Raw genomic sequence first — 55,961 nt, forward strand, 5'->3', positions numbered from 1 at the left:
CAGGTTCACAAAACTGGCCAAACGAAACATGATGCTGACATCATCTTCCGAAATCAACCAAACAAAACCCTCCAGCACAACCAACCAGACCACCCGACGGGCAACCCAGCCAACCACGCCACAAGGCAAAACTTGGCACTGACTTACAAGCACACTGTTGAGTTCTCAAACAACCGACACACACCAACTCAGCCCCACCCAACCGGGCAGAACCTCACTTGGGGCAACTTCTCAACCCTACCAGAGCCGGCGCCCGCTCTCCAACCTCGGATCCTGGGATCGAGAGGACTCGCTGCTGCCGGTCCAGCTCCCCCGGTGGCAGGTACGGCGCGACTGCGCCAAGACCTTCACAGAGGGGAATCGTCCGGGGGATCCAGCCACATCGCGCCTGCTCCGAGGAGCTACACCGTGGTGTCTGTTCCTCCCTGCCGGGCGAACATCGAGAACAGTACACGCCACCGGTCTCGATGCCAACTCCGCTGATCCTCGGCCTGTCGGCGTCCCCCTCGACGCGCCCGCAGGCACCCGACCGCTCAGACCTGCGCGCCGGCGTCCGCGAGCCCCAAGGTCTTCTTGCCACGACGGAGCACCGCGAATCGCCCGTGCAGCAGGTCCGTCGGTTCGAGGCGCGCGTCCTCGGCCTCGACCTTGACGTTGTTCACGTAGGCGCCCCCTTCGGTGATCGCGCGTCGCGCGGCACCCTTCGACGTCACCAGGCCGGAGTCGGCGAGCAGGTCGACGACGGCGTCGCCGACCTGTGCCGACGTCCTGGGGAGCTCGGCCACGGCCGCGGCCAGCGTGCGCGCGTCCAGGCCGTCGAGGTCCCCTCGACCGAACAGGGCACCGCTGGCGGCGACGACCGCGGCCGTGGCGTCGCCGCCGTGCACCAGCGTCGTCACGTCGGCGGCCAACGCCCGTTGCGCCTCACGTGCTCCCGGGCGCTCGCGCACCGCCGACTCGAGCGTGTCGATCTCCGCGCGCGAGCGGAACGTGAAGATCTTCAGGAAGCGCACGACGTCGTCGTCGGCCGCGTTGAGCCAGAACTGGTAAAACGCGTACGGGCTCATCATGTCGGGGTCGAGCCATACGGCCCCACCCTCGCTCTTGCCGAACTTCGTCCCGTCCGCCTTGGTGATGAGCGGCGTCGTGAGCACGTGCACGCCGGCGCCCTCGCTGCGGCGGACGAGGTCCACGCCGGACAGCAGGTTGCCCCACTGGTCGTTCCCGCCCGTCTGCAGCGTCACGCCGTGCCGGCGGTACAGCTCGAGGAAGTCGATCCCCTGCAGGATCTGGTAGCTGAACTCCGTGAAGCTGATGCCTTCGTCGGAGCGCAGCCGACGAGCGACCGTGTCCTTGGCGAGCATCGTGCCGAGCCGGTAGTGCTTGCCGACGTCGCGCAGGAGATCGATGGCGGACAGGCCGGAGATCCAGTCGAGGTTGTTCACCAGCCGGGCCGGGTTGTCGCCGTCGAAGTCGAGGAACCGCGACACCTGGTCCTGGAGCCGGACCGTCCACTCGGCGACCGTCTCCTTGGTGTTCAGGACCCTCTCGCCGGACTGACGCGGATCACCGATCAAGCCGGTCGCCCCTCCGACGAGAGCGACCGCGCGGTGACCGGCGAGCTGCAGGTGTCGCAGCACGACGAGCTGGACCAGGTGACCGTGGTGCAGGCTCGGCGCGGTGGGGTCGAAGCCGCAGTAGTACGTGATCGGGCCCTCGGCCAGTGCGGTGCGCAGCGCGGCCTCGTCGGTGGACTGGGCCACCAGACCCCGCCATTGCAGCTCGTCGAGAACGTCGCTCACTACTTCTCCTTCGTCGGGCACCCGTCGGCGGGCACGTGGTGGGCGGCCACGGGCCGCGACCCTAGTGTGCCGTGTCAGCGCGCGCGGGTGCTCACCCGACGGTAGGCGGACACCGTGCGGTCTCCCGCGAGCCAGTAGCGCCACGGGTACAGCGTCCCGTCTCCCCCGGTGCCCGAGACCCCCACCCGAGGGCCGGCGGCGACCGCCGGTCGGCCGGGCGTCGGCGCCCGGTGCAGCACGAGCTCGCCGTCCGGGTCGGTCAACACGGCACCGTAGTGGCGCAGGTCGAGGTCGAGCGAGACGGCCAGGCGTGCCGGCCCGCGTGCGATCTGCTGGTCGGAGTCGCACCGACCCACGGCCGACCGCCTGGCACGAGCGGTGTCCGCACCGCGCACGACCTCCCCGGCACGGATCAGGACCGCCGACGGCCGACCGACCGGACCGGTCACAACGTTGACGCAGTGGTGCAGGCCGAGGTGGCGGTACACGTACAGGCGTCCGGGCTCGCCGTACATGGCGCGGTTGCGCTCGGTCCGTCCGCGGTAGGCGTGCGAGCCGGGGTCGCGCTCGCCGTCGTACGCCTCGACCTCGCTGATGCGCAGCGTCACGTCGCCCGCCTCGCTGCGCCGCGTGAGCAGAGAGCCCAGCAGGTCGCGCGCGACGTCGTGGACGTCGCGCGCGAACCAGCCGCGCCCGGGTACGTCCCAAGGCACGACGAACTCGGGTGCTGCCGCGCCAGGGGCGCTGCGCGTCGTCGGCTCCGGCATCCGTCCTCCCGCACGATCTCGCTGCCGAGCTGCTTCGAGCCGCTCGCGCGGACTCGTGGGGACAGGTTACGCCGCGGGCGGGGTACGGGCGGCCCGACGGCTCACGTGACGCGGCGGCCGAAGCCGTCGAGACGCACGTCCGCCCGCTCGCGGGTGCGGTTGCGCGCGTAGTGCTCGACCTCGGTCTCCATCCAGGCGAGCCAGTGCTCACGCATCGCCTCGCCGTCACGGTCGAGGCCACGCGCGAGGCGAAGGCCGTCGGGAGCCTCGACCCAGACCCGCAGGGAGGCGACCGTGCCCGCCTCGAGCCGGCCCGCACCGCATCCCTCGACGACCAGGAACGGGGCGACCGGTACCTCGTGCCACTCCGCGAACGCGTCCTGCACCCAGTCGAACCGGCGGTACCGGCCGCTGCGACCTGTGGCGAGCGGGCGCAGCACCCACTCGTCGAGTCGCTCCCAGGCCGGCTCGAGACCGCGCCAGCCCTCGTAGAGGTCGTCCATGTGCAGCACCTGCGCCGGGAGCGACTCGCCGAGCTGCGCGGCCAGGCTCGTCTTGCCCGAGCCGGCCGGCCCGTCGATCACGACGAGCCGAGTCCCGGACGAGGGCCCGGCATCGGGCGGGACCGACCCGAGGCGAGGCGCGCGGTCACGCACCTGACGAACGAGGTCGGCCAGGACGTCAGACCCCACACTCATCCGGCTCCTCCCTCGCCGCCGACACGATCGACTCTGCGGAGCAGCCGGTCGGGGCTCGTCCCGTGGTCAGCACGGATCCCGATCGGCTGGTCGGCGAGTGCGGTCGTCAGCCTTCGGCCCAGTAGCGGAACTCCGCCGAGCGTTCCTCGGCGGCCTCCAGCTGTTCGGCGACGCGCGTCGGGGCGGTACCGCCCTGCGCGTCGCGCGACGCGAGCGATCCCTCGACGCTCAGGACGTCCCGGACCCCAGGGGTCAGGTGCTCGGAGATGTCGGCGAGGTCGTCGTCGGACAGGTCCCACAGCTCGATCCCGCGCTCCTCGCACGCACGCACGCACGCTCCTGCGACCTCGTGCGCGACACGGAAGGGCACGCCCTCGCGCACGAGCCACTCGGCCACGTCGGTCGCCAGCGAGAATCCCTGCGGCGCGAGCGAGGCCATGCGCCCGGTGTCGAAGGTGAGCGTCGAGACCATGCCGGAGAACGCGGGCAGGAGCACCTCGAGCGTGTCGACCTGGTCGAACACCGGCTCCTTGTCCTCCTGCAGATCGCGGTTGTACGCGAGCGGCAGGCCCTTGAGGGTCGCGAGCAGCCCGGTCAGGTCGCCGATCATGCGACCTGCCTTGCCACGCGCGAGCTCCGCGACGTCGGGGTTCTTCTTCTGCGGCATGATGCTCGACCCGGTGGAGTACGCGTCGTGCAGGCGCACGAAGCCGAACTCCTTCGTCGCCCACGCGATGACCTCCTCCGCGAAGCGCGACAGGTCGACGCCGATCATCGCGGCGACGAACGCGAACTCCGCCACCACGTCGCGCGCCGCCGTGCCGTCGATCGAGTTCTCCACCGGGCCGTCGAACCCGAGCTCCGCCGCGACCGCCGCCGGGTCGAGACCCAACGACGATCCCGCCAGCGCGCCCGACCCGTACGGAGAGCGCGCGGCGCGCACGTCCCAGTCGATGAGGCGGTCGACGTCGCGCAGCAGCGGCCACGCGTGCGCGAGCAGGTGGTGCGCGAGCAGCACGGGCTGCGCGTGCTGCAGGTGCGTGCGACCCGGCATGGCGGCGCCCGGGTGCGCCGCGGCCTGCGCGACGAGCGCGTCGACGACGTCGAGCACCAGGCCGGCGATCGTCCGCGCCTCGGCGCGCAGGTACATGCGCACGAGCGTGGCGATCTGGTCGTTGCGCGAGCGCCCGGCACGCAGCTTGCCGCCGAGGTCCGCACCGGCACGTTCGATCAGCCCGCGCTCGAGCGCGGTGTGCACGTCCTCGTCGTCGTCCGCCGCGACGAACGCACCCGACGCGACGTCCTCGCGCAGGCGCTCGAGCGCGGCGAGCATGCCGTCGAGCTCGTCGTCGTCCAGGAGCCGGGCCGCGTGCAGGACCTTCGCATGAGCCTTCGACCCGGCGATGTCCTGACCCGCGAGGCGCCAGTCGAAGTGCGTCGACTTGCTGAGGGCGGCGAGCGCGTCGGCCGGACCGCCGGCGAACCGCCCGCCCCACAGGCTCACGCGCTCGGGCCCGGCGGGCTCGTCGGGGGCCAGGGAGTCGCTCATGCTCCGAGCTTCCCCGTCCCGAAGTCCACGCCGAACCCGAACTTCTCGTCGCGCGCGGCCGCGAGCTTCGCGGTGAGACCGTAGATCTCGATGAACCCCTTGGCCTGCGACTGGTCGAACGAGTCGCCCTCGTCGTAGGTCGCGAGGTTGAAGTCGTACAGGCTCGCCTCCGACCGACGGCCGGTCACGGTCGCGCGCCCGCCGTGCAGCACGAGCCGGATCTCTCCCGACACGTACCGCTGGGTGTCGTCGATGAAGACGTCGAGCGACTTCTTCAGCGGGCTGAACCACATGCCGTCGTAGACCAGCTCGGTCCAGCGCTGCTCGACCTGGCGCTTGAACCGCGCCTGCTCGCGCTCGAGCGTGACGTTCTCGAGCTCCTGGTGCGCGGCGATGAGGGCGATCGCACCCGGCGCCTCGTAGATCTCGCGCGACTTGATGCCCACGAGCCGGTCCTCGACGATGTCGATGCGGCCCACGCCCTGGGCGCCGGCTCGCCGGTTCATCTCCTGGATCGCCTGGAGCGGCGTCACGGGCACGCCGTCGAGCGCGACGGGCACGCCCTGGTCGAACGTGATGACGACCTCGTCCGCGACCGGGGGGAACGTCGGGTCGTCCGTGTAGTTGTAGACGTCCTTGGTCGGAGCGTTCCAGATGTCCTCGAGGAAGCCGGTCTCGACCGCACGGCCCCACACGTTCTGGTCGATCGAGAACGGGTTGTGCTTCGTGGTCGCGATCGGCAGCTCGTGCTTCTCGGCGTAGGCGATGGCCTTCTCGCGCGTGAGCGCGAGGTCGCGGACCGGGGCGATGGTCTTGAGCTCGGGGGCGAGCGACGTCGTCGCGACCTCGAACCGGACCTGGTCGTTGCCCTTGCCCGTGCACCCGTGCGCGACCGTGGTCGCGCCGAACTGGCGGGCCGCGCGGACCATGTGCTTGACGATGACCGGGCGGGAGATGGCGGACACGAGCGGGTAGCGGTCGAGGTACATGCCGTTCGCACGCAGCGCCGGCATGCAGTACTCGGCCGCGAACTCGTCGCGGGCGTCGGCCACGTAGGCCTCGACGGCCCCGCAGTCGAGCGCGCGGCGGCGGATGACCTCGAGGTCCTCACCGCCCTGGCCGACGTCGACGGCGACGGCGACGACCTCGGCACCGGTGGCCTCGGCGATCCAGCCGATGGCGACGGAGGTGTCCAGGCCGCCCGAGTAGGCGAGCACGACGCGTTCAGTCATGGCGATCTCTTTCTGTGACGTGAGAGGTGGTCTGTGTTCAGTGTGACAGGGGGCGACGCCGGGCCGGTCCCCGTCGCGTCCGGGTCAGCCGCCCGGGCCGGACAGGTCGAGGAAGCGCCGCGCGAGCTCCGCACCGCCCGTCGGATCCCGCGAGATGACGAGGATCGTGTCGTCCCCCGCGACGCAGCCCAGCACGCCCGGCAGCACCGAGTGGTCGATCGCGGAGGCGAGGTAGTTCGCCGCGCCGGGCGGGGTGCGCAGGACGACGAGGTTGGCCGAGGGCTCGGCGCTGACGAGCATCTCCGAGCACAGCCGTGCGAGCCGTGCCGCGAGGTACTCGGGGGCGTCGGCGTCGGGCGCAGCACGGTCGCCGCCCTCCCCCGGCAGGACATACACGAGCGCCTCCGACGTGCCGCGCACCTTCTCCGCGCGCAGCTCGATGAGGTCGCGCGAGAGCGTCGCCTGCGTGACCGAGACCCCGTCGGCCGCGAGCGCCCGCGCGAGCTCGGCCTGGGAGTGGATGCGCTCGCGTCGCACGATGTCGACGATGCGCGCGTGCCGGGCCGCCTTCGTGGCGGGCGCGGAACGCGAGGTCTCGCTCACGCGTGCTCCAGGAGCCAGGTGAGCAACGCCTTCTGGGCGTGCAGACGGTTCTCGGCCTCGTCCCACACGGCCGACCGCGGCCCGTCGATGACGTCGGCGCTGATCTCCTTGCCGCGGTAGGCGGGCAGGCAGTGCAGCACGATGGCGTCGTCCTTCGCGTGGGCGAGGAGCTCGTCGTCGACCTGGTAGGGCACGAAGGGCAGGGCGCGGCGGTCCGCCTCGTCCTCGTCGCCCATGGAGATCCACGTGTCGGTCGCCACGACGTCCGCGCCAGCGACGGCGTCGGCCGGGTCGGACGTGACGTGGACCGACCCGCCGGTGCCCGCGGCGATGCGGCGGGCGTCCGCGAGGACGGCCGGCGCGGGTGGGAAGCCCTCGGGCGTCCCGATGCGCACGTGCATCCCGGCGGTCGCGCCGCCGAGGAGGTAGGAGTGCGACATGTTGTTCGCGCCGTCGCCCACGTAGGCGAGCGTCTGCCCGGCGAGGGCGGCGGTCCCGCCGCGGTGCTGGGCGATCGTGAGCAGGTCCGCGAGGATCTGGCACGGGTGGAAGTCGTCGGTGAGCGCGTTGACGACGGGCACGGTGCTGATCGCCGCCATCTCCTCGATGCGGTCCTGGCCGTGGGTGCGCCAGACGATCGCGGACACCTGGCGCTCGAGCACGCGCGTCGTGTCCGCGATCGACTCGCGCACGCCGATCTGCGCGAGCCTGCCGTCGACGACGACGGGGAACCCGCCGAGCTCGGCGATACCGGTCGCGAAGGACAGCTGGGTGCGCAGCGTCGGCTTGTCGAAGAGCACCGCCACGCCCTGCGGGCCGCGCAGGGGCTGGCGGAACGTGCGGTCGTCGCGGAACGCGAGCGCGAGCTCGAGGACGTGCCGCTGCTCGGTCGGCGTGAGGTCGTCGTCGCGCAGGAGGTGGCGCAGGGCCATGGGTTCAGTCCCTCGTCTCGGTGGTGGGGGCGTCGTCCGACGACACGCGCAGGTCGGCGAAGAAGTCGACGACGTCGCGCGCCTGGTCGGTGGTCAGGATCAGCGGCGGGGCGAGCCGGATCGCGTCGGGGGCGACCGCGTTGACGATCAGACCGGCGTCGAGCGCGGCGCGCGCGACGTCCGCCGCGACGGGACGGGCGAGCCGGACGGCGAGGAGCAGCCCTCTGCCGCGCACGCCGGCGACGAGGGGGTTCCCCGCCCCCTCGATGCCGGCACGCAGGCTCTCCCCGACCGTCCGGACGCTCGCGAGCAGGCCGTCGCGCTCGATGACGCCGAGCGTGGCGAGGGCTGCCGCAGCGGCGACCGGGTTCCCGCCGAACGTCGTGCCGTGCTGCCCGCGGCCCAGCAGGGTCGCGGCGCGCTCGCCGTACGCGACGACCGCTCCCACGGGGAAGCCACCACCGAGTCCCTTGGCGAGGGTCACGACGTCGGGCGTGATCCCGCCCCCGAGGTCGGGCTGCTGGTAGGCGAACCACGAACCGGTCCGGCCGATGCCCGTCTGCACCTCGTCGAGGACGAGCAGCGCGCCGTGCCGCGCCGTGAGGTCGCGGGCCGCGGCGAGGTAGCCCGGCGAGAGCGCGCGGACCCCGGCCTCGCCCTGGACGGGCTCGACGACCAGCCCCGCGACCCGGCCGCGCGCGGCGACGGCCTGCTCGGAGAAGGCCTCCTCGAGCGCGGCCAGGTCGTCGAACGGGACGAACTCGACACCGCCGGGAAGCGGCTCGAAGGGTTCGCGGTACGCGGCCTTGCTCGTCAGGGCGAGCGCACCCATGGTGCGCCCGTGGAAGCCGCCCTCGAGCGCGAGCACCCGGGTCCGGTCACCGGTGTCGTTCGCGCGGCGCGTCATCTTGAACGCGGCCTCGTTCGCCTCGGTCCCGGAGTTCGTGAAGAACACGCGCGAGCCGGTGGGAGCGTCCGCGAGCGCGAGGAGCCGTTCGGCGAGAGCGATCTGGGTCGGGGTGCCGAAGAAGTTCGACACGTGACCGAGCGTGCCGAGCTGGGCGGAGATCGCCGCCGTGAGCGTCGGGTGCGCGTGCCCGAGCGCGTTGACCGCGATCCCGGCGAGCAGGTCGAGGTAGCGCGTGCCGTCGGCGTCCCACACGTAGGCGCCCTCCCCGCGCACCAGGACGCGCTGGGGCGGTCCGAACGTGTCCATGACGGCCGTGCCGTACCGCTGCGTCCACTGCGCGCCGGACCCGGCGGCGGCGACGTCGGGCACGCCCGGGGCCGCGCCGAGCTCGTCGCGCCGGGTGAGGTGCTCGCTCATGACTCTCCTCCGACCGGGTCGGGCACGACCATGGTCCCGTTGCCGCGGGTCGTGAAGACCTCGAGCAGCAGCGAGTGCGGGACACGGCCGTCGATCACGGTCGCGGCGGGGACGCCGCCCGCGACCGCGCGCAGGCACGCCTCCATCTTGGGCACCATGCCGGACTGCAGCGAGGGCAGCAGCGCCGCGAGCTCGGACCGCGTGATCTGCGCGACCAGCGAGTCCTTGTCGGGCCACGACGTGTACAGCCCCTCGACGTCGGTCAGCACGATCAGCTTCTTCGCGCCGAGCGCGACGGCGAGCGCCGCGGCAGCCGTGTCGGCGTTGACGTTGAGCACCTGGGTCGGGTCCTCGAGGTCGGGCGCGATCGTCGAGACCACGGGGATGCGGCCCGCGTCGAGCAGGTCCTGGACCGCGGCCGGGTGCACCTCCACGACGTCGCCCACGAGGCCGACGTCGACCGGCTCGCCGTCGACGGTCGCGTGCCGCCGCTGGGCCTGGAGCAGACCGCCGTCCTCCCCGGAGAGCCCGACGGCGTGGGGGCCGTGCGCGTTGATGAGCCCGACGAGCTCGCGCGAGACCTGGCCCGTCAGGACCATCCGGACCACGTCCATGGCCTCCGGGGTCGTGACGCGCAGCCCGCCGCGGAACTCGGACTCGATGCCGAGGCGCGCGAGCATGGTCGAGATCTGCGGACCGCCGCCGTGCACGACGACGGGGCGCAGGCCGACCTGGCGCAGGAACACCATGTCCTGCGCGAACGCTGCCTTGAGCGTGTCGTCGACCATGGCGTTGCCGCCGTACTTCACGACGACGAGCGCCCCCGCGAACTCCTGCAGCCACGGCAGCGCCTCGATCAGCACCTCCGCCTTCTGCTCGGGGCGCAGGTCGGTGCGGGTGTCGAAGACGAAGTCGTCCGGCGCGGGCGCGGTCGGCCGCCCGGGCATCGTGTCGCTCATGAGGAGTACGCGCTGTTCTCGTGGACGTAGTCGTGCGTGAGGTCGTTGGTCCAGACCGTCGCGGTCGCCGACCCGGCGTGCAGGTCGATCTCGACGAGCACCTCGCGCGCCGCGGCGAGGTCGACGAGCTCGCGCGGCTCGCCCACTCCTCCGGCGCGGCACACCTGGACGCCGTTGACCGTGACGTCCAGCGCGAGCGCGTCGTAGGGAGCGACGTCCTCGGGCACGGTGCCCACCGCGGAGACGATGCGACCCCAGTTCGGGTCGTTGCCGAAGATCGCGGCCTTGAACAGGTTGGACCGGGTCACGGCGCGGGCGACCGCGACGGCTGCGTCCTCGCTCGACGCACCGACGACGGTGACGGCCACGTCGTGGCTCGCACCCTCCGCGTCGGCGACGAGCTGGCGCGCGAGGGAGCCGCACGCCTCGGTGAGCACGCCGGTGAGCTCCTCCGTGCCGACCGCCACCCCGGAGGCGCCCGAGGCGAGCAGGATCACGGTGTCGTTCGTCGACATGCACCCGTCGGAGTCGACACGGTCGAGCGTCGTGCGCGTCGCCGCGCGCAGCGCCGCACCGGCGGCGGTGGCGTCGACGACCGCGTCGGTCGTCAACACGCACAGCATGGTCGCGAGCCCCGGCGCCAGCATGCCCGCACCCTTGGCCATGCCGCCCACGGACCAGGTCGTGGCGCCGTCCGGCGACGCCGGGTCGCTCGCCTCGCGCTCGACGTGCACGGTCTTGGCGACGGTGTCCGTGGTCATGATCGCGAGGGCCGCGTCCTCACCGCCGCGCGTGGCGGACGACGGGTCGTCGAGCGCGCTCGCGGCGGCGTCGACGCCCGCCAGCAGCTCCGTCATCGGCAGCCGGAGGCCGATGAGGCCCGTGGAGCAGACGAGGACGTCGCCTGCCGACGTGGACAGCGTGTCCGCGACGTGCTCGGCCGTGCGGTGCGTGTCGGCGAAGCCCTCGGTGCCCGTGCAGGCGTTCGCGCCGCCCGAGTTGAGCACGACCGCGCTCGCGCGCCCGTCGCTCACCGCCTGCCGGCTCCACGCGACGGGCGCGGCGAAGACACGGTTGCTGGTGAAGACGGCTGCGGCGACGTCGAGCGGGCCGTCGTTGACGACGAGCGCGACGTCCTTGGCGCCGGTGGACTTCAGGCCGGCGGCGACGCCGCTGGCCCGGAAGCCCCGGGGCGAGGTGACGGTCACGGGGCGACCCCTTCGGTGGTCAGGCCGGCCGCCTGCGGCAGGCCGAGCGCGATGTTCATGGACTGCACCGCGGCGCCCGCGGTGCCCTTGACGAGGTTGTCGAGGGCGGTGACCGTCACGACACGACCGGCCGCGTGGTCGACCGCCACCTGGACGAGCGCCGTGTTGGCGCCGAGCGTCATCGCCGTGCCGGGCCACTGCCCCTCGGGCAGGAGCTGGACGAACGGCTCGCCCCCGTAGGCGTCGTCCCACGCGCGGCGCACCTGCGTCGCCACCTCCGGCGCCGGCAGGTCGCGCACCGCCGCCGCGAGCGGCGCGGTGACGGTCGCCAGGATGCCGCGCGCCATCGGCACCAGCACCGGGGTGAACGAGATCCGCACCTCGGGTGCTCCCGCGGCACGCAGGTTCTGCGTGATCTCGGGGATGTGCCGGTGGGTGCCGCCGACGGCGTACGGCTGGGCCGACCCCAGCCCCTCCGACGCGAGCAGGTGCGGCTTCAGCGCCTTGCCGGCGCCGGAGTACCCGTTGGCGAGGACGGCGACGACGTCGGTCGCGTCCACCACCCCCGATGCCACCCCGGGCTGGATGCCCAGCGTCACCGCGGTGACGTTGCAGCCGGGGACGGCGATCCGACGCGCTCCCGCGAGCTTCTCGCGCTGCTTGGTCTCGCTCGCGCCCGCACCGGGGTGCTCGGTCAGCAGCAGCTCGGGCAGACCGTAGGGCCACGTCCCGGCGTGCGCGCTGCCGTAGAACCGCTCCCAGTCGTGGGCCGACGACAGCCGGTGGTCGGCCCCCAGGTCGAGGACGAGGACGTCGTCGGGCAGCTGCGCGGCGATCTCTCCCGACGCGCCGTGCGGAAGTGCGAGCACGACGACGTCGTGCCCTACGAGGTTCTCCACGGTCGTGGGGAGCAGCACGCGGTCCGCCAGGGATCGCAGGTGCGGCTGGTGCGCGCCGAGCGGCGAGCCCGCGTTGCTGTGCGCCGTGAGGGCGCCGACCTCTACCTCGGGGTGCCCGGCGAGCAGCCGGAGCGTCTCTCCGCCCGCGTACCCGGACGCACCCGCGACCGCGACTCTGATCGTCATATGCAGCACTATACATACTTATGCAGCCCGCCGGTTCGTGCGCGACCCTAAGGTGGGTCCATGCACGCGATCGTGGCCCGCGAGGCGGGCGGCCCTGACGTCCTGGAGCTCCGCGAGGTCCCCGACCCGACGCCGGGACCGGGCGAGCTGCTCGTCCGCGTCGAGGTCGCGGGCGTGAACTTCATCGACACGTACCAGCGCTCGGGCGTCTACCCGATGGACTTCCCGCACGTCGTGGGCAGCGAGGGCGCCGGTGTCGTCGTGGCGGCCGGCACGACGGGCACGGCCGGCTCCGGCGACGAGACCCCGGCGTTCGCCGTCGGCGACCGCGTCGTGTGGACCGACGCGCCGGGCTCGTACGCCGGGCTGGTGGTCGTCCCCGCCCGCTCGGCCGTGCACGTACCCGCCGCGGTCGCGCTCGCGGATGCGACCGCCGTCGCCCTGCAGGGCCTCACCGCGCACTACCTGTGCACGTCGTCATACCCGGTCCGGCCCGGCGACCAGGTCCTCGTGCACGCGGGCGCGGGTGGCGTCGGACTGCTGCTCACGCAGATGGTCACGGCGCGGGGCGGGCACGTCATCTCGACCGTCTCGACGCCGGCGAAGGCCGAGCTCTCGCGGGGCGCGGGCGCCGAGCACGTGATCGAGTACACCGCGCTGGGCGACCTCACGCACGACCTGCCCGAGATCGTGCGCGGCCTCACCGGCGGCGAGGGCGTGGCCGCGGTCTACGACTCGGTCGGCCGCGACACGTTCGACGCGTCGCTCGCGTCGCTGCGCCGCCGCGGGACGCTCGTGCTGTTCGGCGGGTCGTCGGGCCAGGTGCCCGCGTTCGACCCGCAGCGCCTCAATGCGGGCGGCTCGCTCACCCTCACGCGGCCCACGCTCAAGGACTTCACCGCCACGCGCGCCGAGCTGGACGAGCGCGCGGCCGAGGTGCTCGGCGCCGTCGCGGGCGGGACGCTGCACGTGCGGGTCGGCGCCACGTTCCCGCTCGCCGAGGCGGCCGACGCGCACCGCGCGCTCGAGGGGCGCGCCACGACGGGCAAGGTGCTGCTGGTGCCCGACGCCGCGTCGTCGGGCAGCGTGGGCGAGGGCCGGTGAGCTGGGACTGGGTCCCGGCGCGCCCCGGGGAGGACCCGAGGGACGGCCCCTCTCCCGCGCTCCGCCGCGTGGTGACGGTGCTGGTCGTCCTCGTGACCGCGGTATTCGTCGTCTACTACGCGACGATCGGCCTGGGGCAGGGCGAGGACCGGTGCGTCGCCGAGCGCCCGCAGGGCGTGAGCGCGGGCCAGGTCGAGGCGCGATGGCGCTGGTGGCCGCCCGGCACCGCGTGCGTCTACCCCACCGGCGACGTGACGCGCGCCTGAGCCGCGGGCGCCACGGCGTGCAGGTGGTCGACCGGCCCGCGACCGCTCCCGACCCGCAGCGCGGCACCCGCCCGCAGCGCGCCCGTGAGCCAGCCCTTGGCGTCGCGCGCCGCCTCCGGCCAGCCCGGACGCTGCGGGCGCAGCGCCGCGAGCGCCGCCGACAGCGAGCACCCCGTCCCGTGCGTGTGGGGCGTGTCGACCCGCTCGGCGTCGAACAGCGTCACGCGCCCGCCGTCACCGGGCACGTCGCCGGGCACCGGAGCCGGCTCTACGAGCGCGTCCGGGGAGGTCGGGCCGTCCAGGTGCCCGCCCTTGAGAAGTACCGCGGTCCCGCTCGCGGCCACGAAGGACCGAGCCTGGTCGAGGGCCGCGTCCCACGTGGTCGCGCGCTCCGTGCCCGCCAGCACGGCGAGCTCGGGGAGGTTCGGCGTGACGACGTCGGCGCGGCACGCCAGCTCGCGCACCGCCTGCTCCGCGCCCGCGTCGAGCAGTCGGTGGCCCGACGTCGCGACCATGACCGGATCGAGCACGACCCACGGGACGGGCGCGCCCGCCGCGCGACGCGACGCCGCCAGGTCGTCCAGCCACGACACGATCTCGTGCGCGTTCGGCTCGTCGGCGACCATCCCGATCTTCACGGCGTCGATCTCGACGTCGTCGGACACGGCGTCGAGCTGGGCGCGCAGGAACTCGCGCCCCGGCACGTGGACGGACCGCACGCCGTGGGTGTTCTGCGCGACCAGCGCGGTGGTCACCGCCATCCCGTAGGCGCCGTGGGCGCAGAACGACTTGAGGTCGGCCTGGATCCCGGCGCCGCCGGTCGGGTCGGTCCCCGCGATCGAGAGCACGCGCGGGCGTGACGGCGGGGCGGTCGGTGCAGGATCGAGCAGCATCGATGGACATCCCTTCGCTGGTGCGAGCCAGAGCAGGTTCGGCGGGTGTGATCTCAGCCCCAGCGGCGGGGCACCCCGTGTCTTCGCGGTCATCCTAGACTGCGCGCGCAACCCCGCGCCCACCCTGCGACGGGCATGGCGTCGGGCTCAACCCTCGTGGATCGCCTCGCCCGCGATCTCGATCTGGACCTTCTTCCCGACGAGGAAGCCGCCCGTCTCGAGCAGGACGTTCCACACGAGGCCGTAGTCCTCGCGGTCGAACGAGCCGGTCGCGTGGAAGCCGAAGATGTCGCGCTCGTAGGGGTCCCGGCGCGCACCGCCGTAGCGCATCGTCAGGTCGATGGGGCGCGTGACGCCGCGGATCGTCAGCAGTCCGCTGACGACGAAGCTGCCGGCCTCGGCGGGCGAGACGCGGTCGGCGGCGATCGTCGCGCGCTCGGGCGAGCGGTTGCGCAGCCGCGCCCACGCGAGGATCGCGTCGTCCTGCGCACCCTGCCACCGCACGCCGGTGCTGCGGAACTCGATCGTCGGGTAGTTCTCGACGTCGAGGAAGTCGCCACTGTGCAGGTGCACGTCCCGGTCCGGGTTGTGGGTCGTGAGGCTCGCGGCGTCGATCGACGCGGCCACGACGGACCGCAGCGGGTCCTGCGCCACGACGATCGTGGCGTCGGCGCGCGTGAACTCGCCCCGGATCGGGGAGACCATCATGTGCTGACCTACGAAGCCGACGCGCTTGTGCGCCGCGTCGAGAGTGTAGGTCCCCGCGTCGGGGACGCTCATCTCGTTCCACTGCCGCACGGGCCGTGTCGGGGTCGTCATGGGTCGCCTCCGGCGCTCTTCGTCGAGTGACGACGCCGTCGTGCGACTCGGGTGGTCGGTTGTCCGTCCGAGCATCCCCGATCAGTCGGTGAAACTTCAACTACCGGACCGTGACGTTCCATACAGCGTCTCTGCCTGCCCCGCTGTCAGAACCTCGTCTGCCGCCGCCTCCCCGCGGTCTCAGCGGCGGGGCAGCTCTCCCGGCATCGGGTCGTGGTCGCCCCACCGCGTCACGCGCAGGCGGCGTCCGTCCGGCCCCGGCACGTCGAGGCCGTGCCCCGCCGCGCGATCGATCGCGCGGCGCAACGACTCGGGCGAGTCGTGCGTGACCCGGACGAACGCGCCCGAGTACGCGTCGAGCTCGCCGCGCGCGATCGCGACCACCATCTCGACGGTGCGTTCGACCGGCGTCCACTCGGTCCGGCCCCGGTGCATCGCCATCGACGCGGTCATGTCCGTCTGCACGACGCCCGGCGCGACCTCGAAGGTGCGCAGCCCGCGGGCGTGACCCGAGCGGTGCAGGTTCGCGCCCATCCGCAGGAGCGCCGTCTTGCTCGCGTTGTACGCGCTCGCGCCGTCCATGTCGTGCGAGCCCGCGCCCGAGCTGAGGTCGACGACGCGACCGCCGCCCCGAGCGAGCATCCCCGGCACGACGGCACGCGCCAGGAGGAAGGGTCCGCGCACGTTCGTCTCCACGACGCCCCACCACTGGTCCGGGTCCGCCTCCCAGAGCGGGACCTCGGCGTCGACGAGACCCGCGGCGTTGACCAGCAGGTCGATGTCCCCGAGCACGCCGGCCACGTGCCGCACGGCGCGGTCGACCGCGTCCGCGTCGACCACGTCCGCCGGCACGACGACGGCGCGACCGGCGCCCGGCCGCAGCGCGATCTCCGCCGCGACCTCCGCCAACCGCGTCGCGTCCCGCGCGAGCAGCGCGACGTCCAGGCCCGCCGCGGCGAGCCCGACGGCGAGCGCCCGGCCGATCCCCCGCGAGGAACCCGTGACCAGCGCGGTGCGAGCAGCGGGCACGACCGTGTCGTCCCCGCCGCGCTCGGGGCTCGTCGGGCTCACGCCCGCAGCTCCGCGCCCACCTGGTCGCGAGCCGCAGCCACGGCGCCCTCGCGCACCCGCACGACGTCGTCCGCCGTCAGGGTCCGGTCCGGGGCCCGCAGGCGCAGCGAGAACGCCAGGGACTTGCGGCCCTCCCCCACCTGGTCGCCGGCGAAGACGTCGAAGAGGGCGATCTCCTCGAGCAGCTCGCCCGCGCCGTCGACGACCGCGGCCTGCAGCGCAGCGGCGGGGACGGCGTCGGGCACGACGAACGCGAGGTCCTCCTTCGCGGCCGGGAAGGCCGAGACGGGCGTCGCGGTGAGCGGTGCGCCGTCCGTCGCGGCGACGAGCGCGGTCAGGTCGACCTCGAACGCCGAGGCCCGCGCGGGCAGGCCGAGGTCCTCGACGACCTTCGGGTGCAGCTCGCCCGCGTGCCCGACGACGGTCGCGTCCTCGAGCTCGAGGCGCGCGCACCGCCCGGGGTGCCACGGTGCGCGGTCGGGATCGGCGACGACGCGCACGTCCACGCCCGCCCGGCGCGCCACGAGGAGCGCGGCGTCGAGCGCGTCGGACCAGTCCGCGGCGCGCCCCTCGCCCCACCAGCCCGCGCGCTCGCGCCTGCCCACGAGGACGCCCGCGACGTGGCGGGGCTGTTCGGGCGTCGCCGCGGCGAGCGCCGCGAGCGCCTCGTCCGACGGCCGGACCCCGGGCGGCAACGACGGGGCGGACGGGGCTCCGACCCGCGGGTGCGTGACGAGGCCCACCTCGAACAGGGCCACGTCCCCGAGACCACGACCGACGTTGCGACGTGCCGTGTCCAGGAGCGTGCTGAGCAGGTCCGTGCGCAGGAGCGGGCGGTCTGCCGCGAGCGGGTTGCGGAGCCGGAGGGCGCGGCGACGCGCGTCGTCCGCCCCGAGGCGGAGCACGTCGAGGTCCGCCTCGCCGACGAACGGGTAGCTGAGGGTCTCCACGAACCCGTCCTCGGCGAGCGCTCGCGCCACGGAGCGGCGGACGGCCTGCTCGTGGGTCAGACCGCGACCACCGGGCGCCGCCGGCAGCACCGACGGGATCGCGTCGTACCCCTCGAGGCGCGCGACCTCCTCGACCAGCTCCGCCGAGCCGGTCAGGTCGGGCCGCCACGACGGCGGCGTCACGACGAGCACGCCGGTCTGCGCGTCCTCGGCGACGTCGCAACCGATCGCCTCGAGCGCTCCGCGCACCTGCTCGGGCGTGTACGCCACGCCGACGAGCCGCTCGGCCTCGGCCGCGCGGAAGTGCACGGGACCCGGCGGGACCGTCCGGTCCAGGTCGCTGACGGCCGGGTCGGCGGTCCCCCCGCCGAGCTCGACGAGCAGGTCCACGACGCGCTGCGCGGCGACCGCGGGCAGGCGCGGGTCCACGCCGCGCTCGAACCGCTTGGCCGCCTCGCTCGAGAGCTTGTGGTGGCGCGCGGTGCGCGCCACCGACACCGCGTCGAAGTGCGCGGCCTCGACGAGGACGTCCCGCGTCGACGGGCCGACCTCGGACGAGGCACCACCCATGACCCCGGCGATCCCGAGCACCCGGGAGCCGGGGCCCACCTGCCCGTCTGGGCTGTCGGTGATCAGCAGGTCCTGCGGGTCGAGCGCGCGCTCCACGTCGTCGAGCGTCACGAGGCGCTCGCCGGGCCGCGCCCGGCGGACCACGATCGGAGCGGCGACCTGGTCGAGGTCGTAGGCGTGCAGCGGCTGACCGAGGTCGAGCATGACGTAGTTGGTCACGTCGACGGCGAGGGAGATCGGGCGCATGCCCGCACCCGTGAGCCGGCGCTGCAGCCAGGCGGGCGAAGGCGCGGCCGCGTCCACGCCGCGCACCACCCGCGTCACGAAGCGGTCGCAACCGGGTGTGCCGTCGCCGGGCGCGGCGTCGTCCACCTCGACGGGAAACCCGTCCGGGGTCGCCGCCGGCAGCGGTGCGCTCAGCGCCTCGGGCAGGCCCCGGTCCGTGAACCGTGCGCCGGTGGAGTGCGCGTACTCGCGGGCCACGCCCCGGTAGGAGAACGCGTAGCCACGGTCGGGCGTGACGTTGATCTCGAGCACCTCGTCGCCGAGACCCAGCAGCGCGACCGCGTCCTGGCCGGGCGTCAGGTCGGCCTCGGCGTGGCCGAGTCGCGGGAGCACGATGATGCCGTCGTGGTCCTCGCCCAGCCCCAGCTCCTTCGCCGAGCAGATCATGCCGTCCGAGACGTGCCCGTACGTCTTGCGGCTCGCGATCGCGAACGGTCCGGGCAGCACGGCGCCGGGCAGCGCGACCACGACGAGGTCGCCCTCGCCGAAGTTGTGCGCGCCGCACACGATCCCGCGCGCCACGGTGGGCTCGCCCGCGTCGTCGGTGGTGTTGTGCACCCCGACGTCCACCTGGCACCAGTTGATGGTCTTGCCGTTCTTCTGCGGCTCGGGCACCAGCCCGAGGACGCGGCCCACGACGAGCGGCCCCGTGACCGCGGCCCCGTGGATCTCCTCCTCCTCGAGCCCGACCCGCACGAGGTCGGCCGCGAGCTGCTCCGCGGTCAGGTCCGCAGGAAGCTCGACGTGGTCTCCGAGCCAGTCGATGACGATGTTCGGCATCAGATCCCCATTCCGAACTGGGTCGAGAAGCGCACGTCGCCCTCGACCATGTCGTGCATGTCGGCGATCCCGTGGCGGAGCATGAGGGTGCGCTCGACGCCCATGCCGAACGCGAACCCGGAGTAGACGTCCGGGTCCACCCCCGTCGCGCGCAGCACGTTCGGGTTCACCATCCCGCACCCGCCCCACTCGATCCAGCCCGGTCCGCCCCTCTTCTGCGGGAACCACAGGTCCATCTCGGCGCTCGGCTCCGTGAACGGGAAGTAGCTCGGCCGCAGGCGGGTGCGCGCGTCGGGCCCGAACATCGCCCGCGCGAACGCGTCGAGCGTGCCGAGCAGGTTCGCCATCGTCAGGCCCTTGTCGACCGCGAGACCCTCGACCTGGTGGAACACCGGCGTGTGCGTCGCGTCGAGGGCGTCGGTGCGGAACACCTTGCCCGGGCACGCCACATAGAGAGGGACGCCGCGTGCGAGCAGAGAGTGCGCCTGGACCGGCGACGTGTGCGTGCGCAGCACCAGGTTCGTCGGCTCCGTCTCAGCACCGACGGGCCCACCCGCCACGTAGAACGTGTCCTGCATCTGCCGGGCCGGGTGGTCCGGTCCGAAGTTCAGGGCGTCGAAGTTGAACCACTCCGTCTCGACCTCGGGGCCGTCGGCGATCTCCCACCCGAGCCCGACGAAGAAGTCTGCGATGCGCTCCTGCAGCGTCTCGAGCGGGTGGCGCGCGCCGTCCGGCGTACGACGGACGGGGAGCGTCACGTCGACCGCCTCGGTGACCAGCACGCGTTCGTCCCGCTCGGCCTCGAGCTCGACCTGCCGCGCGGCGATCGCCTGGTTCAGCCGCGCGCGCAACGGACCGAGGAGCCGCCCGGCAGTCTTCTTGTCCGCCGGGTCGAGCGCGCCGATCGCGCGGTTGGCGAGCGCGAGCGGACTGCGGTCGCCGGCGTGCTCGATCCGCGCGGCCTTGAGCGACGTGAGGTCCGTCGCGTCCGCGACGGCGGCGAGCGCGGCGTCGAGCGCGCGCTGGAGGGCGTCGGCGTCGAGCGGGGACGGAGCGGTGGGCTGTTCCGCGGCGCCCTCGGGGGCGACAGCGGCGTCAGGGGTGGACATACGTGCCTTCCGGGCGGAGGTGGGACGGTGGGGACGACGGCCCCGCGCCATTCTAGGGCGCTCGTCCGGGCCGGTCCCCCGCACCCGGCCCACACCTGCACGCACCCGGCATGATGGGGACGTGACGAGGGGCGCGCGGGACCGCTCCGGGTCCTCGGACGAGGGCCCGGAGCGCAGCGACGGACGGTTCGGTCCGGGCGCGCACCACGGCGACCCCGCGTGGCCCACGTACCCGTCCCGTGGCGGCACGGCACCGCGCGACCCGTTGCGATCGACCCTGGACGCCGAGCTGCGCGGGCGGTCGGCGCCGAGCTCGGCGACGTCCGCGCGCCCCGCGGCGCCCGTGGATCCCGAGGCGCGGCCGGGGCCCGCGTCCGGATCCGCCCGGGCGCGTCCCCTCGGGTTCTGGTCGGGGCTGCGCACCGGGTTCGTCCCGGGGGCCGGTGGGACGCTGCTGGTCCTGCTCCTCGCCGGCTGGTTCGGCCTGGGCCCGCAGAGCCCTGTCGTCACGACCTCGTACAGCGTGGCGATCGTCGTCGGGTTCGTCCTCACGGTCGTGTGCGTCGTCGGCTGGGTCACCGCACTGGTCCGGCGCCCGACCGCCGACGACGGCAGCACGGCGGGCCGGCCCCGCACCGGGGCCTTCGTGCGCGCCGTGACCCGGGTGCTCGGCCTCGTGATCGCCGTGCTGGTCGTCACCCCGCTGTGGGTGGGGTTCCGGTCGTGAAGGCGAGCCGCTCCAACCGGTGGTGCACCACCCGGCCCGAGGCGTGGTCCACGTCGGACGCGACGAGCACGAGCTCCGTCGCGTCCCACCGCGGTCCCTCGTAGACGGCCAGCGCGGACGCCGCGGCGACGAGGGTGTCCGTGGCGGTAGAGGCCGTGCCCGCGCCACGGTCGGGACCACGACGAGCCGCTCGACGTGCGGCACCTCGCTCACGACCCCCGACCCGCCCGACCGTGAGGTGCGCACGACGGCGCGGGCGGCGGTCGGGGCGCAGCCCGACGTCCTCGGCAGCGTCCGCGACGTCGCGGCTCAGGTCGCGCAGCCCGCCGACCGGCTCGCGGTCACCGCCCACACCGACCCAGAGCACCCTGGCGTCGAACACCCCTGCACCGTGCAGCGCGAGCTGTGGTCCGCACACCCCGCCGGCCACCCGGGCGAGCACGTCCGTGAGGTCCGGCACCGCGCCGTCGGGCACCTCGCCGAAGAACGAGACGGTGACGTGCCACAGCTCGCGGGGCACCCACCGGACCGGTGGCGACCCACCCGCGAGGCGCGTCTCGTGGGCACCGACGGACGAGAGGGCGAGCTCGAGATGGTCGCCCGCCGCCGCGCCGGGGTACAGCGCCGCGAAGAGCCTCACGGACCCACCCCACGGTGCGCGCGGCTCGAGGCGTACAGGCACACCGTGGCTGCCGTGGCGAGGTTGAGCGACTCGGCACGTCCACGGATCGGCACACGCACGACCGCGTCGGCCAGCGCGCGGTCCGCAGCGGGCAGACCCCAGGCCTCGTTCCCGAACACCCACGCGGTCGGCCGAGCGAGGTCGACCACCGCGTCGGAGCCGGCGACGTCGAGCAGGTCGTCGAGGTCGTGGCGGCCGTCACCGTCCGCGGCGAGCACGAGCAGTCCCGCGGCGCGCAGCGCGTCGACCGTCTCGGCGAGGGTCGCTCCCGTGACCACCGGGACGTGGAAGAGCGACCCCGCGGTCGACCGCACCACCTTGGGGTTGTGGACGTCGACGCTCTCGCCCGACAGGACCACGGCGTCTGCGCCCGCCGCGTCGGCGGCGCGGATCACCGTGCCGGCGTTGCCCGGGTCACGCACCGTCGCCAGGACCGCGACGAGCGCGGGACGGGAGACCGGGAGGTGCGCGACGAGCTCGGCGAGCTGCTCCGCCGGGCTCCGACCGTCGGTGCGCGCGACGGCGAGCACGCCCTGCGCGTCCGGGCTCATCGCCTCGAGCACCTCGGGCGTCGCGAGGTGCACGTGCAGGCCTGCGGTCCTCGCCGCGCCGACGATCTCGTCGTACCGCGTCGCGGCGGTCGACGTGACGTACAGGTCCAGCACGCGGGACGTCGCGTGGCGCACGATCTCACGCACCCCCTGCGGTCCCTCGACGAGGAACTGACCGTGGCGCGAACGTGCCGAACGCCCGGACAGCGACCGGACCGCCTTGACCCGGTCGCTGCGAGGGTTCGTCAGCGTCGGGTCCGGCAGGTCGGGCACCGTCCGGGCGTCCGTGTCGTCGTGGGGCGGCGTCAGGCCGCGGCCTTCGGCGCGTTGACGTCCTCCGGGAGGGCGTCCTTCGCGACCTGGACGAGCGCGTTGAACGCGGCCACGTCGTTGACCGCGAGCTCGGCGAGCAGGCGACGGTCGACCTCGACACCCGCGGCCTTGAGGCCCTGGATGAGGCGGTTGTACGTCAGGCCCTGGGCTCGCGACGCCGCGTTGATGCGCTGGATCCACAGCTTGCGGAAGTCTCCCTTGCGCGCCTTGCGGTCACGGTAGGAGTAGACGAGGGAGTGGGTGACCTGCTCCTTCGCCTTTCGGTAGAGACGCGAGCGCTGGCCGCGGTAGCCCGCAGCGCGCTCGAGGGTCGTACGACGCTTCTTGTGGGCGTTGACCGCCCGCTTCACGCGTGCCACGTGATGCTCCTTGCAGTTCGGGGTTCGGCAGATGGGTGGGCGTCGCGGCCGTCAGAGGGGCCACGCCGCCGTCGGCTCACTTGCCGAGCATCTTCTTGATGGTCTTGACGTCGGCGGACGAGACGGCCTGGTCCTGGGACAGGCGGCGCGTGCGCTTGGACGACTTGTGCTCGAGCAGGTGGCGCTTGTTGGCCTGCTCGCGCATGACCTTGCCGCTGCCGGTCACGCGGAAGCGCTTCTTGGCGCCGGAGTGGGTCTTGTTCTTCGGCATGGCTGCCGTGTCTCCTTGTGGTCGGTCGTCCACCTCGCGGTGGTCGACGTGTGCGAGGCCGGGCCGGTGGGCCCGCCTCCGAGTCAGGTCGGGTGGTGCCGCTCAGCCGGCCTTCCCGCGCGGGGCGGGCCGCGGCGCCGGCCGGGGGGCCCCCGGCTTCGGCGCGGCCGGACGCGGCGCGGCCGGTGCCGTCGTGGTCGACGCCGCAGGCTTCGACGCAGGGTCAGCAGGCTTCGACGCCTCCGACGACCTCGGTGCCGCGGCGGACCGCGGAGCGGCCGCGGAGCGCGGCGCGGCGGACCTCGAGCTTGCCGGCTTGCGCTCCTGGGGCGCCGCGGTCGGTGCGGGCGTCGACCTCGGCTTCGACGCCACCGGTGCTGCCGCGGCGGCCGGAGCCTCGTCCTTCGGGGCGGCCGGAGACTCGGCCTTCGGGGCTGCGGGAGCCTCGGCCTTCGGTGCGGCGGGGGTCTCGACAGCCTCAGGGGCGGACGAGTCCACCGACCGGGAGGTCTCCGGCGCGGCCTGCGGCGCCTCGGGTGCCTGCTCCTCTGCGGCCGGCGACGGCGCCTCGGGCGCCTTCTCGGCCGCCCGCTGTGCCGACTTGGTCAGCCGCGGCTCGGCCTCCTGCGCGCGCTTGCGCTGCTCGCTCTTGGCGTCCGCCTTCTTCTTGACCGGACCGAGGACCATCGTCATGTTGCGCCCGTCCTGCTTGGGCATCGACTCGACGAAGCCGAGGTCCGACACGTCGTCCGCGAGGCGCTGCAGCAGGCGCACGCCCATCTCGGGGCGCGACTGCTCGCGGCCACGGAACATGATCATGACCTTGACCTTGTCGCCGGCCGAGAGGAAGCGCACGACGTGGCCCTTCTTGGTCCCGTAGTCGTGCGGGTCGATCTTCAGACGGAAGCGGATCTCCTTGAGAACCGTGTTCGCCTGGTTCCGACGCGCCTCTCGGGCCTTCATGTCCGACTCGTACTTGAACTTGCCGAAGTCCATGAGCTTGCAGACGGGCGGGCGGGCGTCCGGCGCGACCTCGACGAGGTCGAGGTCCGCGTCCTGGGCAAGGCTCAGGGCAACCTCGGTGCGGACGACGCCGACCTGCTCCCCGCCGGGACCGATGAGTCGGACCTCGGGGACGCGGATCCGATCGTTGATGCGAGGCTCGCTGATGTGATGCTCCTAGGAAGTCGTCGGTAGACCGCCTGGAACGGAGGAAGGCCTCCGTCCCTGAGCACAGAGCGGAGGCCATCATGATCCGAGAGGCACGATCCTGCACCGCGCCTGCCGGCCCCGGGCAGGTGGACGCCGCGGCGTGCCACCGACCGGAGAGAACCCGGCCTCTGTCGCGGCAGCTGCCGACGGTCGAGACCCGGGTGGGATGGAATCCACTTGCGCACCTGGTCGAGCCTGCCCACCACGCTGTGGACGACGTCACGAACAGCATGGACGTCCAGCACTTCGGCGGATCGGATCGAACAGGTCGGTCAGCCATCAATGCTAGCAGACCCTCGGCGGGTCGCTGTTCGCCCTTCGCGAGCCGTCCCCATGCCGTCCGCGTCGCTCCCTCCGCGACCGCCGCACGCGCCGCGCGTTCGATGGGATCGGTCCATCATTGGAACGATTCCACTCTAGTGGCTAGGGTGGAACCATGACCGCAGCCACCCCGACCTCGGCCGCACCGGCGCGCCGTGCCCGGCACGAGGCAGAGCTGCGCGCTCACGGCCTGCGGGTCACGGCCGCGCGGCTCGCCGCGCTCGACGCGGTGGACGACCACCAGCACGCCGACGCCGACACCGTGCTTCGTACGGTCCGCGGCGCCCTGGGCTCCGTCTCCGTCCAGGCCGTCTACGACGTGCTGAACACGCTGACCGACAAGGGCATCGTGCGACGCATCGAGCCGGCCGGCCATCCCGCCCGCTACGAACGACGGGTCGGCGACAACCACCACCACGTCGTGTGCCGCGAGTGTGGCGCGGTGGCCGACGTCGACTGCGCCGTCGGGCACTCCCCCTGCCTCACGCCCGCGGACACCGCCGGGTTCCGGATCGACACCGCCGAGGTGACGTTCTGGGGCCTGTGCCCCGACTGCGCGCGCTGATCCTCGACCGTCCGCCCACGCCTCCGACGCCCACCGACGCCTCCCGACATCCACCGACACCCAGCGACCCGGCACTGCCCGTGCCGTCGACCCGGAATCTTGCGAAGAACATCACCTCTGCGCGGGTCGGAACACGACCCGTGCACCGCCCCGACGAAGGAGCACCCATGACCGAACCGTTCACCACCACGACCTCCGGCGCCCCGGTCGCCTCGGACGCCCACGCACTGACCGTCGGTGCGGACGGCCCCGTCGTCCTGCACGACCACTACCTCGTCGAGAAGCTCGCGCAGTTCAACCGCGAGCGGGTCCCCGAGCGTGTCGTCCACGCGAAGGGCGGTGGCGCGTTCGGCACGTTCACCGTGACGGGCGACGTGTCCGCGTACACCCGCGCCGCGGTCTTCCAGCCCGGCGCCGAGACCGGCATGCTCGCCCGGTTCTCGACCGTCGCGGGCGAGCACGGGTCGCCCGACACGTGGCGCGACCCGCGCGGCTTCGCGCTGAAGTTCTACACGTCCGAGGGCAACTACGACCTCGTCGGGAACAACACCCCCGTCTTCTTCATCCGCGACGGCATCAAGTTCCCCGACTTCATCCACTCCCAGAAGCGCCTGCCGGGCTCGAACCTGCGCGACAACGACATGCAGTGGGACTTCTGGTCGCTCTCCCCCGAGTCGGCGCACCAGGTGACGTGGCTGATGGGCTCGCGCGGGCTGCCCCGCTCGTGGCGCGAGATGAACGGCTACGGCTCGCACACCTACCAGTGGATCAATGCGGCCGGCGAACGGTTCTGGGTCAAGTACCACTTCGTCTCGGCGCAGGGCGTGCACGCGCTCTCGGACGACGAGGCGGCCCAGCTCGCCGGCTCCGACGCCGACCACCACATCCGCGACCTGCACGAGCACATCGAGGCCGGCGAGCACCCCCGCTGGACGCTCAAGGTCCAGGTCATGCCGTACGAGGACGCGAAGAGCTACCGGTTCAACCCGTTCGACCTCACGAAGGTCTGGCCGCACGACGACTACCCGCTCGTCGAGGTCGGGGTGATGGAGCTGAACCGCAACCCGGAGAACTACTTCGCCGAGATCGAGCAGGCGACGTTCGCCCCGTCCAACTTCGTGCCCGGCATCGCGGCCAGCCCCGACAAGATGCTGCTCGCGCGGATCTTCTCCTACGCCGACGCCCACCGGTACCGCGTGGGCACCAACCACGCACAGCTGCCCGTGAATGCGCCGCAGACTCACGACGCAGGGCACTCGTACGCCAAGGACGGGAACATGCGGTTCGAGTTCGCCGGCGCCACCACGCCGGTCTACGCACCGAACTCGCGCGGCGGTGCGCACGCCGAACCCGCGCGCGCGGGCGAGTCGTCGGGCTGGGAGTCCGACGGCGAGCTCACCCGCAGCGCGGCGACGCTGCACGCGCAGGACGACGACTTCGGCCAGGCCGGCACGCTCTACCGCGAGGTGTTCGACGACGCGGAGCGGTCCCGCTTCCTCGACACGATCACCGGCCACGTGGGCGGCGTGCGCGACGACGAGATCCGCGAACGGGCGATCGGGTACTGGACGAACGTCGACGCCGACCTCGGCGCGGCGCTGCGGGCCGCGCTGCGCGCCGACGGCGCCCCGGTGGAGGTCGGCGAGCCGGGCACCGCGAGCGAGCCGGTGCGCGTCTGACCGCTGCCCAGCAGCCGGGTCCCGGGTGCAGGTGGCGTCAGGTCACGCCACCTGCACCCGGGCGACTGCGAGCGGTCCTGCGCGGATGGGATGATGGAACGCATGAGCACCGAGGAGTCATCCGCGTACGGCGCGACCGACCAGGCCGTGCGGGACATCGCCGACGTGGCAGCGGTCGAGGTCATCACCTCGGCCGCCGTGCACCTCATGAGCGCGGCAGCGGTCAAGTGCGGGCTCGCGGAGGACGCGGACGCGCACGAGCACCTCGACCTCGACGAGGCCCGCAAGCTCATCACAGCGCTCGCGGCGCTCGTCACCGCGAGCGCCCCCGACATCGGCAACCAGCACGCCCGCTCGCTGCGCGACGGGCTGCGCTCGCTCCAGCTCGCGTTCCGCGAGGCCTCCGTCTACCCGGACCCCCCGGGCGACGGTCCCGGCGAGAAGTTCACGGGCCCCGTGAGTTGAGCACACCCTCCACGTCGTCGTCCCCGGACGGGGCCGACGACGCTCCGCCGCCGGCTCGTCGCACTCCTGCCGGCTCCACGGGGGTGTTCGAGCCCGTGGCCCCGCCCCCGAGGCACGCCCACCCCGACGCGGTGCCGTCCGGTACCGACCCTGCCAGCCCGCCGTCCGACCTGGCCGAGTCGTCCGAGCCGTCCGAGCGGACGTCGACGCCGGCCGAAGGGACGTCGACGCGCGGCACCGCGCGACGACGCAGGGCACGACGGAGCACCGTCGTGATCGTCCTGCTGTCCCTCGCACTGCTCGCGATGCTCGGCCTGGCGGCCTACCTGTGGGTCACGACGACCCGGTGGCAGGAGTCCAGCGCCGACTGGGAGGACGAGGCGCGATCGCTCGGCGCCGACGTCGCGTCGCTGCAGTCCGAGCTCGACGGCGCGAACGCCGAGCTGGACTCGGCGCGGACCCAGCTCGGCACGGCGCAGGACCGCATCGCCGACCTCGCGAACGAGAAGGCACAGCTCGGCGACGAGAACGAGGCCTCGCAGCAGTATCTCGACTACCAGAGCCGCGTCTCCGACGCTGCCGGGACCGTCGCCGCCGCGCTCACCCAGTGCACGACGGCGCAGTCCGAGCTCATCGGCTACCTGGACGACCCCGACGCGTACGACCAGGAGGACCTCGACCGGTTCGCCGAGCAGGTCGACGACCTGTGTCAGGCGGCCACCGACGCGAACGACCAGCTCCAGCTGGAGCTCGCGGAGTGAGCGGCCCTCGCACCGCGCACCGCACCCGTGCCGCGCTCGCCCTCGTCGTCACCGCGACCCTCGGCGCCGGGTGCGGGATCCTCCCCGAGCTCCCGCCCGACCTCCCGGACAGCGTCGTGCCCTCGGTCCCCCCGGCTCAGGACCCGGCGGGCGCCGACACCCTCTCCCCCGACGGCTCGGACGCGGTGGAGCGCATGGCCGTGCGGATCCGCAACGTAGGGTGCGACGGCCTGTCGACGGGTTCCGGCTTCGCGATCGACGCACGCACGCTCATCACCAACAAGCACGTCGTGGACTCCTCGCGCTCGCTGCAGCTGCTCTCCTACGACGGACGGGACATCCCCGTCGACACCGCGAGCACGGCAGAGCTGGCGGACCTCGCCGTCGTGCGCACGAGCGAGGACCTGCCCTCCTACCCGGACCTCGCGACGTCCGATCCCGTACGGGGCGACCCCGTGACCGTCGTCGGGTATCCCGAGGGGGGACGGCTCACGATCACGGCGGGCAGCGTCATCGGCACCACCACCGACCCCCTCCACGAGAACCTCGGAGAGGTCCTGCTGACCGACGCACCCGTCGAGCCGGGCAGCTCGGGCTCTGCCGCGCTCGACGACGACGGCCGGGTGATCGGTGTCGTCTACGCCAAGACCTCGACCGACAAGTCGCTCCTGGTCCCGGTCAGCACGCTGCAGGACATGCTCGCCGACGAGGCCATGTTCGTCCCGCTCACCGAGTGCTAGGCACGCCCGGGCGCACGGCTCCGGGACGCGCCCGGCGGTTCGCGAGCGGTGCCGCGCCACGCGGTCTAGTCTCGGGAGCCATGGGCACACAGGAGAACACGGGCGCCGACGTCGACCCGGCGTACATCACCAACGCAGCACGGGACACCTTCTCGGTCCGCCGGGTGTTTGGCGAGGCCTACGAACGCGAGGGCACGCTCGTCATCCCGGTCGCGACCGTCTGGGGCGGAACCGGTTCCGGGTGGGGGGCGGGCTCCGGCGAGCTGTCCGGCAAGGGTGCCGCGGGCCTGCCCGCGATCGGACGCCGGCCACGCGCGGACGACGGGCCCGCGGGCGACCCGGGGTCCGGCAACGCCGACGGCGAGGCCGGCGGCGAGGGCTCGGGCGGCGGCGGCGGGTTCGGCGTGCGGGTCAAGGCCACCGGCGTGTACGTGGTCGACGCGGACGGCGTGCGCTGGCAGCCGAGCCTGGACGTCAATCGCATCATCCTCGGTGGCCAGGCCGTGGCCGCGGCCGTCGGCGTGGCCGCGGCGATCGCGTGGGGTGTCTCCCGGCTGCGTCGCTGACGACGTCGGAGGATCGCCGTGGGCCGGGCGGGCCGTCCGTCCGTCAGGCCGCGCGACCGATCCTGAGCTCGAGACCGTCCACCCGCTCCGAGACGACCTCGGCGCGGGCGAGCGCGGCGTTCACCTGCGCGAGCACCACGTCCAGCCCGGCGCGGTCGAGGCCCGGCTCGATCCGCAGGACGACAGCCACCTCCGCGCGCCGGCCCGGCTCGGCCCATGCGCGGGCGAGGTGCGTGATGCCTGCCAGCGCGGTGCGGATCGCGCTGTCGACCTCCGGTGCGACGACGCCGTCGGTCACCGCCGGGAGCCACGGCCTGCCCTGGGCGAGAGCCCACACGGCAGGACGCGGGACGAGCGCGGTGATCGGTCCGGCGGGGTCGACCACGAGCAACGACCAGTCCTCGTTCACTGCCGAGAGCGCGGCCCGGCGCGCCTCCACCGGGACGGGCCGAGCGTCGGCGCGCCACGCGGCCATCGCTGCGACGGAGGTGAACACGGGCAGCGCTCGGCGCCCGTCGGGAGACTCGAGCGCGACCACCCCGGCGCTCGCCTCCTTGTCCACCTCGTATCCGTGCTCCCCCGCGCCCGACTCGCCGAGCTCGGCGAGGATCGGCACGAGCACGCGCGTCCCGGCCAGGAGGGCGACGACGTCGGGCAGCGCGGCCTCGCCGTCCCGGTAGCGCGTGAGCGCCGTGGCGAGCCCGGGGTCCGCGGACCCGTCGTCGCCCGCGAAGCCCGACGACGGCGGGAGCGGCTTGCCCGCGGACTCGGGGCCGGGTGTCACGCTCTGCCCGCGACGTCGAGCGCCTGCGGCAGGGTGAACGCTCCCGCGTACAGCGCCTTGCCCACGATCGCGCCCTCGACGCCGGCCGAGACGAGGGAGCGCAGCGCCTCGAGGTCCGCGAGGCTCGAGATGCCGCCGGAGGCGACGACGGGAGCCTCGGTGCGCGACGCGACGTCGCGCAAGAGGTCCAGGTTCGGCCCGCGCAGCGTCCCGTCCTTGGTCACGTCGGTGACGACGTAGCGGGCGCAGCCCGCGACCTCGAGCCGGTCGAGCACCTCCCACAGGTCGCCGCCCTCCTGGGTCCACCCGCGCGCGGCCAGCGTCGTCCCGCGCACGTCGAGGCCGACGGCGATCGCGTCGCCGTGCTCCGCGATCACCTTCGCGGTCCACTCCGGGTTCTCCAGCGCCGCGGTACCCAGGTTGACCCGGCGGGCGCCGGTGGCCAGCGCGCTCGCGAGCGACGCGTCGTCACGGATACCGCCCGAGAGCTCGACCTGGACGTCGAGCCGGCGCACGACGTCCGCCAGGAGGTCGGCGTTCGAGCCGCGCCCGAACGCCGCGTCGAGGTCCACGAGGTGGATCCACTCGGCGCCCCCGGACTGCCAGTCGAGAGCGGCGGCGAGCGGGTCGCCGTAGGATGTCCCGGAGCCCGCCTCCCCCTGGACGAGGCGGACGGCCTGGCCGTCGGCGACGTCGACGGCGGGCAGCAGGACGAGGCGGTCGGTCACGTGGGTCTCCTGGTTCGGGGCGTGCGGTGTCGTGGGGCGCTCAGAGCGAGCGCACCCAGTTCTCGAGCAGGGTCGCTCCGGCGTCGCCGGACTTCTCGGGGTGGAACTGCGTCGCGGACAACGGCCCGTTCTCGACGGCGGCGACGAAGCGACCGCCGTGGTCGGACCACGTCACGAGCGGCTTGCGGATCGGAGAGTCGGGCGGCAGGTCGGCACCGACGGTGAACGAGCGCGCCGCGTACGAGTGCACGAAGTAGAACCGTTCCGCCTCGACGCCGCGGAACAGCACGCTGCCGTCCGGGACGTCGACGGTGTCCCACCCCATGTGCGGGACGATCTCGGCCTCGAGCCGGTCCACGACGCCCGTCCACTCGCCGAGACCCTCCGCCTCGGTGCCGTGCTCGTCACCGCGCTCGAACATGACCTGCATGCCGACGCAGATGCCGAGCACCGGACGTCCCCCGGCCAGCCGGCGTCCGACGACCTCGTGGCCCCGCACCTCCCGGAGGCCGGCCATGACCGCGGCGAACGCCCCCACGCCGGGGACGACGAGACCGTCGGCGCCCTCGGCGCGGGCACGGTCCGCCGTCAGCTCGACGTCGGCACCGACCCGCTCGAGCGCTCGGACCGCCGAACGCACGTTGCCGAACCCGTAGTCCAGCACGACGACCGAGGGGCGGCGCGGGCCGCCGGGCGTCCCGGCGCTCACTTCTTGCGCGCCTTGCGTGCCGCGGAGGTCAGCATCCGCATGGCCTTGAACCGCGAGATCGACCCGGAGGGGACGATGCCGTCGAGCGCGCCGATCGTCGTCGTGCCCGTGAGCAGGTCCTCCAGCGACTCGGGCGCGCCGCCGAGGACCAGGCCGGGGGCGAGCGTGTCGCCCGCCGCGCCGTCGGTCCACCGGGTCATCGTCAGCTGCTCGCCACGACGCTCGACGAGGATGAGCGGGACGCCCTTGACGAGCGTCGTCAGGGCTGCCGCGGCGTGCGCCGGGGCGTCGCCCGCGGCGTCGCGCAGCACCGCGACGGCTCCGACGTCCGTCGCGACGACGTCCGCCTCCACCTGACCGAGCGAGCACGCGGCCGCGAGCGGCTCGGCCCCGGCGATCTGGGTCACGAGCGCGGCGAACGGCGGTTCGTCGGACGCCGCCAGGCCGGACAGGTCGTCGGGGATCTCGAACCCCTCGAACGAGCCGTCGTCGGAGGTGTCGGCGACCGGGTCGCGGTCCTCGGCGGGGTCACCGGTACGGTCCTGCGAGCTCACAGCGTTCCCTTCGTGGACGGCACGCCGTCGACGCGCTCGTCGGGCGCGACAGCAGCACGCAGCGCCCGCGCGAGCGCCTTGAACTGGGCCTCGACGACGTGGTGGGGGTCGCGGCCGGCCAGGACGCGCACGTGCAGGCAGATGCCCGCGTGGTGCGCGATGGACTCGAGCACGTGCCGCGTGAGCGACCCGGTGAAGTGTCCGCCGATGAGGTGGTACTCCTGCCCCTCGGGCTCGCCGGAGTGGACGAGGTAGGGGCGTCCGGACACGTCGACGACGGCGAGCGCGAGCGCCTCGTCGAGCGGCACCGTGGCGTCGCCGAACCGCGAGATGCCGCTCTTGTCGCCGAGCGCGACGCGCAGCGCCTCACCGATCGCGATCGCGACGTCCTCGACCGTGTGGTGGGCGTCGATGTGGGTGTCGCCGCTCGCGGTGACCGTCAGGTCGATGAGCGAGTGCTTGCCCAGCGCGGTGAGCATGTGGTCGTAGAACGGGACGGTCGTCGAGATCTCGGTCCGACCGGTCCCGTCGAGGTCGAGCTCGACGAGGACGCTCGACTCGCTCGTCGTGCGCTCGATACGCCCGGTGCGCCCGGTTCGCTGCGTGCGGCTCACAGTCCTGCCACCTCCACCAGGGCGTCCTTGAACGCCGTCATCTCCTTGCCGGTGCCGATCGACACCCGCAGCCAGCCGTCGGGACCAGTCTCCCGGATGAGCACGCCGCGATCCAGCAGGCCCTGCCAGAGCGCGTGGCGCTCGTCGAACCTTCCGAAGAGCACGAAGTTCGCGTCCGACGCCGCGACCTCCAACGGCCGACCGTCGGGCAGGTGGCGCCCGCGCAGCCACGCGACGGTCGCATCGCGCTCGGCGCGCAAGGTGTCGACCTGCGCGAGCAGCTCGGTCGAGTGCGCGAGCGCGGCACGCGCGACCGCCTGGGTCACGGCCGACAGGTGGTACGGCAGCCGCACGACGCGCAGCGCGTCGACCAGCTCGCGCGACGCCGCGAGGTACCCGACCCGGGCGCCCGCGAGCGCGAACGCCTTGGACATCGTGCGGCTCACGGCGAGGTTCGGGTAGCGGTCCAGCAGCTCGAGTGCCGAGGGCGTCCCGGCCCGGCGGAACTCGCCGTACGCCTCGTCGACCACGACGACGGCCGGTGCTCCCGTGCCGTCGACGTCGGCGCCCAGCGCGGCCTCGCAGACGGCCTCGACCGTCGCCGCGGGCAGCGCCGTCCCCGTCGGGTTGTTGGGGCTCGCGAGCAGCACCACCGACGGCCGTTCACGCGCGATCACGGCGCGCGCGTGGTCGGGGTCGAGCGTGAAGTCGTCCGCGCGCCGCCCCACGACCCACCGCGTGTGCGTGTCGCGCGCGTACTCGGGGTACATCGAGTACGTCGGGGCGAACGACACCGCGGTGCGACCCGGTCCGCCGAACGCCTGCAGCAGGTGCAGCATCACCTCGTTGGACCCGTTCGCCGCCCACACCTGCTCGGGGGCGAGCGACACCCCCGACTCCGTCCCGAGGTACGCGGCGAGGTCCGAGCGCAGCGCCAGGAAGTCACGGTCCGGGTACCGGTTGAGCCCCGTGGCCGCGGAGCGCACCGCCTCGGTGATCGTGTCGACCACGCCGGGAGCGGGCGGGTACGGGTTCTCGTTCACGTTGAGCAGGACGGGCACGTCGAGCTGCGGTGCGCCGTAGGGCGCGGTGCCGGAGAGCTCGGGACGCAGCGGCAGACGCCCGGAGACGAGGGGTGGGGTCACCGGGACAGTCTACGGAAGCCCTCGACGTCGTGGCCCGTGACGTCCGGCACGCGGGCGTCAGGCGGTCGTGACCTCGTCGCCGTCGACCGTGACCGCCACCTCCGGCAGCGGCTCGGGTGCCGGACCGCCCAGCACCGCGCCGGTCGCGAGGTCGAACCTCGACGCGTGGCACGGGCAGCGGAGCTCGTCCTCACCGGGTGCCACCGTGCACCCCTGGTGGGTGCAGATCGCGCTGAAGGCGGCGAAGGTGCCCTCCTCGGGCTGGGTGACCAGGAGCTGCACCCCGTCGAGGGACACGCTCAGTGCACCACCGACCGGGACGTCCTCGACCGCCGCGAGTCCCTGTCCGGGTTCGAGGGCCGACGGCGCGGCGTCGGGGCCGCTCGTGGACGTGCTCTCCTGGGCGCCGCCGTCCCCTCCGCACGCCGCGAGCGTCACCATCGCCGCGCCCGCACCGGTCGCGGCGAGCAGTGTCCGTCGGGTCGGCCCGGGGACGTGTGCCGCCGCCCGCTGGTCGGAGGTATGAGGCATGCTGGTCATTGAAGCACCGCTCCCGGCCCGGTGCATGACCGGGACCACACCTGAAGATGCCGGACGACACCAGGAGGGCCACCGTGACGACCCGCCCCACCCCGCCCGTGCGCGAGGGCCACTTCTTGGGTGCGTGGGTGCTGCGCGCCCTCGCGGCCGCGGGGGTGCTGCTGTCCGCGGACATCCACCTCGTCCTGTGGTCGGAGGGCTATCGGGACATCGAGGTCGTGGGCCCGGCCTTCCTCCTGAACGCCGTCGCCGGTCTGGTGCTCGGCGTCCTGCTCGTCGCGTGGCGGCACTGGCTCCCGCTCGTCGGCACGATGGGTTTCGCGGTGCTGACGCTCGTCGCGTTCTACCTCTCGATCACCGTGGGGTTCTTCGGCGTGCACGAGACCGTCGCCGGCACCCAGGAGGTGCTCGCTGCGGTCGGCGAGTGGGTCGCCCTGCTCGCGGCCGCGGCAGCGCTCGTGGTCGAGCACCGGTGGTCGCGGGACGCCAGGTCCTGATCCGTACGCCGTCGGGATTCCGGCGGCGAGGGCCTGCCGGGCGCGAGGTCGCCTGGGGACGACCGCACACAGGCCCGTGCGGGCGCCTACGATCGGACGGGTGAGCTTCACCGACCCGTATGCCGATCTGCCCGTCCGCCCGGCCGACGAGCCGCCCCCGGAAGACCCCTACGACGACCCCTGGGACGCGCCGGAGGGATCGACCGGCACGGCCGCGGGCAGCGGCCCCGCCGGGTCGGCATCGGAGCGCCGCGACGCGCCGGACGCCGGCGGCCCGCGCGACGACGCCCAGGTCGTGGCGCGCAGCGCCGACGCGACGAAGCGCGCGAAGCTCGCGATGCTGCGCGGGCTGCTCGACGGCGAGTCGTTGCGCGAGGACGCCGAGTCCGCCCTGCGGGCCCTCGTCGGCCGCGACGACGCACAGCTGCGCGACGACCAGTGGCGTGCCATCGAGGCGCTGGTGGCGTTCCGGCGCCGCGCGCTCGTGGTCCAGCGGACCGGGTGGGGCAAGTCCGCCGTCTACTTCGTCGCCACCAAGCTCCTGCGCGACCGCGGCGCCGGGCCCACCGTGATCGTCTCGCCGCTGCTCGCGCTCATGCGCGACCAGATCGCCGCCGCGGCACGCGCCGGCATCCGTGCGGTGACGATCAACTCGGCGAACATGACCGAGTGGGACGAGGTCCACGCAGCGATCGCCGCGGGTGAGGTCGACGTGCTGCTGTGCTCGCCGGAACGGCTCAACAACCCTGGCTTCCGCGACGAGGTGCTCCCCCGGCTCGCGGCCGACGCCGGGCTCGTGGTCGTCGACGAGGCGCACTGCATCTCGGACTGGGGCCACGACTTCCGCCCGGACTACCGCCGCATCCGCACCCTGCTCGCAGACCTTCCGCCCGGCATCCCGGTCCTGGCGACGACGGCGACCGCGAACGAGCGCGTGACCGCCGACGTCGCGGAGCAGCTGGGTGTGCGTGCCGAGGTCGCCTCGGGCGCCACCGGCTCCGACGACGTGCTCGTGCTGCGCGGAGGGCTCGACCGCGAGTCCCTGCACCTCGCCGTGCTCCCCCTCGCCGACCAGCCGACCCGGGTGGCGTGGCTCGTCGAGACCCTCCAGGACGTCGACGGCTCGGGGATCGTGTACTGCCTCACGGTCTCCGCCGCCGAGCAGGTCGCGAGCCAGCTGCGGGCGTCCGGGCTCGCGGTCGCCGCCTACACCGGGAAGACCGACCCCGCCGAGCGTGAGCGTCTCGAGGGCGACCTCAAGGAGAACCGCGTCAAGGCTCTCGTCGCGACGTCCGCGCTGGGGATGGGCTTCGACAAGCCCGACCTGGCGTTCGTCGTGCACCTGGGTGCTCCGAGCTCGCCGATCGCGTACTACCAGCAGGTGGGGCGCGCGGGCCGCGGCGTCGACGACGCCGTCGTCGTGCTGCTCCCCGGCGAGGAGGACCGGCGCATCTGGGAGTGGTTCGCCTCGACCGCGTTCCCTCCGCAGGCGCAGGTGCGCGACACGCTCGCCGCCCTCGAGGCGGGCGGCACGCAGTCGGTGGCGCAGCTCGAGACGCAGGTGGACCTCAAGAGGTCCCGGCTCGAGGGCATGCTCAAGGTGCTCGACGTCGACGGCGCCGTACGCCGCGTCAAGGGCGGCTGGGTGTCCACGGGCGAGCCCTGGACCTACGACGCCGAACGCTACGCACGTGTCGAGGAGAACCGGGCCGCCGAGCAGCGCGCCATGCTCGACTACGAGTCCACGACGGGCTGCCGCATGGCGTTCCTTCGTGCGGTGCTGGACGACCCCGAGCTCGGGCAGGACTGGGAGTGCGGCCGGTGCGACCGCTGCGGCGGGGTCGACCTCCCCCCGGCCCCCGACGCGGAGGCCGTCTCGGCAGCACGCGCCGACATGGACCGTCCCGGCGTCGACGTCGTCGCACGGCGGCAGTGGCCGAGCGGGATGGACCGGCTCGGGCTGGACCTGCGCGGACGCCTCGCCGCGGACGAGCTCGCCGAGACCGGCCGCGCCGTGGCCCGCCTGGACGGACTGGGGTGGTCGGGACCGCTGCGCGAGCTGTTCGCACCCACGGCGCCCGACGCCGAGACGCCCGTGCCCCTGCGCAGCGCGGCCGCACGCGTGCTCGACGACTGGCCCGGGCTGCTCGTCGACGGGGTGGTGGCCGTGCGCTCCGTGACCCGACCGCGCCTCACGTTCCACCTCGCGAACGGCCTGGCGGCCTATCTGGAGCGCCCGCTCGTGGGGGCGGTCGGGCCCACCGAGGGACGTGAGGAGCCGGGGCGCCACGACGTGAACTCCGCGACCCGGCTCGCGGGTGCGGCCGCTCGCCTGCGTCTGGAGCTGCCCGAGGCCGCTCTGGCCGGGCTCGCGGGCAGACGCATCCTGCTCGTGGACGACTACACCGAGTCCGGGTGGACCCTGACCGTCGCGGCACGGCTGCTCCGGCAGGCCGGCGCCGCCGCGGTGCACCCGTTCGTCCTCGGGGTGCGCTGAGCGCTGTCGTCACCAGCGCAGCCGCAGCTCGGTGTACGTCGTGTCCGCGAATCCGAGCGACCGGTAGAGCGCCTCGCCCTCCGGCGTCGCGTGCAGCGAGACCGAGTCGACGTCCGCGTCGCGCGCCCAGGCGATCGCGGCCTCGACGCACGCTCGCGCCAGACCCCTGCCCCGTGCTCGTGGCAGCGTGCAGACGTTCGACAGGTGCGCCGTCGTGCCGTGCGGGTTGCGCGCCGACGGCGCGCCCCGGCCGATCGTCATGAGGGCGCCCGCCACGACCTGGTCGCCGTCGTCCACGAGGAACGCGGCGGCGACGTCCCCGTCGAGCGCCGAGTCGAACCACGCCAGCGCGCGCTCCTGCCACGCGGGGTCGTGGACGTCCTCCTCGCCCATCGCGCGCATGAGCTCGACTCGCAGGAGGACGAGCGCCGGCGCGTCCTGGCGACGCGCGCGGCGCACGACGACCGCACCGGTACCGGTCACAGGAGGTCCGCTCAGAGGAACCGGGCGCGGACGGCCTCGCCGTGGGCCGGCAGGTCCTCGTCGTCGGCCACCGCGACGATCTTGTCCGCGAGCTCTTCGAGAGCGTCCCTGTCGTACTCGATCACCTGGACCGCCTTGACGTAACTGTGGACCCCCAGGCCGCTCGAGAAGTGCGCGCACCCCCCGGTGGGCAGGACGTGGTTCGAGCCGGCCATGTAGTCGCCGAGCGACACCGGCGACCACGGACCGACGAAGATCGCCCCCGCGCTGCGCACACGGTCGGCGAGCGCGGCGGCGTCCTGCGCTTGGATCTCGAGGTGCTCCGCACCGTAGGCGTCCACGACGCGCAACCCGTGCTCGAGGTCGTCGACGAGGACCACCGCGGACTGCGGACCCGCGAGCGCCTGCGCGACGCGCTGCGCGTGCTTGGTCGACGGGACGAGGTCCACGAGCCGCGACTCCACGGCTGCGGCGAGCTCGACGGACGGCGTGACGAGCACCGCCGCCGCCGACGGGTCGTGCTCCGCCTGGCTGATCAGGTCAACCGCGACGTGCCCCGGGTCGGCGGACCCGTCGGCCAGGATCGCGATCTCCGTCGGCCCGGCCTCGGAGTCGATACCCACCACACCCCGCACGAGCCGCTTGGCCGCCGCGACGTACACGTTGCCCGGGCCCGTCACGACGTCCACCGGCTCGCACAGCACCGCACCGTCCTGCGGCTCGGTGCCCGCAGCACCGTAGGCGAACATCGCGACCGCCTGCGCACCACCGGCGGCGTAGACCTCGTCGACGCCGAGCAGCGCGCACGCGGCGAGGATCGTCGGGTGCGGCAGGCCCTGGTTCTCCCGCTGCGGCGGCGAGGCGAGCGCGAGACCGGGCACACCGGCCTCCTGGGCGGCGACGACGTTCATCACGACCGACGACGGGTAGACGGCGAGGCCACCCGGTGCGTACAGCCCGACCCTGCCGACCGGCACCCAGCGCTGGCGGACCTGGGCGCCAGGGGCGACCTGGACGGTGAAGTCCTGCGGTCGCTGCGCAGCGTGGACGAGTCGCACCCGGCGGATCGCCTCCTCGAGCCCGGCGCGCACACGCGGGTCCAGGGTGCGCAGCGCCTCGTCGATCGCGGCTGCCGGCACACGGAGGTGCTCGGGCCGCACCCCGTCGAACCTCTCGGCGTACTCGCGCAGCGCATCGGCGCCGCGCGAACGGACCGCCTCGATGATCGGTGCGACCCGGTGCGTCGCGTCCTCGACGCCGGACTCCGCCCGCGGCAGGGCCTCGACGAGCTCGCGCGCGGACAGGGAGCGGCCTCGGAGATCGATGCGGGTGATCATGCCCCGATTCTAGGGCCGTCCCGCGGGCCGGGCCTGAGACACTGGCGTCCATGGACACGAACGACGCGCCCCGGCCGGTCGAGATCTCCGACGAGGTCATCCGGCTCGGCCAGTTCCTCAAGCTTTCCGGCCTCGTCGACTCGGGCGCCCAGGCGCGCGAGCTGGTCGCCGAGGGCGAGGTCCGGGTCAACGGGGAGGTCGAGACACGCCGTGGACGGCAGCTCCAGCGCGGCGACGTGGTCGCGCTGGACCACCCGCAGGGGTCCGAGCAGGCCGTCGTCGCCTGAGTCTCGGCGGTCGGACCGGCGCCCGGTCAGGCCATGTAGGTCGAGGCCATGACCTTGTCCGGGGTCAGGCGCAGCACCACGCGCTCCGGGTTCGGCTCGAGCCGGCGGTACCGGCGGCCGTAGCGGGCCACGGCCTCCGCGATCTCGGACGCGTCGTCGACGACCTCGACAGTCCCCTCCAAGGTCATCCAGCGCCCGCCGTCGACCTGGCAGACAGCCGCTCGCGAGGGGCCGCCGTCCGGGCCCGGACGACCTGCGTTCCGCGTCTTGACCGAGGTACGGTTCGCCGTGATCCGCACGACGCACTCCTCCGGGTCCCAGGTGAACGCGACCGGGACCACGTGCGGAGTACCGTCCGCCCGCAGCGTCGTGAGGGTGGCCAGGTGACGTTCCGTGACGAAGACCCGTTGCTCGGGGTTGAGGTGGATCACGTGTCCGAGCCTACGGTCTCCGGTCGCCCCCGACGCCCGGTGCCGGCCTACGCGGTGCTCAGCCCACGAGGCACGACGGTCCCAGCAAGGCCTTGAGGTCGCCGAAGAGTGCAGGTGACTTCTCGACCCGCAGCGCGTCGCCGGCCCGCACGACCGTCGTCTTGCCCGGTTCGAGCACCTGGACGTGCACCTCGGCCGAGCCGGGGTGCGTCGCGAGGACCTCGCGCAACCGCGCGACGACCGGCTCGACGCACCGCGTGTGCGGCACACGGACCGCGACGGGCGACTCCGGACCGACCGTGACGTCCGGTAGCGAGACCTCCATGGCCTGCAGCTGCATCGTGTCGTCACGCCGACGCACCCGGCCGCGCAGCACGACGACCTGGTCCTCCGCGAGGGTCGTGGAGTACGCGAGATAGGTCTCGCCGAAGAACATCACCTCGACCGCGCCCTCGAGGTCCTCGATGGTCACGGCCGCCCACGGGTTGCCGTTCTTGCTCATCTTGCGCTGGAGCGAGGTCACCAGGCCGGCGACCGTGACCGTGGACCCGTCCGGTCGGCCTTCGTCGGCGAGGAGGGCCGCGATCCCCGTGTCGGCGGCCCGGGTCAGGACGTGCTCGAGCCCCGAGAGCGGGTGGTCCGAGACGTACAGCCCGAGCATCTCGCGCTCGAACGCGAGACGCTGCTTCTTGTCCCAGTCCGGCAGGTCCGGGATGTCGACGCTGAACGTCATCGAGGGGTCGTCCTGCGCGCCGAGGTCCGCGAACAGGTCGAACTGGCCCTCGGCTTCCTTGCGCTTGACGCTGATCACCGAGTCCACGGCCTGCTCATGGATCACCACGAGCGCCCGCCGCGGATGCCCGAGGGAGTCGAAGGCCCCCGCCTTGACGAGCGACTCGATCGTGCGCTTGTTGCACACGACCGCGGGGACCTTGTCGAGGAAGTCCTGGAACGACGTGAAGGCGCCCTGCTCGTCGCGCGCGGCGATGATCGCGGCGACGACGTTCGCGCCCACGTTGCGCACCGCGGTCAGACCGAAGCGGATGTCCGTGCCCACGGCCGTGAACTTCGCGGCCGAGTCGTTCACGTCCGGCGGCAGGACCGTGATGTGCATGCGGCGGCACTCGTTGAGGTAGAGCGCCATCTTGTCCTTGTCGTCGCGCACGCTCTGGAGCACGGCGGCCATGTACTCGGTGGCGTAGTTCGCCTTGAGGTACGCGGTCCAGTACGCGACGAGGCCGTACCCCGCCGAGTGCGCCTTGTTGAACGCATACCCCGCGAAGGGCACCAGGACGTCCCACACGGCCTTGATCGCCGCGTCGGAGTACCCGCGCTCCTTGCACCCCGCCTCGAAGTTCACGAACTCCTTGGCCAGCACCTCGGGCTTCTTCTTGCCCATCGCGCGACGCAGCAGGTCGGCCTGGCCGAGCGTGTACCCGGCGAGGACCTGCGCTGCACGCTGTACCTGCTCCTGATAGACGATGAGGCCGTGGGTCTCGCCCAGGACCTCGGCCAGCGGCTCCTCGAGCTCGGGGTGGATCGGCTCGACCTTCTGCAGGCCGTTCTTGCGCAAGGCGTAGTTGGTGTGCGAGTTCATGCCCATCGGCCCCGGGCGGTAGAGGGCGATGACTGCCGAGACGTCCTCGAAGTTGTCCGGTCGCATCTGCCGCAGGAGCGCGCGCATAGGGCCGCCGTCGAGCTGGAAGACCCCGAGCGTCTCGCCGCGGGCGAGCAGCTGGTAGGTGGCGACGTCGTCGAGCTGGATCTCCTCGATCGAGACGGCGTCCTTGCCGTTCATCTCGATGTTCTCGAGCGCGTCGTCGAGGATCGTGAGGTTCCGCAGCCCGAGGAAGTCCATCTTGATCAGGCCGAGGCCCTCGGACGTCGGGTAGTCGAACTGCGTGATGACCGCGCCGTCCTGGGGGCGGCGCATGATCGGGATGATGTCGATCAGCGGTTCGCTCGACATGATGACGCCGGCGGCGTGCACGCCCCACTGGCGCTTCAGCCCCTCGATCCCGCGCGCGAGCTCGACGACGCGCTGGGCCTCCGGGTCCGCGTCGTGCTGCTGACGAAACTCTCCCGCCTCCGCGTACCGCTCGTGCTTCGGGTCGAAGATCCCCGACAACGGGATGTCCTTGCCCATGACGGCGGGGGGCATGGCCTTCGTCAGCTTCTCCCCCATCGCGAACGGGAAGCCCAGGAGGCGTGCGGAGTCCTTGAGCGCCTGCTTCGCCTTGATGGTGCCGTACGTGACGATCTGGGCGACGCGGTCGTCACCGTACTTGTCGGTGACGTACCGGATCACCTCGCTGCGCCGACGCTCGTCGAAGTCGACGTCGACGTCGGGCATCGACACGCGCTCGGGGTTGAGGAACCGCTCGAAGATCAACCCGTGCTCGATGGGGTCCAGCTCCGTGATCCCCATGAGGTAGGACGCCATGGACCCGGCGGCCGACCCGCGGCCCGGCCCGACGCGGATCCCCTGCTCCTTGGCCCAGTTGATGAAGTCGGCCACCACCAGGAAGTATCCCGGGAAGCCCATCTGGACGATGACCTCGGTCTCGTACTCCGCCTGCTTGCGCGACGCGTCCGGCACGCCGCCCGGATAGCGCCGGTGCAGCCCCCGCTCGACCTCCTTGACGAACCAGCTCGTCTCGTCCTCGCCGTCGGGGACCGGGAAGCGCGGCATGTAGTTCGCCGCCGTGTTGAACGACACGTCGCACTGCTCGGCGATGAGCAACGTGTTGTCGCACGCCTCGGGCAGCTCGGCGAACAGCCGGCGCATCTCGGCGGCAGACTTCACGTAGTACCCCGTGCCACCGAACTTGAAGCGGTCCGGGTCGTCGAGCGTCGAGCCCGAGTTGATGGCGAGCAGAGCCTCCTGGCTCGAGGCGTCCTCCTCGCGCACGTAGTGCAGGTCGTTCGTGGCGACGGTCCGTGCCCCGATGGTCTCCGCGAGACGCAGCAGGTCCTTGGTGACACGCGTCTCGATGTCGAGGCCGTGGTCCATGAGCTCGACGAAGTACGAGTCCTTGCCGAAGAGGTCCTGCAGCTCGCCCGCGGCGCGCACCGCCTCGTCCCACTGACCGAGCCGCAGCCGCGTCTGGATCTCGCCCGACGGGCATCCCGTCGTCGCGATGAGTCCCTTGCCGTACCGCTGCAGCAGGTCGCGGTCCATGCGCGGCCACTTGCCCATCTGGCCTTCGAGCGACGCGAGCGACGACGCACGGAAGAGGTTGTGCAGGCCCTCGTTGTCCTTCGCGAGCAACGTCATGTGCGTGTAGGCGCCGCGGGCCGAGACGTCGTCGGACTCCTGGCCCTTCTCGCCGAACCGCACGCGCGTCTGGTCGGTCCTGCTCGTGCCCGGCGTGACGTACGCCTCGACACCGATGATGGGCTTGATCCCCTTGGCCTGAGCCTTGGACCAGAAGTCGAACGCCCCGAAGACGTACCCGTGGTCCGTCGTCGCGATCGCCTTCTGCCCGAGGCGGTCCACCTCGTCGAAGAGGTCCCCGATCCGCGCCGCCCCGTCGAGCATCGAGTACTCGGTGTGCACGTGCAGGTGGACGAAGTCGTCGCTCGTCGACGGGCTCGAGGTCGGCATGCGTCGATCCTAGGCCGTGGCGCAGACATCCCCCGAGCGCCGCGGCGGCTCAGCGGGCGACGACGACCTTCACGGCGTCGCGATGGTCGATCCCGGCGTCGAGGTAGACCGCGCCCTGGATCTCGTACCCGAGCCGTGCGTAGAACCCCGCGGCACGGACCTGTGCGGAGAGCTCGACCCGGACCGTCCGTCGACCGCCCCCGCCCCGTACCGCGTGCTCGGCCAGCGCGACGTCCTCCAGTGCGGTCATGACCGCGGCGCCCGCCCCGGTCCCCCGCGCCACCGCGGCGACGGCGACCCGACCGACGTGCACGACGCCCGGGTGACCGGGATCGGTCAGCAGGCGCCCCGTCCCCACGACGGCACCACCGGCCGTCGTGTCCCGCACGAGCACGTGCGTCGTCGTGGTCGCGGTGTCGAGGTCGTCCACCTCCTCCTCCACCGGGACGCCCTGCTCGGCGACGAAGACCTCGAGCCGCAGCGCGTGGGCGGCGGCGAGCCCGGCGTCGTCGCGCACGCGCTCGACGGCGAACCGTCCCGAGGACTGCGCGGCGGCCGCACCGTCCCCGCTCACGTGTATGCCCCGCGCACGACCTCCAGCGCGTGCTGGAGGTCCTCCGGGTACTCGGACCCGACCTCGAACCAGCGGCCGGTCCCCGGATGCTCGAACCCGAGCCGCACGGCGTGCAGCCACTGGCGGGTGAGCCCGACACGCGAGGCCAGGACCGGGTCCGCGCCGTAGGTCAGGTCTCCGACGCACGGGTGGTGCAGCGCGGAGAAGTGCACCCGGATCTGGTGGGTGCGCCCGGTCTCCAGGTGCACCTCGACGAGGGACGCGGCGGGCAGCATCTCGAGCAGCTCGTAGTGCGTCACGGACGGTTTGCCCTCCGCCGTGACGGCGAACTTCCAGGCGTTGCTCGGGTGACGTCCGATCGGGGCGTCGATCGTGCCGGTGGTGGGCTCGGGATGCCCCTGGACGAGCGCGTGGTAGACCTTGTCGACCGTCCGCTCCTTGAACGCCCGCTTGAGGGCGGTGTAGGCGGTCTCGCTCTTGGCCACCACCATGAGACCGGAGGTCCCGACGTCGAGTCGGTGCACCACGCCCTGGCGCTCCGCGGCGCCCGACGTGGAGATGCGGTAGCCGGCCGCCGCGAGCGCGCCGACGACGGTCGGCCCGGTCCAGCCGGGAGACGGGTGCGCGGCCACGCCGACCGGCTTGTCGACCACGACGAGGTCGTCGTCGTCGTGCACGATGCGCATCCCCGGGACGGGCTCGGCGACGACCGGCGGGCCGGGAGGCGCGACGTCCGGTACGTCGACCTCGAGCCACGCCCCGGCGGGCAGCCGGTCCGACTTCCCGACCTCGCGACCGTCGAGCCGGACCCGGCCGTCGGCGGAGAGCTCGGCCGCGCGCGTGCGTGAGAGCCCCAGGAGCCGCGCGATCGCCGCGTCGACGCGCTCGCCGGCCAGCCCGTCGGGAACGGGGAGCGACCGCAGGCTCATCGGTGGCCCTGCGCCTCTCCCGCGGCGTCACCCGTGGCCGGGTCCGAGAGCTCCGACGGCTCCCCGGCACCGAGCGGCCCCTCGACCGGTCCCGTGGCCACGTCGACGTCGTCGTCCGAGCCCTCGGCAGGCTCGGACGGGGTGCCGTGACCGGGCCGCGAGCCGTCGAGACCGACGCCGAGCACGGAGAGGATCGCGATCATGACGGCGGCGGCGACGATCGCGATGTCCGCCACGTTGCCGACGAAGAAGTCCGCGTAGGCGATGAAGTCCACGACCTCACCGCGGGCGAATCCCGGCTCGCGGAACAACCGGTCCACGAGGTTGCCGACCGCTCCGCCGAGCAGGAGGCCGAGCGCCAGCGCCCACCCACGCGACCGGATCCTGCCCATCATGCGCACGATCACGACCACGACCGCGACCACCACGATCGTCAGGAGCCAGGTCATGCCGCTCGCGATCGACAGCGCCGCGCCGTCGTTGTAGACGAGGCGCAGCGAGATCAGGTCGCCGAGGACCGGGACCGGGGCCTCGCCCTGTTCGAGGTCGGACTCCGCCCACCACTTGGTGAGTTGGTCCGCGGCGAGGACGAGGAGCGCGATCGAGGCGGTCAGGCCGACGAGCCGACGACGCGCGGTCGTCGCGGCAGGCTCCGACGGCTCGGGCGCGGCAGGGGGTTCGGTGTGGGACATCGGCGGCAAGTCTGCCATGCCCGGCCCCCGACGGCGGAAGCCGGTCACCGACCGTCCGGTCAGCGACGCTCCTGGCGCTGCTTCGCCTCGACCGACAGCGTGGCGCGCGGGAACGCCTGCAGCCGAGCCTTGCCGATCGGCAGCCCGGTCGCCTCGCACGTGGCGTACGTGCCGTCGGCGATGCGTGCGAGCGCGTGGGTCGTCTGAGCGAGCAGGTCGCGCACGTTGTTGACGAGGGTGAGCTCCTGCTCACGCTCGAGCGCGCTCGACCCGTAGTCGGCCTGGTCGTCGCCGGCGCCGTCGCCCGAGTTGCGCAGGAGGTTGGACAGCTCGGCGTCGGCGGCCTCGAGCTCTTCCTCGAGGCGCTGCTTCTCGTCGAGCAGCCCTGAGGCGAGCGCCTCGATCTCACGCAGCGTCCACGGGTCCTCCCCGTCGCGCACGGGGAAGGACCTCACGTCCTTCGCAAGGTTGGGAAAGGTCTCGCGCACGGCCGACCTGGCCGCGGTGGTGAGCTTGGTCATGGCGCCCCTCCTGGATCAAGTTCCGCGACAGTAGACGCTGGCGGCCGGTGCGCACAACACACCACGCCGACCGCCGCGGGGCGGAAGATCGCAGGTGGGGCGCACCGGCCGTGGCCGACTGCACGCAGGAGTCAGATGCCGGAGGCGAGGTCGCCGGAACGACCGCCGGCGCCACCGACGTTGCTGCGAGGCGGCAGCGCGCTCCCCCGGTTGTCGATGTCGCCCAGGAGGTTCTGCAGGTAGCTCTTGAGGCGCGTGCGATAGTCGCGCTCGAACAGCCGGAGCTCGTCGATCTTGCGCTCGAGGAGCGACCGCTCCTGCTCGAGCTGCGACAGCGTCCGGTGGGAGGTCTCCTCCGCCTCCGTCACGATGCGCTCGCCCTCGGACTTCGCCTCGGCGATCAGGCGGTCACCCTCCTCCTGGCCGGAGCGCACGTAGTCGTCGTGCAGCTTCTGGGCCAGCTGGAGCATTCCCGTCGCGGACTCCGGCTCGGCGCCGCCCTTCTGGACGACGGCCTGGGAGATCGGTGCCGGAGCAGGCGTGGGCGCCGGCTGCGGCTCTGGCTCCGCCGGCGCGTCGTGGACGACCGGAGGCGCCTCGGAGGACGCGTCCTGACGGCTGAGCTCGGCGATCCGGCGCTCGGCCGTGGCGAGCTTCGACTTGAGCCCCTCGTTCTCCTCCTGCACGGAGTTGAGCGTCCTGACGACCTCGTCCAAGAAGTCGTCGACCTCTTCGACGTCGTAGCCCTCGCGGAACTTCGTCGCTGAGAACTTCTTGTTCAGGATGTCCTCTGCAGTCAGCAGTGCCATCGGTTCACCTCGTTGCGTTTGCGTGTCGGTCCGGAAGACCTCGCGGTCACCACGGTCCAAAGTAGCGGAGATTACGGCGTTCGGTCGGGCGTACCCACCGTGCTGCGCGGCGTGGCGCACGGACCGTCGACGGGCGAACCGGACGTAGCGGCCACTCGGACGCGGTTGCGGCGGTCCGACGGTGAGATACGCCTCACAGTGCCGACACGACCTGCGCCGCGATCGTCACCGCGAAGAACAGGATGAGGAACGCCAGGTCGAGCCGTACCTGCCCGAGCGTCAGAGGCGGGATCACGCGGCGGATCGCGCGCAGGGGCGGATCGGTCGGGGTGTAGATCACCTCCGCCAGCACGAGCATCGCACCGCGAGGTCGCCACTCCCGCGCGAAGAACTGCACCCAGTCGAGCACGAGCCGACCGATGAGCAGCAGGAGGTACAGCCAGAGCAGCAGGCCGAGGATGTCGGTGACGAGGTCCCAGATCACGGGACAACTGTGCCAGACGTCGTCAGGCATCCCGAACGCACGACACGCGCCGCGAGCACCCGGCGACGGGTGCTCAGGACGCGTGCGTGCATGTCACCGAGGTCGGCGACGCGTGCGCGGTCAGGACTGGTTGTAGAACGCCGAGGTGCTCTGCGGGGGCGGCGCCTGCTCCTCGCCCGTGATCTCGACGTGCTCGGGCGAGAGGAGGAACACCTTGTTGGTCACCCGCTCGATCGCGCCGTGCAGCCCGAAGATCAGGCCGGCGGAGAAGTCCACGAGCCGCTTCGCGTCGGCGTCGTCCATGTCGGAGAGGTTCATGATGACCGGCGTCCCTCCCCGGAACGCCTCGCCGATCACCCGGGCGTCGTTGTACGACCGCGGGTGCACGGTCGTGATGCGGCGCAGCTCCGAGGCCGACATCGAGGTCTGCGGGACCTCGCGCGGACCGAGTCCGCGATGCAGCGGAGTCACCTGGGCCTGGTAGTCGTTCGGCACGTCAGCCCCCGTCTCGTCGTACTCCTCGACGTACTCGTCCTGCTCGTCCTCGCCTCGATCATCTGCGAGGCCCAGATACAGCATGGTCTTGCGCAGTGCTCCAGCCATGGGCCTAGCTCCGTCCTCACTCGCCACCTCGGACCTCCGACCTGCGGCCGGTCCCGCCACGCTAGCCGAGCCGCGACGTCAGGTCCGGGACGACACGCCCGGCACGGGCGAACCGTGCAGCTCGGTGCGGAGGTCGGTGCACGTCAGTCCGTGAGCGCGACGACACCTGCGAAGCGTCCGCTGCGCAGCCCGCCCCGGGTCGCACGGCGGTGGGAGTAGAACCGATCGTCCTCGATCGTGCACGCCCGCACGCGCGTGACGTGCTGCACGCCGCCGGACACCAGGTCCGCCTCCACGCCGGCCGGCAGATCGAGCGCCGCGGTCCCCCACGTCGTCGTCGAGCGCGTGGTGGGCCGACCGGCCGCGACGTCGTCCCGCATGGTGGCCGGCACCTCGTAGCAGGTTCCGCACGCGCACGGTCCGACGACGGCGCGCACCCGGTCCAGGCGCGCACCGGCCAGGGCCATCGCGCGCAGCGCCGTCCCCACCACACCATGAACCAGCCCGCGCCGACCCGCGTGGACCGCGGCGACCACGCGCGACGTGGGGTCGGCCAGGAGGACGGGCACGCAGTCGGCGACGAGCACGCCCACCGCGCCGGTCGCTGCCGCGACCAGGGCGTCCGCCTCGCCGACGCTGTCCGGTGGCAGACGCGCCCCGGTCCCGGCCGCGCCGGGGACGCCCTGCCCGACCCCGGCGGACGGCTCCCCTGGGCCGGACACCGTGAGCGCGTGCGTGCCGTGCACCTGGGTGCCGAAGAGCACCGGTACGCCCACGAGGTCCGCGACGCGGGCACGGTTCGACCGCACCCGCGCCGGGTCGTCGCCGACCCCGAGCCCGAGGTTGAGCGACTCCCACGGGCTCGGCGAGATGCCGCCGTGGCGCGTCGTGAAGCCGGCACGGATGCCCGGCCCGAGGTCGACCTCGAGCAGCGAGGTCGTCGCCGAGCCGGCTCCGTGCTCCACCGGCACGGAGCCGACCTGCCGTGCCGTCGGGGTCCCCGGGGACACGGTCTACTTCAGGAAGTCCGGGACGTCGAGGTCCTCGACCTTGCGCCGCACGGGCTCCTCGTCGTAGATCCGCGGCGGGACGTCGACCCCGGGGTTCTGCCCGCCGGGGCTCCGCTCCGTGTTCTGGTTCGGGTCCTCGGTCGCGCCGACCACCCGGAACTGCTCGCCAGGACCGACCGGGACCGGACGCCCACCCCCGTCGAGCGAGACGGGGACGTCGTCGGCGTCACCCTGGATCGGCACGAGCGGGCGCGGGAGCGTGTGCGCCCCGGTGGTCGGCGCAGGCGGCGGGACGTCCTGCCCCGTCTGCCGGGGACCCGGCACCGCAGGGATCGCGCTCGTCGCGGGCCGGCTCGCGCCGGACGCGACCTGACCGAGCGCGCGCGAGTCCCCCCGGACCTGCGGAGCGCCCCCGTCGAACCCGGCGGCGATGACGGTGACCCGCACCTCGTCGCCCAGGGCGTCGTCGATGACCGCGCCGAAGATGATGTTCGCCTCGGTGTGGGCGGCCTCGTGGACGAGGCGCGCCGCCTCGTTGATCTCGAACAGGCCGAGGTCCGAGCCACCCTGGATCGACAGGAGCACACCGTGCGCGCCGTCGATGCTGGCCTCGAGCAGCGGTGACGAGATCGCGAGCTCGGCCGCCTGGACCGCCCGGTCCTCGCCGCGCGCGGACCCGATGCCCATGAGGGCGCTCCCGGCGCCCTGCATGACCGACTTCACGTCCGCGAAGTCGAGGTTGATCAGACCGGGTGTCGTGATGAGGTCCGTGATGCCCTGGACCCCGGAGAGCAGCACCTGGTCGGCCTGGTGGAAGGCCTGCAGCGCGCTCACGCTGCGGTCGGACATCGACAGCAGACGGTCGTTGGGGATGACGATCAGGGTGTCGACCTCGTTGCGCAGGGCCTCGATCCCCTGGTCCGCCTGCACACCGCGGCGCCGCCCCTCGAACGTGAAGGGCCGGGTCACGACGCCGACCGTCAGCGCGCCGAGCGACCGGGCGATCCGTGCGACGACCGGCGCACCGCCCGTGCCGGTGCCGCCGCCCTCGCCCGCGGTCACGAAGACCATGTCGGCGCCCCGCAGGACGTCCTCGATCTCCTCCTCGTGGTCCTCGGCGGCCTTCTTGCCGACCTCCGGGTCGGCGCCGGCCCCGAGCCCGCGCGTCAGCTCGCGGCCGACGTCGAGCTTCACGTCGGCGTCGGACATCAGGAGCGCCTGGGCGTCGGTGTTGATGGCGATGAACTCGACACCCTTGAGGCCGACCTCGATCATCCGGTTGACGGCGTTCACGCCCCCGCCGCCGATGCCGACCACCTTGATCACCGCTAGGTAGTTCTGCGGAGTTGCCACGTCAATGCCTCTCGATCTGTCAGCCTGAACCTTCACCCTCAACTAGAGGGTTATAGTTATGTCAGGTGGTGCCATGAGTTGACCGTAGGGGTCCGCACCACCTTCATCAACGACCCGCGCGCGCGTGTCGTCGATCATTCCTGCAGCCTCCGGCGTCCCCGCGTGCCCACCTCACCGGGTGACCGGCGTGGTCGGGACCGACACGTCGAACACCGTCACGTCCGCGTTCTCCGGGAGGGCGCGCAGGGTCTGCAGGACCCGGACCTTGAGCGCCACGTCGCCGCCCCCTCCCCAGACCACCAGTGCACCGTCGCGCAGCCGCATCTCGACGGTGTCGCGCGTGCGCGCCGAGACTTCCGCGACCTCGGCGTGCAGGTCCGCCGGCAGAGCGTTGAGCACGACGAGCGCCGCCGCCAGCGCCACGGCGCCCTCGTCGTCGAGCGGTACGTCCACGACGGGCAGCCCCTCGGGCTCGGCATCGTCCGTCCGCACCCGGACCCCCTCGGCGTCGAGCAGCGCGAAGCCGTCGTCGACGGGCACCGCCGCCACCGGCTCGCGCGAGGTGAGCCGCAGGACGAGACCGTGCGGCCAGGCACGTCGGATCGTGACGTCACGCACACCGTTCAGCCCGAGCACCTCGTCGCGCATCGCCACCGTGTCGAGGCGCGGCAGCGGCACGCCCTGCGACCGTGCGGCCACGGCCGTGACCTCGGCCGGGTCCACCACGGTCCCCTCACCGCTGACCCGCACGTCGTCCGGGTCGAGCCCGAGCAGCGGGGAGAAGAGCGCGGCCCAGACGATCCCCGCGGTCGCGACGGCCGCGACCGTCCACAGGACGACCCGTCGCAGCACACGGTGCCGGCGCATCGCCTCGCGCTCCGCGAGGCGGTCGGCCATCCCGTGCGACACCACGCCGACCGGCCCGGTCGGGGGCCGCGGGACCGGGCCGGCGCCACGCGGGGGCGGACCCGGGACCCGCGGCGGGGCCGGCACGACCTCCTCCCGGGAGGCACGACGGCGCACCGGCGGCGCCGACGCCGAGCCACGCCGTGACGTATCCCGCTCGCCAGTCCGCGGTGCCGCCGGCGCCCGCGGCGCGGGCTCCGCGCGAGGCTCGGCCGGCGGCGCCGACGGACGAGCGCTCGGAGGCGTGCGGGGGCGAGGGGGCGGGCGCATCAGTCGTCACGCTCCGTGCGGGCAGCCAGTCTCTCGAGCACGAGGGGACCGAGCTCGGTCACGTCGCCCGCACCGACGGTGAGCACGACGTCGCCGGGCCGGGCGGCGTCGGCCACCCGGTGCGCGGCCTGGACGCGATCCTCGACCGCGATGCCCGCGCCCGGTGCCATGAGGTCGACGATCGTACGTGCACCCACCCCGGGCTCGGGGTCCTCGCGTGCCGCGTAGACCCCGGTGACCACGACCGTCTCCGCCGCGCCCAGCGCGTCGGCGAACTCGGTCGCGAACGTCCGCGTCCGCGAGTAGAGGTGCGGCTGGAACAGCACGACGAGGCGACCGGCGCCCACGACCGTACGGGCCGCCGCGAGCAACGCCCGGATCTCGGTGGGGTGGTGGGCGTAGTCGTCGATCACCCGTACGCCACCCGCCTCCCCGCGGGCCTCGAACCGGCGGCCGGTGCCGCAGAACGTCGCCGCGCCGGCGACCGCGCGCTCGGGCGCCACCCCGAGCAGGACCGCCGTCACGACCGCCGCCGTCGCGTTGAGCGCGTTGTGATGACCCGGCACGCGCAGCCGGAGCTCGAGCGGTCCGACGTCGAGCCCGTCGACCCGACCGACGAGCGTCGCGCGCACGCCCCCGAGTGCGTCGACGGGTGCGGGGTCGACGTCGCGCAGGACCAGGTCCGCGTCGTCCGCCGTCCCGTACGTCACGACGTGCGCCCCGGCGGCACGGCGCGCTGCCGCGAGCTCGCGGGACCCCGGGTCGTCCGCGCACGCCACGAGGGCACCGCCGGGGACGACGCGCTCGGCGAAGTCGACGAACGCCTGCTCGAACGCCGCGCGGGTCCCGTAGTGGTCCAGGTGGTCCGGCTCGATGTTCGTCACGACGGCGACGTCGGGCGCGTAGGCGAGGAACGAGCCGTCGGACTCGTCCGCCTCCGCGACCAGGACGTCCCCGGCCCCGAGATGCCCGCCGGGGACGACACCGTCCTCGGTCACGACGGTCCCTCCGATCGCGAAGGACGGGTCGACGCCCGCGGAGCGGAGCACCGTGGCGACCATCGCGGACGTCGTCGTCTTGCCGTGCGCCCCCGCCACGGCGACCGACCGGCCGGCGGCCATGAGGGCCGCGAGCGCCTGCGAGCGGTGCAGCACCCGCAGTCCCGCGGACCTGGCGGCGGCGAGCTCCGGGTTGGTCTCGCGCACCGCGCTGGAGACCACCACGGTGTCCGCGCCCGCGACGTGCGCGGCGTCGTGCCCCACCCACGTGCGCACGCCGCTCGCGGCGAGCTCGTCGAGCGTCGTCGAGCCCGTCGCGTCGGAGCCCTGGACGACGACGCCGTGCGCGACGAGGAGGCGTGCGACGACGGACATCCCGGCCCCACCGACGCCGACGAGGTGGACGACACCGAGCTCGGCGAGTCCCGGTACCTCTCCCGTGCGCTCCGGCGTCATCGCCGCTCCTCGACCGCGCGGACGACGAGGTCCGCGACGCGGGCCGCTCCGTCGCGCACGCCTGCACCTGCGGCCGCTCCCGCCATCGCGGCGAGCCGGTCGCTGTCGGCGAGCAGCGCGGGCACGCGCTGCGCCACCCACGCCACGGAGAGCTCGGCGTCGTCCACGAGGAGCCCGCCCCCTGCCTCGACCACGGGTGCCGCGTTGAGTCGCTGCTCTCCGTTGCCGATCGGCAGCGGCACGTACACCGCGGGGATGCCGAGCGCCGCCAGCTCGCTCACCGTGCCGGCCCCCGCACGGCAGACGACGAGGTCCGCGACGGCGAGCGCGAGCTGCATCTCGGCAAGGTACTCGCGCACGTCGTACCCCTCCACCCCGGCTGCGGCGACGGCCGCACGGACCGTGTCGGCCTTGCCCTTGCCCGTCAGGTGCAGCACCTGGGCGCCCGCTGCGGCCAGGTCTCCCGCCGCCCCGGACACGGCCTGGTTGAGGGACAGCGCACCCAGCGAACCGCCCGTCACGAGCAGCGTGGCGCGTTCGGGGTCGAGGCCGAGGGCTCCGGCGGCGTCCGCGCGAGTGGTCGGGGCGTCGACCTCGCGCGCACGCACGAGGTCCGCGATCTCGCGTCGCAGCGGCAGCCCGGTGACGACCCCGCCCTTGAGGGGGGTGCCGGGGAACGTCACGCCCACGGCCGCGGCCCAGCGCGCTCCGGCGCGGTTCGCGAGACCGGGGCGCGCGTTCTGCTCGTGGACGACGACGGGGACGCCGCGCCGCTTCGCCGCGACGTAGGCGGGGGTGGACACGTAGCCGCCGAAACCCACGACCACGCGCGCGCCCGTCTCGTCGATCGCCGCACCGGCGGCGTCGACCGCGGCCTTGAACCGGCCGGGCAGGTTGACCCACTCGGTGCTCGGCCGGCGCGGCAACGGGACGCGGGGGACGTGGCGCAACGGGTAGCCTCTCGCCGGCACGAGGTCGTCCTCGAGCCCTCCCTGCACACCCAGCGCCGTGATCACCACACCGGGCTCGCGCCCGCGCAGCTCGTCCGCCACGGCAAGCAGCGGGTTGACGTGCCCTGCCGTCCCGCCTCCGGCGAGTACCACCGATCCGATCGTCGTCACGTGTGCTGTCGTCCTCTCCTCGCGGCCGGGCCGCGCTCGTGCGGCCGACCGGTCGGCCGTCGCTGGGGTTCCGTCCTGGGTCGACACCCTGGTCAGGGGGCACGCCGCGAGCGTCGCGCCGAGCGCCCGACCACCGCGAGCGATCGTCGCACGACGCTTCCGCGGGCGGCGAACGCCTCCGCAGCGCCCGGCTCGCTGCGGGCGAAGGAGATGACGACGCCGAGTGCCGCCATCGTCGTGATGAGCGCGGTCCCACCGGCCGACACCAACGGGAGCGGGACCCCGATCACGGGCAGGAGACCGGCGACGACGCCGATGTTGACGAGCGCCTGCCCGACGATCCAGCACGCGATCGCCGCCGTCGCGATCTTGACGAACGGGTCGTCGTGGCGGCGCACGACGCGGCTCATCGCGAGGCCGAGCAGGACGAACAGCCCGAGCACCAGCAGCGTGCCGAGCAGCCCGAGCTCCTCGCCGATCACGGCGAAGATGAAGTCGTTGTGCGCCTCCGGCAGATAGCTCCACTTCTCCCGGCTGGCACCGAGACCGACGCCCGTCACGCCGCCCGTGCCGAGCGCCCGCAACCCGTGGGTGAACTGGTAGCACTCGTCCGCCAGGTCGGTGCACTCCCCGTACACCGCCGCGATGCGGTTCAGCCGGTCGCTGCCGTGCTGGAGGTAGATGAAGACGTAGGCGACGACGAACGCGGCGACCGCCGCACCGCCGAACAGGAGCCGGGCGTCGGCGCCGGAGACGAAGAACGCGCCGGCGACGAGGAGCATGATGACGAGCGCCGTCCCGAGGTCGTTCCCGCCCAGCACGAGCCCGACGACCGCGAGCGCTCCCGGAACCGCGGGGAGCAGCACGTGGCGCCACTGCCCGAGCAGTCGCTGCTTGCGGCCGAGCACCATCGCGAGCCAGAGCGCGAGGGCCAGCTTCGCGAGCTCGGACGGCTGGAAGCGGAACGAACCGAGAGGGATCCAGTTCGTGTTCCCGCCCACCGACGTGCCGACCAGCACGACCGCGACGAGAAGTCCCAGCGCGATCAGGAGCCCCGGCCACGCGAGGCGCTTGTACCAGCGCACGGGCAGGCGCGCGCACACGAGCAGCAGCGGGAGGCCGATGAGGGCGAACCGCGCCTGGTTCAGGAACGCGACGTACGGCGAACGGCCCGCCGCGATCTCGGTCACGGCCGAGCTCGAGAACACCATGACCACGCCGATCACGGTGAGCAGGGTGGTCGCACCGACCAGGAGGTAGAAGCTCGTCACCGCGCTGTTCCACTGCCCGAGCCACGGCCGCTCGGGCTCCGCGGCGGGCCGTGCGGTCGCCGTGCCACGGCTCGCCGTCTGCGTCATGGGCTACCGGTGCTCGGACGCCAGCGCACGAGCGGCGGCGGCGAAGGCCTCGCCGCGTGCGGCGTACGAGCGGAACTGGTCCATCGAGGCGCCCGCCGGCGCGAGCAGGACCGTGTCCCCGGATCGGGCCAGCGCGCGGGCGGAGTCGACGGCGCGGATCATCACGGTCCCAGTGTCACCAGGATCGACCCGGACGACGGGGATATCGGGCGCGTGTCGAGACAGTGCCGTCGCGAACGGCTCGGCGTCGGCCCCGACGAGCACGACGGCGCGCAGCCGGTCGCGCTGCGTGGCCACGAGCTCGTCGAACGACGCGCCCTTCGCGAGACCACCGGCGATCCAGACCACGGTGCCCGCCGCGAACGACGCGAGGGACGCCGCCGCGGCGTGCGCGTTCGTCGCCTTCGAGTCGTCGACGTACGC

General features: G+C 73.3%; 59 protein-coding genes and 1 riboswitch (1 of these 60 running past the window's edge). Of the genes, 12 read left to right on the top strand and 47 right to left on the bottom strand.

The genetic code is table 11. The features are described 5' to 3' along the window. Positions 1-533: 533 nt before the first annotated feature. The 11 genes from tyrS to argC all read right to left on the bottom strand — a co-directional run bounded on the left by tyrS (position 534) and on the right by argC (position 12,162). On the bottom strand, positions 534-1,802 hold the full coding sequence (tyrS, locus tag IF651_RS08750; RefSeq protein ID WP_191828734.1) for a tyrosine--tRNA ligase: 1,269 nt from the start codon (positions 1,800-1,802) through the stop codon (positions 534-536). 74 nt (positions 1,803-1,876) lie between these two features. Continuing rightward, positions 1,877-2,569: a DNA-3-methyladenine glycosylase gene (locus IF651_RS08755; protein WP_191828735.1), complete on the bottom strand. Its 693-nt coding sequence runs from the start codon at positions 2,567-2,569 to the stop codon at positions 1,877-1,879. Positions 2,570-2,670: 101 nt separating this feature from the next. After that, entirely contained in the window at positions 2,671-3,267 is a 597-nt protein-coding gene (locus IF651_RS17995; RefSeq protein ID WP_191828736.1) for a nucleoside/nucleotide kinase family protein, read from the bottom strand. Between the two features lie 106 nt (positions 3,268-3,373). Continuing rightward, positions 3,374-4,816 carry an argininosuccinate lyase gene (gene argH, locus IF651_RS08765; protein WP_191828737.1) on the bottom strand — a complete coding sequence of 481 codons (1,443 nt, stop codon included), beginning with the start codon at positions 4,814-4,816 and terminating at the stop codon, positions 3,374-3,376. Next, on the bottom strand, positions 4,813-6,048 hold the full coding sequence (locus tag IF651_RS08770; protein ID WP_191828738.1) for an argininosuccinate synthase: 1,236 nt from the start codon (positions 6,046-6,048) through the stop codon (positions 4,813-4,815). Before IF651_RS08770 ends, argH begins: the two co-directional genes overlap by 4 nt. A gap of 84 nt (positions 6,049-6,132) precedes the next feature. After that, positions 6,133-6,651, bottom strand: coding sequence for an arginine repressor (locus IF651_RS08775; protein WP_191828739.1), 519 nt, complete (start codon positions 6,649-6,651; stop codon positions 6,133-6,135). After that, positions 6,648-7,583 carry an ornithine carbamoyltransferase gene (gene argF / locus IF651_RS08780; RefSeq protein WP_191828740.1) on the bottom strand — a complete coding sequence of 312 codons (936 nt, stop codon included), beginning with the start codon at positions 7,581-7,583 and terminating at the stop codon, positions 6,648-6,650. Before argF ends, IF651_RS08775 begins: the two co-directional genes overlap by 4 nt. A 4-nt stretch (positions 7,584-7,587) precedes the next feature. Then, on the bottom strand, positions 7,588-8,910 hold the full coding sequence (locus IF651_RS08785; RefSeq protein WP_191828741.1) for an acetylornithine transaminase: 1,323 nt from the start codon (positions 8,908-8,910) through the stop codon (positions 7,588-7,590). Beyond that, the gene (argB, locus tag IF651_RS08790; RefSeq protein WP_191828912.1) at positions 8,907-9,857 is read right to left on the bottom strand and encodes an acetylglutamate kinase; all 951 of its coding nucleotides are present in this window, start codon (positions 9,855-9,857) and stop codon (positions 8,907-8,909) included. The genes IF651_RS08785 and argB overlap by 4 nt, the downstream gene beginning before the upstream one ends. Positions 9,858-9,865: 8 nt before the next feature. Further along, positions 9,866-11,077 carry a bifunctional glutamate N-acetyltransferase/amino-acid acetyltransferase ArgJ gene (gene argJ, locus IF651_RS08795; protein WP_191828742.1) on the bottom strand — a complete coding sequence of 404 codons (1,212 nt, stop codon included), beginning with the start codon at positions 11,075-11,077 and terminating at the stop codon, positions 9,866-9,868. Next, positions 11,074-12,162 (bottom strand): N-acetyl-gamma-glutamyl-phosphate reductase, encoded by a 1,089-nt coding sequence (argC, locus tag IF651_RS08800; RefSeq protein WP_191828743.1) that lies wholly within the window; start codon positions 12,160-12,162, stop codon positions 11,074-11,076. Before argC ends, argJ begins: the two co-directional genes overlap by 4 nt. Positions 12,163-12,222: 60 nt before the next feature. On the opposite strand from argC, the gene IF651_RS08805 reads away from it, so the two are divergent. Together IF651_RS08805 and IF651_RS08810 are read left to right on the top strand one after the other, a co-directional pair. Next, a complete protein-coding gene (locus IF651_RS08805; protein WP_191828744.1) occupies positions 12,223-13,266 on the top strand; it encodes a quinone oxidoreductase family protein in 1,044 nt (347 codons plus the stop codon). Beyond that, on the top strand, positions 13,263-13,532 hold the full coding sequence (locus IF651_RS08810) for a hypothetical protein (RefSeq protein ID WP_191828745.1): 270 nt from the start codon (positions 13,263-13,265) through the stop codon (positions 13,530-13,532). The genes IF651_RS08805 and IF651_RS08810 overlap by 4 nt, the downstream gene beginning before the upstream one ends. On the opposite strand, the gene thiD is transcribed toward IF651_RS08810, so the two are convergent. From thiD to pheS, 5 genes are all read right to left on the bottom strand, one after another. Continuing rightward, complete coding sequence (gene thiD / locus IF651_RS08815; protein WP_191828746.1) at positions 13,502-14,425, bottom strand: bifunctional hydroxymethylpyrimidine kinase/phosphomethylpyrimidine kinase; 924 nt, start codon at positions 14,423-14,425, stop codon at positions 13,502-13,504. The two genes, IF651_RS08810 and thiD, sit on opposite strands and share 31 nt — an antisense overlap. Beyond that, a riboswitch (TPP riboswitch) is annotated at positions 14,418-14,513 on the bottom strand. Its footprint overlaps the gene before it by 8 nt. A 59-nt stretch (positions 14,514-14,572) precedes the next feature. Beyond that, the gene (locus tag IF651_RS08820) at positions 14,573-15,244 is read right to left on the bottom strand and encodes a YceI family protein (RefSeq protein WP_191828747.1); all 672 of its coding nucleotides are present in this window, start codon (positions 15,242-15,244) and stop codon (positions 14,573-14,575) included. Positions 15,245-15,424: 180 nt separating this feature from the next. After that, positions 15,425-16,315 (bottom strand): SDR family NAD(P)-dependent oxidoreductase, encoded by an 891-nt coding sequence (locus IF651_RS08825; protein ID WP_191828748.1) that lies wholly within the window; start codon positions 16,313-16,315, stop codon positions 15,425-15,427. Continuing rightward, positions 16,312-18,900, bottom strand: a complete 2,589-nt coding sequence (pheT, locus tag IF651_RS08830; protein WP_191828749.1) for a phenylalanine--tRNA ligase subunit beta — start codon at positions 18,898-18,900, stop codon at positions 16,312-16,314. Before pheT ends, IF651_RS08825 begins: the two co-directional genes overlap by 4 nt. Beyond that, positions 18,900-20,009 carry a phenylalanine--tRNA ligase subunit alpha gene (pheS, locus tag IF651_RS08835; protein ID WP_191828750.1) on the bottom strand — a complete coding sequence of 370 codons (1,110 nt, stop codon included), beginning with the start codon at positions 20,007-20,009 and terminating at the stop codon, positions 18,900-18,902. Before pheS ends, pheT begins: the two co-directional genes overlap by 1 nt. Positions 20,010-20,130: 121 nt before the next feature. Here pheS and IF651_RS08840 point away from each other — a divergent pair, with 121 nt between their 5' ends. Then, positions 20,131-20,736, top strand: coding sequence for a hypothetical protein (locus tag IF651_RS08840; protein ID WP_191828751.1), 606 nt, complete (start codon positions 20,131-20,133; stop codon positions 20,734-20,736). Here the strand turns inward: IF651_RS08840 and thpR are convergent. The 5 genes from thpR to infC all read right to left on the bottom strand — a co-directional run bounded on the left by thpR (position 20,705) and on the right by infC (position 24,102). Beyond that, complete coding sequence (thpR, locus tag IF651_RS08845) at positions 20,705-21,376, bottom strand: RNA 2',3'-cyclic phosphodiesterase (RefSeq protein ID WP_191828752.1); 672 nt, start codon at positions 21,374-21,376, stop codon at positions 20,705-20,707. The genes IF651_RS08840 and thpR overlap by 32 nt on opposite strands. Next, entirely contained in the window at positions 21,373-22,242 is an 870-nt protein-coding gene (locus IF651_RS08850; protein WP_338403856.1) for a TrmH family RNA methyltransferase, read from the bottom strand. The genes thpR and IF651_RS08850 overlap by 4 nt, the downstream gene beginning before the upstream one ends. A 32-nt stretch (positions 22,243-22,274) precedes the next feature. Next, the gene (gene rplT / locus IF651_RS08855; RefSeq protein ID WP_191828753.1) at positions 22,275-22,661 is read right to left on the bottom strand and encodes a 50S ribosomal protein L20; all 387 of its coding nucleotides are present in this window, start codon (positions 22,659-22,661) and stop codon (positions 22,275-22,277) included. Positions 22,662-22,737: 76 nt separating this feature from the next. After that, the gene (gene rpmI / locus IF651_RS08860) at positions 22,738-22,932 is read right to left on the bottom strand and encodes a 50S ribosomal protein L35 (protein WP_191828754.1); all 195 of its coding nucleotides are present in this window, start codon (positions 22,930-22,932) and stop codon (positions 22,738-22,740) included. Positions 22,933-23,034: 102 nt separating this feature from the next. Further along, positions 23,035-24,102, bottom strand: a complete 1,068-nt coding sequence (gene infC / locus IF651_RS18215) for a translation initiation factor IF-3 (protein WP_191828914.1) — start codon at positions 24,100-24,102, stop codon at positions 23,035-23,037. A 478-nt stretch (positions 24,103-24,580) separates the two neighbouring features. Here infC and IF651_RS08870 point away from each other — a divergent pair, with 478 nt between their 5' ends. The 3 genes from IF651_RS08870 (at position 24,581) to IF651_RS08880 (ending at position 27,174) form a co-directional block, all read left to right on the top strand. Continuing rightward, the gene (locus tag IF651_RS08870) at positions 24,581-25,030 is read left to right on the top strand and encodes a Fur family transcriptional regulator (RefSeq protein WP_191828755.1); all 450 of its coding nucleotides are present in this window, start codon (positions 24,581-24,583) and stop codon (positions 25,028-25,030) included. Positions 25,031-25,197: 167 nt separating this feature from the next. Further along, on the top strand, positions 25,198-26,709 hold the full coding sequence (locus tag IF651_RS08875; RefSeq protein WP_191828756.1) for a catalase: 1,512 nt from the start codon (positions 25,198-25,200) through the stop codon (positions 26,707-26,709). Between the two features lie 102 nt (positions 26,710-26,811). After that, positions 26,812-27,174 (top strand): DUF1844 domain-containing protein, encoded by a 363-nt coding sequence (locus IF651_RS08880; RefSeq protein WP_191828757.1) that lies wholly within the window; start codon positions 26,812-26,814, stop codon positions 27,172-27,174. Here IF651_RS08880 and IF651_RS08885 read toward each other — a convergent pair. Continuing rightward, entirely contained in the window at positions 27,155-27,442 is a 288-nt protein-coding gene (locus IF651_RS08885; protein WP_191828758.1) for a hypothetical protein, read from the bottom strand. The two genes, IF651_RS08880 and IF651_RS08885, sit on opposite strands and share 20 nt — an antisense overlap. 4 nt (positions 27,443-27,446) lie before the next feature. On the opposite strand from IF651_RS08885, the gene IF651_RS08890 reads away from it, so the two are divergent. From IF651_RS08890 to IF651_RS08900, 3 genes are all read left to right on the top strand, one after another. Next, on the top strand, positions 27,447-27,935 hold the full coding sequence (locus IF651_RS08890) for a hypothetical protein (RefSeq protein WP_191828759.1): 489 nt from the start codon (positions 27,447-27,449) through the stop codon (positions 27,933-27,935). Continuing rightward, positions 27,932-28,675, top strand: a complete 744-nt coding sequence (locus tag IF651_RS08895) for a trypsin-like peptidase domain-containing protein (protein ID WP_191828760.1) — start codon at positions 27,932-27,934, stop codon at positions 28,673-28,675. The genes IF651_RS08890 and IF651_RS08895 overlap by 4 nt, the downstream gene beginning before the upstream one ends. A gap of 80 nt (positions 28,676-28,755) precedes the next feature. Further along, entirely contained in the window at positions 28,756-29,241 is a 486-nt protein-coding gene (locus tag IF651_RS08900; protein ID WP_191828761.1) for a hypothetical protein, read from the top strand. Positions 29,242-29,284: 43 nt separating this feature from the next. Here IF651_RS08900 and IF651_RS08905 read toward each other — a convergent pair whose 3' ends face one another. Genes IF651_RS08905 through IF651_RS08935 form a run of 7 tightly spaced genes read right to left on the bottom strand, consistent with a single transcriptional unit; the run spans position 29,285 to position 34,306 of the window. Beyond that, a complete protein-coding gene (locus IF651_RS08905; protein WP_191828762.1) occupies positions 29,285-30,025 on the bottom strand; it encodes an SseB family protein in 741 nt (246 codons plus the stop codon). Then, entirely contained in the window at positions 30,022-30,753 is a 732-nt protein-coding gene (gene priA, locus IF651_RS08910; RefSeq protein WP_191828763.1) for a bifunctional 1-(5-phosphoribosyl)-5-((5-phosphoribosylamino)methylideneamino)imidazole-4-carboxamide isomerase/phosphoribosylanthranilate isomerase PriA, read from the bottom strand. The genes IF651_RS08905 and priA overlap by 4 nt, the downstream gene beginning before the upstream one ends. Before the next feature lie 40 nt (positions 30,754-30,793). Next, complete coding sequence (gene hisH, locus IF651_RS08915) at positions 30,794-31,462, bottom strand: imidazole glycerol phosphate synthase subunit HisH (RefSeq protein ID WP_191828764.1); 669 nt, start codon at positions 31,460-31,462, stop codon at positions 30,794-30,796. Beyond that, complete coding sequence (locus IF651_RS08920; protein WP_338403857.1) at positions 31,459-32,016, bottom strand: hypothetical protein; 558 nt, start codon at positions 32,014-32,016, stop codon at positions 31,459-31,461. Before IF651_RS08920 ends, hisH begins: the two co-directional genes overlap by 4 nt. After that, positions 32,013-32,630, bottom strand: a complete 618-nt coding sequence (hisB, locus tag IF651_RS08925) for an imidazoleglycerol-phosphate dehydratase HisB (RefSeq protein ID WP_191828765.1) — start codon at positions 32,628-32,630, stop codon at positions 32,013-32,015. The genes IF651_RS08920 and hisB overlap by 4 nt, the downstream gene beginning before the upstream one ends. Further along, a complete protein-coding gene (locus tag IF651_RS08930; RefSeq protein ID WP_191828766.1) occupies positions 32,627-33,775 on the bottom strand; it encodes a histidinol-phosphate transaminase in 1,149 nt (382 codons plus the stop codon). The genes hisB and IF651_RS08930 overlap by 4 nt, the downstream gene beginning before the upstream one ends. Before the next feature lie 57 nt (positions 33,776-33,832). Continuing rightward, positions 33,833-34,306 carry a Rieske (2Fe-2S) protein gene (locus IF651_RS08935; RefSeq protein ID WP_191828767.1) on the bottom strand — a complete coding sequence of 158 codons (474 nt, stop codon included), beginning with the start codon at positions 34,304-34,306 and terminating at the stop codon, positions 33,833-33,835. Positions 34,307-34,389: 83 nt separating this feature from the next. On the opposite strand from IF651_RS08935, the gene IF651_RS08940 reads away from it, so the two are divergent. After that, positions 34,390-34,812: a hypothetical protein gene (locus tag IF651_RS08940; protein WP_206715247.1), complete on the top strand. Its 423-nt coding sequence runs from the start codon at positions 34,390-34,392 to the stop codon at positions 34,810-34,812. 337 nt (positions 34,813-35,149) lie between these two features. After that, a complete protein-coding gene (locus IF651_RS08945; protein ID WP_191828917.1) occupies positions 35,150-37,309 on the top strand; it encodes a RecQ family ATP-dependent DNA helicase in 2,160 nt (719 codons plus the stop codon). Between the two features lie 9 nt (positions 37,310-37,318). Here the strand turns inward: IF651_RS08945 and IF651_RS08950 are convergent, their stop codons facing one another. Both IF651_RS08950 and hisD read right to left on the bottom strand, forming a co-directional pair. After that, positions 37,319-37,792, bottom strand: a complete 474-nt coding sequence (locus tag IF651_RS08950; protein ID WP_191828768.1) for a GNAT family N-acetyltransferase — start codon at positions 37,790-37,792, stop codon at positions 37,319-37,321. Positions 37,793-37,803: 11 nt separating this feature from the next. Further along, positions 37,804-39,129, bottom strand: coding sequence for a histidinol dehydrogenase (gene hisD, locus IF651_RS08955; RefSeq protein WP_191828769.1), 1,326 nt, complete (start codon positions 39,127-39,129; stop codon positions 37,804-37,806). 50 nt (positions 39,130-39,179) lie between these two features. On the opposite strand from hisD, the gene IF651_RS08960 reads away from it, so the two are divergent. Then, entirely contained in the window at positions 39,180-39,416 is a 237-nt protein-coding gene (locus IF651_RS08960) for an RNA-binding S4 domain-containing protein (protein ID WP_191828770.1), read from the top strand. Positions 39,417-39,442: 26 nt separating this feature from the next. Here IF651_RS08960 and IF651_RS08965 read toward each other — a convergent pair whose 3' ends face one another. The 16 genes from IF651_RS08965 to murD form a co-directional block, all read right to left on the bottom strand. Beyond that, on the bottom strand, positions 39,443-39,847 hold the full coding sequence (locus tag IF651_RS08965; protein ID WP_191828771.1) for a TIGR03618 family F420-dependent PPOX class oxidoreductase: 405 nt from the start codon (positions 39,845-39,847) through the stop codon (positions 39,443-39,445). Between the two features lie 58 nt (positions 39,848-39,905). Next, the gene (dnaE, locus tag IF651_RS08970) at positions 39,906-43,454 is read right to left on the bottom strand and encodes a DNA polymerase III subunit alpha (RefSeq protein ID WP_191828772.1); all 3,549 of its coding nucleotides are present in this window, start codon (positions 43,452-43,454) and stop codon (positions 39,906-39,908) included. A gap of 49 nt (positions 43,455-43,503) precedes the next feature. Further along, positions 43,504-44,028 (bottom strand): GNAT family N-acetyltransferase, encoded by a 525-nt coding sequence (locus tag IF651_RS08975; RefSeq protein WP_338403858.1) that lies wholly within the window; start codon positions 44,026-44,028, stop codon positions 43,504-43,506. Next, positions 44,025-44,957: an RluA family pseudouridine synthase gene (locus tag IF651_RS08980; protein ID WP_191828773.1), complete on the bottom strand. Its 933-nt coding sequence runs from the start codon at positions 44,955-44,957 to the stop codon at positions 44,025-44,027. Before IF651_RS08980 ends, IF651_RS08975 begins: the two co-directional genes overlap by 4 nt. Next, positions 44,954-45,649, bottom strand: coding sequence for a signal peptidase II (lspA, locus tag IF651_RS08985; protein WP_191828774.1), 696 nt, complete (start codon positions 45,647-45,649; stop codon positions 44,954-44,956). The genes IF651_RS08980 and lspA overlap by 4 nt, the downstream gene beginning before the upstream one ends. A gap of 59 nt (positions 45,650-45,708) precedes the next feature. Beyond that, positions 45,709-46,170 carry a TraR/DksA family transcriptional regulator gene (locus IF651_RS08990; protein WP_191828775.1) on the bottom strand — a complete coding sequence of 154 codons (462 nt, stop codon included), beginning with the start codon at positions 46,168-46,170 and terminating at the stop codon, positions 45,709-45,711. 131 nt (positions 46,171-46,301) lie between these two features. Further along, positions 46,302-46,979, bottom strand: a complete 678-nt coding sequence (locus IF651_RS08995; RefSeq protein ID WP_191828776.1) for a DivIVA domain-containing protein — start codon at positions 46,977-46,979, stop codon at positions 46,302-46,304. A 193-nt stretch (positions 46,980-47,172) separates the two neighbouring features. Beyond that, positions 47,173-47,463 (bottom strand): YggT family protein, encoded by a 291-nt coding sequence (locus IF651_RS09000; protein WP_338403859.1) that lies wholly within the window; start codon positions 47,461-47,463, stop codon positions 47,173-47,175. Between the two features lie 120 nt (positions 47,464-47,583). Then, entirely contained in the window at positions 47,584-48,066 is a 483-nt protein-coding gene (locus tag IF651_RS09005; protein WP_191828778.1) for a cell division protein SepF, read from the bottom strand. A 143-nt stretch (positions 48,067-48,209) separates the two neighbouring features. Next, positions 48,210-49,037 carry a purine nucleoside phosphorylase YfiH/LACC1 family protein gene (locus IF651_RS09010; protein ID WP_338403860.1) on the bottom strand — a complete coding sequence of 276 codons (828 nt, stop codon included), beginning with the start codon at positions 49,035-49,037 and terminating at the stop codon, positions 48,210-48,212. A 42-nt stretch (positions 49,038-49,079) separates the two neighbouring features. After that, on the bottom strand, positions 49,080-50,429 hold the full coding sequence (gene ftsZ / locus IF651_RS09015; RefSeq protein WP_191828779.1) for a cell division protein FtsZ: 1,350 nt from the start codon (positions 50,427-50,429) through the stop codon (positions 49,080-49,082). 171 nt (positions 50,430-50,600) lie between these two features. After that, positions 50,601-51,326, bottom strand: coding sequence for a cell division protein FtsQ/DivIB (locus IF651_RS09020; protein WP_241744281.1), 726 nt, complete (start codon positions 51,324-51,326; stop codon positions 50,601-50,603). A gap of 278 nt (positions 51,327-51,604) precedes the next feature. Then, entirely contained in the window at positions 51,605-53,059 is a 1,455-nt protein-coding gene (gene murC / locus IF651_RS09025; protein ID WP_191828781.1) for a UDP-N-acetylmuramate--L-alanine ligase, read from the bottom strand. After that, positions 53,056-54,171, bottom strand: coding sequence for an undecaprenyldiphospho-muramoylpentapeptide beta-N-acetylglucosaminyltransferase (murG, locus tag IF651_RS09030; RefSeq protein WP_422110472.1), 1,116 nt, complete (start codon positions 54,169-54,171; stop codon positions 53,056-53,058). The genes murC and murG overlap by 4 nt, the downstream gene beginning before the upstream one ends. 101 nt (positions 54,172-54,272) lie before the next feature. After that, positions 54,273-55,538 carry a putative lipid II flippase FtsW gene (gene ftsW, locus IF651_RS09035; RefSeq protein WP_191828783.1) on the bottom strand — a complete coding sequence of 422 codons (1,266 nt, stop codon included), beginning with the start codon at positions 55,536-55,538 and terminating at the stop codon, positions 54,273-54,275. Between the two features lie 3 nt (positions 55,539-55,541). Then, positions 55,542-55,961, bottom strand: the final stretch of a protein-coding gene (murD, locus tag IF651_RS09040; protein WP_191828784.1) for a UDP-N-acetylmuramoyl-L-alanine--D-glutamate ligase. The gene runs 1,047 nt beyond the window's last position; only the last 420 of its 1,467 coding nucleotides appear in the window; the start codon falls outside the window, past its right edge; the stop codon is at positions 55,542-55,544.

The sequence above is a fragment of the Cellulosimicrobium arenosum genome (assembly GCF_014837295.1).
Lineage (GTDB): Bacteria > Actinomycetota > Actinomycetes > Actinomycetales > Cellulomonadaceae > Cellulosimicrobium > Cellulosimicrobium arenosum.

Excerpts from the sequence above, each read along its gene's own strand:
- IF651_RS08875 (WP_191828756.1), top strand. The coding sequence starts at position 25,198 with ATGACCGAACCGTTCACCACCACGACCTCCGGCGCCCCGGTCGCCTCG.
- IF651_RS08945 (WP_191828917.1), top strand. The coding sequence starts at position 35,150 with ATGCTGCGCGGGCTGCTCGACGGCGAGTCGTTGCGCGAGGACGCCGAG.
- lspA (WP_191828774.1), bottom strand. The coding sequence starts at position 45,649 with ATGTCCCACACCGAACCCCCTGCCGCGCCCGAGCCGTCGGAGCCTGCC.
- hisD (WP_191828769.1), bottom strand. The coding sequence starts at position 39,129 with ATGATCACCCGCATCGATCTCCGAGGCCGCTCCCTGTCCGCGCGCGAG.
- IF651_RS09020 (WP_241744281.1), bottom strand. The coding sequence starts at position 51,326 with ATGGCCGACCGCCTCGCGGAGCGCGAGGCGATGCGCCGGCACCGTGTG.
- thiD (WP_191828746.1), bottom strand. The coding sequence starts at position 14,425 with ATGCTGCTCGATCCTGCACCGACCGCCCCGCCGTCACGCCCGCGCGTG.
- argB (WP_191828912.1), bottom strand. The coding sequence starts at position 9,857 with ATGCCCGGGCGGCCGACCGCGCCCGCGCCGGACGACTTCGTCTTCGAC.
- IF651_RS08870 (WP_191828755.1), top strand. The coding sequence starts at position 24,581 with ATGACCGCAGCCACCCCGACCTCGGCCGCACCGGCGCGCCGTGCCCGG.
- IF651_RS17995 (WP_191828736.1), bottom strand. The coding sequence starts at position 3,267 with ATGAGTGTGGGGTCTGACGTCCTGGCCGACCTCGTTCGTCAGGTGCGT.
- IF651_RS08960 (WP_191828770.1), top strand. The coding sequence starts at position 39,180 with ATGGACACGAACGACGCGCCCCGGCCGGTCGAGATCTCCGACGAGGTC.
- IF651_RS08900 (WP_191828761.1), top strand. The coding sequence starts at position 28,756 with ATGGGCACACAGGAGAACACGGGCGCCGACGTCGACCCGGCGTACATC.
- IF651_RS08995 (WP_191828776.1), bottom strand. The coding sequence starts at position 46,979 with ATGGCACTGCTGACTGCAGAGGACATCCTGAACAAGAAGTTCTCAGCG.
- IF651_RS08805 (WP_191828744.1), top strand. The coding sequence starts at position 12,223 with ATGCACGCGATCGTGGCCCGCGAGGCGGGCGGCCCTGACGTCCTGGAG.
- murC (WP_191828781.1), bottom strand. The coding sequence starts at position 53,059 with ATGACGCCGGAGCGCACGGGAGAGGTACCGGGACTCGCCGAGCTCGGT.
- IF651_RS08785 (WP_191828741.1), bottom strand. The coding sequence starts at position 8,910 with ATGAGCGAGCACCTCACCCGGCGCGACGAGCTCGGCGCGGCCCCGGGC.
- rpmI (WP_191828754.1), bottom strand. The coding sequence starts at position 22,932 with ATGCCGAAGAACAAGACCCACTCCGGCGCCAAGAAGCGCTTCCGCGTG.
- IF651_RS08980 (WP_191828773.1), bottom strand. The coding sequence starts at position 44,957 with ATGAGCCTGCGGTCGCTCCCCGTTCCCGACGGGCTGGCCGGCGAGCGC.
- IF651_RS08755 (WP_191828735.1), bottom strand. The coding sequence starts at position 2,569 with ATGCCGGAGCCGACGACGCGCAGCGCCCCTGGCGCGGCAGCACCCGAG.
- IF651_RS09005 (WP_191828778.1), bottom strand. The coding sequence starts at position 48,066 with ATGGCTGGAGCACTGCGCAAGACCATGCTGTATCTGGGCCTCGCAGAT.
- IF651_RS08935 (WP_191828767.1), bottom strand. The coding sequence starts at position 34,306 with ATGCCTCATACCTCCGACCAGCGGGCGGCGGCACACGTCCCCGGGCCG.
- pheT (WP_191828749.1), bottom strand. The coding sequence starts at position 18,900 with ATGCCGAACATCGTCATCGACTGGCTCGGAGACCACGTCGAGCTTCCT.
- IF651_RS08770 (WP_191828738.1), bottom strand. The coding sequence starts at position 6,048 with ATGACTGAACGCGTCGTGCTCGCCTACTCGGGCGGCCTGGACACCTCC.
- IF651_RS08880 (WP_191828757.1), top strand. The coding sequence starts at position 26,812 with ATGAGCACCGAGGAGTCATCCGCGTACGGCGCGACCGACCAGGCCGTG.
- argH (WP_191828737.1), bottom strand. The coding sequence starts at position 4,816 with ATGAGCGACTCCCTGGCCCCCGACGAGCCCGCCGGGCCCGAGCGCGTG.
- argC (WP_191828743.1), bottom strand. The coding sequence starts at position 12,162 with ATGACGATCAGAGTCGCGGTCGCGGGTGCGTCCGGGTACGCGGGCGGA.
- pheS (WP_191828750.1), bottom strand. The coding sequence starts at position 20,009 with ATGTCCACCCCTGACGCCGCTGTCGCCCCCGAGGGCGCCGCGGAACAG.
- dnaE (WP_191828772.1), bottom strand. The coding sequence starts at position 43,454 with ATGCCGACCTCGAGCCCGTCGACGAGCGACGACTTCGTCCACCTGCAC.
- IF651_RS08820 (WP_191828747.1), bottom strand. The coding sequence starts at position 15,244 with ATGACGACCCCGACACGGCCCGTGCGGCAGTGGAACGAGATGAGCGTC.
- IF651_RS08990 (WP_191828775.1), bottom strand. The coding sequence starts at position 46,170 with ATGACCAAGCTCACCACCGCGGCCAGGTCGGCCGTGCGCGAGACCTTT.
- ftsW (WP_191828783.1), bottom strand. The coding sequence starts at position 55,538 with ATGACGCAGACGGCGAGCCGTGGCACGGCGACCGCACGGCCCGCCGCG.
- argF (WP_191828740.1), bottom strand. The coding sequence starts at position 7,583 with ATGGCCCTGCGCCACCTCCTGCGCGACGACGACCTCACGCCGACCGAG.